Annotated in this window: 40 protein-coding genes (2 of these 40 cut by a window edge); 3 read left to right on the forward strand and 37 right to left on the reverse strand. The window is 44.5% G+C overall.

Annotated features, from left to right (window positions below; all coding sequences use genetic code 11):
• From obgE to AB5916_RS03395, 9 genes are all read right to left on the reverse strand, one after another.
• Positions 1-237, reverse strand: partial view of a GTPase ObgE gene (gene obgE, locus AB5916_RS03355; protein WP_158420959.1) — the 5' end (the start) only. 1,056 nt of this gene lie to the left of the window's left edge; only the first 237 of its 1,293 coding nucleotides appear in the window; the start codon lies at positions 235-237; its stop codon lies off the left edge, out of view.
• Positions 238-315: 78 nt separating this feature from the next.
• Positions 316-603 (reverse strand): 50S ribosomal protein L27, encoded by a 288-nt coding sequence (gene rpmA / locus AB5916_RS03360; RefSeq protein ID WP_005422790.1) that lies wholly within the window; start codon positions 601-603, stop codon positions 316-318.
• 5 nt (positions 604-608) lie between these two features.
• Positions 609-932: a ribosomal-processing cysteine protease Prp gene (locus tag AB5916_RS03365; RefSeq protein ID WP_368189245.1), complete on the reverse strand. Its 324-nt coding sequence runs from the start codon at positions 930-932 to the stop codon at positions 609-611.
• 12 nt (positions 933-944) lie between these two features.
• Positions 945-1,250 (reverse strand): 50S ribosomal protein L21, encoded by a 306-nt coding sequence (gene rplU, locus AB5916_RS03370; RefSeq protein ID WP_158420957.1) that lies wholly within the window; start codon positions 1,248-1,250, stop codon positions 945-947.
• Between the two features lie 158 nt (positions 1,251-1,408).
• The gene (locus AB5916_RS03375; protein ID WP_368189246.1) at positions 1,409-2,638 is read right to left on the reverse strand and encodes a ribonuclease E/G; all 1,230 of its coding nucleotides are present in this window, start codon (positions 2,636-2,638) and stop codon (positions 1,409-1,411) included.
• Positions 2,631-3,347, reverse strand: a complete 717-nt coding sequence (locus AB5916_RS03380; protein ID WP_368189247.1) for a TIGR03936 family radical SAM-associated protein — start codon at positions 3,345-3,347, stop codon at positions 2,631-2,633. Before AB5916_RS03380 ends, AB5916_RS03375 begins: the two co-directional genes overlap by 8 nt.
• Positions 3,322-5,211: a TIGR03960 family B12-binding radical SAM protein gene (locus tag AB5916_RS03385; protein WP_368189248.1), complete on the reverse strand. Its 1,890-nt coding sequence runs from the start codon at positions 5,209-5,211 to the stop codon at positions 3,322-3,324. Before AB5916_RS03385 ends, AB5916_RS03380 begins: the two co-directional genes overlap by 26 nt.
• Before the next feature lie 380 nt (positions 5,212-5,591).
• On the reverse strand, positions 5,592-5,996 hold the full coding sequence (locus AB5916_RS03390; RefSeq protein WP_173728066.1) for a type II toxin-antitoxin system VapC family toxin: 405 nt from the start codon (positions 5,994-5,996) through the stop codon (positions 5,592-5,594).
• Entirely contained in the window at positions 5,993-6,223 is a 231-nt protein-coding gene (locus AB5916_RS03395) for an antitoxin (RefSeq protein ID WP_173728068.1), read from the reverse strand. Before AB5916_RS03395 ends, AB5916_RS03390 begins: the two co-directional genes overlap by 4 nt.
• Before the next feature lie 614 nt (positions 6,224-6,837).
• On the opposite strand from AB5916_RS03395, the gene AB5916_RS03400 reads away from it, so the two are divergent.
• The gene (locus AB5916_RS03400; RefSeq protein WP_368189249.1) at positions 6,838-7,416 is read left to right on the forward strand and encodes a TetR/AcrR family transcriptional regulator; all 579 of its coding nucleotides are present in this window, start codon (positions 6,838-6,840) and stop codon (positions 7,414-7,416) included.
• Between the two features lie 44 nt (positions 7,417-7,460).
• Here the strand turns inward: AB5916_RS03400 and AB5916_RS03405 are convergent, their stop codons facing one another.
• From AB5916_RS03405 to AB5916_RS03460, 12 genes are all read right to left on the reverse strand, one after another.
• The gene (locus AB5916_RS03405) at positions 7,461-9,005 is read right to left on the reverse strand and encodes a long-chain fatty acid--CoA ligase (protein WP_368189250.1); all 1,545 of its coding nucleotides are present in this window, start codon (positions 9,003-9,005) and stop codon (positions 7,461-7,463) included.
• Between the two features lie 53 nt (positions 9,006-9,058).
• Positions 9,059-9,289 carry an acyl carrier protein gene (locus AB5916_RS03410; RefSeq protein ID WP_368189251.1) on the reverse strand — a complete coding sequence of 77 codons (231 nt, stop codon included), beginning with the start codon at positions 9,287-9,289 and terminating at the stop codon, positions 9,059-9,061.
• A 170-nt stretch (positions 9,290-9,459) separates the two neighbouring features.
• Positions 9,460-10,848 (reverse strand): condensation domain-containing protein, encoded by a 1,389-nt coding sequence (locus AB5916_RS03415; RefSeq protein WP_158420949.1) that lies wholly within the window; start codon positions 10,846-10,848, stop codon positions 9,460-9,462.
• A 184-nt stretch (positions 10,849-11,032) separates the two neighbouring features.
• Entirely contained in the window at positions 11,033-12,001 is a 969-nt protein-coding gene (locus AB5916_RS03420) for an alpha/beta hydrolase (RefSeq protein WP_368189252.1), read from the reverse strand.
• Between the two features lie 150 nt (positions 12,002-12,151).
• The gene (locus AB5916_RS03425; RefSeq protein WP_368189253.1) at positions 12,152-12,973 is read right to left on the reverse strand and encodes a hypothetical protein; all 822 of its coding nucleotides are present in this window, start codon (positions 12,971-12,973) and stop codon (positions 12,152-12,154) included.
• Positions 12,974-13,086: 113 nt separating this feature from the next.
• Positions 13,087-13,581: a DUF2284 domain-containing protein gene (locus AB5916_RS03430; protein WP_158420946.1), complete on the reverse strand. Its 495-nt coding sequence runs from the start codon at positions 13,579-13,581 to the stop codon at positions 13,087-13,089.
• 143 nt (positions 13,582-13,724) lie between these two features.
• Positions 13,725-26,561 (reverse strand): SpaA isopeptide-forming pilin-related protein, encoded by a 12,837-nt coding sequence (locus AB5916_RS03435; protein ID WP_368189254.1) that lies wholly within the window; start codon positions 26,559-26,561, stop codon positions 13,725-13,727.
• A 260-nt stretch (positions 26,562-26,821) separates the two neighbouring features.
• Positions 26,822-33,040 carry an Ig domain-containing protein gene (locus AB5916_RS03440; protein WP_368189255.1) on the reverse strand — a complete coding sequence of 2,073 codons (6,219 nt, stop codon included), beginning with the start codon at positions 33,038-33,040 and terminating at the stop codon, positions 26,822-26,824.
• Positions 33,041-33,164: 124 nt separating this feature from the next.
• Positions 33,165-35,516, reverse strand: a complete 2,352-nt coding sequence (locus AB5916_RS03445; protein ID WP_368189256.1) for a LuxR C-terminal-related transcriptional regulator — start codon at positions 35,514-35,516, stop codon at positions 33,165-33,167.
• 138 nt (positions 35,517-35,654) lie between these two features.
• The gene (locus tag AB5916_RS03450; protein WP_368189257.1) at positions 35,655-35,912 is read right to left on the reverse strand and encodes a hypothetical protein; all 258 of its coding nucleotides are present in this window, start codon (positions 35,910-35,912) and stop codon (positions 35,655-35,657) included.
• Positions 35,909-38,566, reverse strand: coding sequence for a heavy metal translocating P-type ATPase (locus AB5916_RS03455; protein ID WP_368189258.1), 2,658 nt, complete (start codon positions 38,564-38,566; stop codon positions 35,909-35,911). Before AB5916_RS03455 ends, AB5916_RS03450 begins: the two co-directional genes overlap by 4 nt.
• Positions 38,567-38,620: 54 nt before the next feature.
• Positions 38,621-38,929: a metal-sensing transcriptional repressor gene (locus AB5916_RS03460; RefSeq protein WP_158420941.1), complete on the reverse strand. Its 309-nt coding sequence runs from the start codon at positions 38,927-38,929 to the stop codon at positions 38,621-38,623.
• Between the two features lie 222 nt (positions 38,930-39,151).
• Between AB5916_RS03460 and AB5916_RS03465 the strand changes: the two genes are divergently transcribed.
• On the forward strand, positions 39,152-39,292 hold the full coding sequence (locus AB5916_RS03465; RefSeq protein ID WP_262582699.1) for a hypothetical protein: 141 nt from the start codon (positions 39,152-39,154) through the stop codon (positions 39,290-39,292).
• Between the two features lie 7 nt (positions 39,293-39,299).
• Positions 39,300-39,578, forward strand: coding sequence for a hypothetical protein (locus AB5916_RS03470; protein ID WP_173728396.1), 279 nt, complete (start codon positions 39,300-39,302; stop codon positions 39,576-39,578).
• On the opposite strand, the gene AB5916_RS03475 is transcribed toward AB5916_RS03470, so the two are convergent.
• The 16 genes from AB5916_RS03475 to AB5916_RS03550 all read right to left on the reverse strand — a co-directional run.
• Positions 39,573-40,937, reverse strand: coding sequence for an MATE family efflux transporter (locus AB5916_RS03475; RefSeq protein ID WP_368189259.1), 1,365 nt, complete (start codon positions 40,935-40,937; stop codon positions 39,573-39,575). The two genes, AB5916_RS03470 and AB5916_RS03475, sit on opposite strands and share 6 nt — an antisense overlap.
• Before the next feature lie 19 nt (positions 40,938-40,956).
• A complete protein-coding gene (locus AB5916_RS03480; RefSeq protein ID WP_158420938.1) occupies positions 40,957-42,801 on the reverse strand; it encodes an ABC transporter ATP-binding protein in 1,845 nt (614 codons plus the stop codon).
• Complete coding sequence (locus AB5916_RS03485) at positions 42,782-44,530, reverse strand: ABC transporter ATP-binding protein (RefSeq protein WP_368189260.1); 1,749 nt, start codon at positions 44,528-44,530, stop codon at positions 42,782-42,784. Before AB5916_RS03485 ends, AB5916_RS03480 begins: the two co-directional genes overlap by 20 nt.
• A gap of 7 nt (positions 44,531-44,537) precedes the next feature.
• Positions 44,538-45,992, reverse strand: coding sequence for a tRNA (N6-isopentenyl adenosine(37)-C2)-methylthiotransferase MiaB (miaB, locus tag AB5916_RS03490; RefSeq protein WP_368189261.1), 1,455 nt, complete (start codon positions 45,990-45,992; stop codon positions 44,538-44,540).
• Between the two features lie 238 nt (positions 45,993-46,230).
• Positions 46,231-46,518, reverse strand: coding sequence for a DUF2325 domain-containing protein (locus AB5916_RS03495; RefSeq protein WP_158420935.1), 288 nt, complete (start codon positions 46,516-46,518; stop codon positions 46,231-46,233).
• 248 nt (positions 46,519-46,766) lie between these two features.
• A complete protein-coding gene (locus AB5916_RS03500; RefSeq protein ID WP_368189262.1) occupies positions 46,767-47,726 on the reverse strand; it encodes a M14 family zinc carboxypeptidase in 960 nt (319 codons plus the stop codon).
• A 147-nt stretch (positions 47,727-47,873) separates the two neighbouring features.
• Positions 47,874-50,330 (reverse strand): hypothetical protein, encoded by a 2,457-nt coding sequence (locus AB5916_RS03505; RefSeq protein ID WP_368189264.1) that lies wholly within the window; start codon positions 50,328-50,330, stop codon positions 47,874-47,876.
• 76 nt (positions 50,331-50,406) lie between these two features.
• Positions 50,407-51,645, reverse strand: a complete 1,239-nt coding sequence (locus AB5916_RS03510; protein ID WP_368189376.1) for a glutamate-5-semialdehyde dehydrogenase — start codon at positions 51,643-51,645, stop codon at positions 50,407-50,409.
• 11 nt (positions 51,646-51,656) lie between these two features.
• Entirely contained in the window at positions 51,657-52,217 is a 561-nt protein-coding gene (locus AB5916_RS03515) for a 5-formyltetrahydrofolate cyclo-ligase (RefSeq protein WP_368189265.1), read from the reverse strand.
• Positions 52,195-52,416, reverse strand: a complete 222-nt coding sequence (locus AB5916_RS03520; RefSeq protein ID WP_368189266.1) for a DUF896 domain-containing protein — start codon at positions 52,414-52,416, stop codon at positions 52,195-52,197. The genes AB5916_RS03515 and AB5916_RS03520 overlap by 23 nt, the downstream gene beginning before the upstream one ends.
• Before the next feature lie 10 nt (positions 52,417-52,426).
• On the reverse strand, positions 52,427-53,284 hold the full coding sequence (proB, locus tag AB5916_RS03525) for a glutamate 5-kinase (RefSeq protein ID WP_368189267.1): 858 nt from the start codon (positions 53,282-53,284) through the stop codon (positions 52,427-52,429).
• Positions 53,285-53,405: 121 nt separating this feature from the next.
• Positions 53,406-53,759 carry a hypothetical protein gene (locus AB5916_RS03530; protein WP_368189269.1) on the reverse strand — a complete coding sequence of 118 codons (354 nt, stop codon included), beginning with the start codon at positions 53,757-53,759 and terminating at the stop codon, positions 53,406-53,408.
• Between the two features lie 72 nt (positions 53,760-53,831).
• Positions 53,832-54,848 carry a DUF3048 domain-containing protein gene (locus AB5916_RS03535; RefSeq protein WP_262582697.1) on the reverse strand — a complete coding sequence of 339 codons (1,017 nt, stop codon included), beginning with the start codon at positions 54,846-54,848 and terminating at the stop codon, positions 53,832-53,834.
• Positions 54,849-54,914: 66 nt separating this feature from the next.
• Positions 54,915-55,442, reverse strand: coding sequence for an rRNA maturation RNase YbeY (gene ybeY, locus AB5916_RS03540; RefSeq protein ID WP_368189270.1), 528 nt, complete (start codon positions 55,440-55,442; stop codon positions 54,915-54,917).
• Positions 55,414-56,433 carry a PhoH family protein gene (locus AB5916_RS03545; RefSeq protein ID WP_158420927.1) on the reverse strand — a complete coding sequence of 340 codons (1,020 nt, stop codon included), beginning with the start codon at positions 56,431-56,433 and terminating at the stop codon, positions 55,414-55,416. Before AB5916_RS03545 ends, ybeY begins: the two co-directional genes overlap by 29 nt.
• Positions 56,434-56,497: 64 nt before the next feature.
• Positions 56,498-57,671, reverse strand: the 3' portion of a protein-coding gene (locus tag AB5916_RS03550) for a sporulation protein YqfD (protein WP_368189271.1). Its footprint extends 23 nt past the window's final position; the window shows 1,174 of its 1,197 coding nt (coding positions 24-1,197); the start codon falls outside the window, past its right edge — the gene reads right to left on this strand; its stop codon occupies positions 56,498-56,500.

A 57,671-nucleotide genomic window follows, 5' to 3' on the forward strand; every position in this document is an offset into this window, starting at 1 on the left:
TCCGTGGCAGCGTTTCTTTCCGCCCTCTTCACCGTCACCGGCTTTATATTTCCTTTTGTGTCTGTAATCGCCCAGGGTATTCTGTCCCTCATCTATTTCAAATATTACATCTCCGCCGTTTCCGCCATCGCCCCCATCTGGGCCGCCGTCCGGAACATATTTCTCTCTGCGGAAGCTTACATGTCCATCCCCGCCCTTACCGGAACGGATGATGATCGTTGCTCTGTCTGCAAACATAGAATACTCCTATTTTTATTATTATGAAAGAAAAGGCTCCAAACCCATGACAGATTTGAAGCCTTCTGCTACCTATAATTACTCTGCCTCTACCGGAACGATAGAAACCTGCTTCTTGTCACGACCCTTTCTGGTGAATCTTACAACACCGTCGGTCAGTGCAAATAATGTATAGTCTTTACCGCAGCCAACATTTTCACCTGGGTGAATCTTTGTTCCACGCTGTCTGTAAAGAATGTTGCCAGCTTTAACAAACTGTCCGTCTGCTCTCTTCGCACCTAATCTCTTAGACTCGGAATCACGGCCGTTCTTTGTGGAACCAACTCCTTTTTTATGTGCGAATAACTGAAGGTTCATTTTCATCATCGTTGTTACACCTCCTTGACTTTTAATGTCAAATATCGATTGTTATAATTATGCTCAATTTCCGTTAAACCGAGAAGCAATGAATCCATAAGAAGTTTTCCCTCTGGAGTGTTTGGGCTCTGTTCAAATATAATGGATACATGTCCATCTTTGTCTTTCGCCTGAAACTTCTCCTTTGTAAAAGTCTCCAGGGAATTAACAGTATTGATGATCAGTGCTGAAACGGCAGCACATACAATATCCTGCCCGCTTTGGGCATAACCTGCGTGTCCGCTGGAACGAAACTCTATATATGAATTATTTCTCTTTTTAACTGTAATTGTGATCATAATGACACCAGATTAACCATTAATCTTTTCGATCTTAACTTTGGTGTACTGCTGTCTGTGACCGTTTTTCTTGTGATATCCAGTTTTTCTTTTGTACTTGTAAACGATGACTTTTCTAGCCTTTCCGTTCTCAACTACAGAAGCGGTAACACTGGCATCTTTCACAGCCTCGCCTACTTTCATTCCGTCATTGCTGACAGCAATAACATTGTCAAAAGTAACGGTCTCACCAGCTTCAACTCCGAGCTTCTCAACTCTGATTACGTCGCCTTCAGCAACTTTGTACTGTTTACCACCTGTTGCAATAATTGCGTACATCTGTGGCACCTCCTATAACATTACTCGCCAAATATGGTGGCCTCTGTATAAAGCAGAAGCACTTCAACCTCTTTGTGCGGCATACGTGATTATAATAACAGACCTTTTTGGGTTCGTCAATATATTTTTCTACGTTTTTTTGATTTTTATAAGGCTTTTTATAAGCTTTTTTCTGCCTTCTGCAGATCCATCAGATCCTCGATCACAGGTCTGCGCACCTTTTTTCTGGTCATTTCAAGAATATTCAGTGGCGTAATATCCACTGCCCTGCAGCGCACAGAATCCTTCTTAAGATGTTTCTTCAGAACATGGAAAAGCTCATCGATATGATCCGGATTTTCCATATTAATAAAATCGATCAGGATGATCCCGGAAAGATTCCGAAGCCGCAGTTGTCTGGCAATCTCCTGTGCAGCTTCCAGGTTGATCTTACGATAGGTTTCCTGAACCTTTTTCTTTCCTGTAAACTTTCCTGTATTCACATCAATGGAGACAAACGCTTCTGTCTGCTGGATCACAAGAAAACCGCCGCTGTTCAGCCACACTTTTTCATGCCAGATCTCGTCAATAGCAGACTCGATCCTGTACAGCTTATAAAGGGGCAGCAGTTTGTCTGTATACATACGAACTTTGGAAAGCTCCTGGGGGCTGCTTCCCTCCAGATAAGCGTAGATCTGCTGATAATATTCCGGGATATCGGTAACGATCTCTTCCAGCTTCTGGCTATAAGTATCCCGGATCCTTCGTATATACTCTGGTTCAGGCTGATACAAAAGACTGCAGCAGGTACGGCTGCGTCCATTTACAGCTACCTTTTGATACGTTTCCCGAAGATGCTTAAATTCTCTTTCCAGTTCTTCTTTTTCTGCTTCTGCAGCATTTGTACGCACAATCAGTCCATATTCCTTATCCGGTTTCTGGATTTCATCCTCAAACCAGCCAGAAAGTCTTTTCCGGTCTTCAACGCTTAGCTTTTTGGAAAGGCCGAATTTCTTATCGCCTGTAGTCAGTACCAGATACTTCCCGGTAAAATTCAGATTTCCGGACAATGCAGGAAGTTTTCCTTTCATGGCATCCCTGCTTACCTGCACAAGCAGCTCATCACCTGGCTTAAGGGGATGATTATCTGCAGTTCGCCCTGCGCTGAAAATAGCTGTTTTCCCTTCTTCCAACGAAAGATAGCCTCTTACATCCGGTGCGATCCGTACAAATGCAGCCTGAATGTTGGCAGCCACATTCTCCACCTGTCCAACATAAATATTGTCCAGGATAGATTTCCTGTTTTCAGGCTCCAGCTGAAGCTCCATGATCTTCTGATCTTCTGTAAGAATACAGACACTGCAGGAAATTCCGCTTATTTCCATCCGGGTGATAATAAGTTTACTCAATGTCCTCTCCTAACGCTTCCAAAGTAACAAAACGATGGTTATCTTCACTACCAAGATCTGCATATACTTCCAGTCGTTTGACCATCCATGGAAATTCAGCCATTTCTTCTTTCAGCCAGCTGCAAAAACTGTTCATCACGGCTTCCGGTTTTGTGTAATTAGAACTTGCAGATGCCAGTTTCATAAATATACCCTGTTCCTGCTGCTCCATCTGGTAAATACATGGACGGATATCCACCTCTTTTGTGCCTTTTTTTGTTTCCTTTGTTATAAGGATCTCAGGCTGTGCCAAAAATTCCTGAATTCTCTCACGCCATACACACTTCGGCTCTTTTCCTTCTCTAAATACTACATAATAATCAGCGGCAGCTACAAGAGACATTGCTTTCCCGGCTTTTCCGTCTTCCACTTTTCTTGCACTGAGCACATGCACGCCCTCTGTCATCTGGGCATCCAACAGATCCCTGATCTGGGAAGTAGGAATGGTCTTTGTAAGCTCCAGATCAAAATATTCTCCCAGGCTTTCAACGCCAACCCCAAGAGGTGCGGCAAAGGACATAATCATGTGAGGACTGTATCCACCTGAAAATGCCACCGGAAGTCCTGCCCTGCGGATTACCTTCTGGAAATAGCGCATGGTGTCCAGATGACCTACAAATTTTATAGGTCCTTCTTTTGTAAACTTAATTCTTACTTTCAAGACACACACCTCCTTTATAACCAGCGGCTCCGCAGCCGGAACATTTCTGCCTGCAGTTTGGTGTTACAATTTCTTTATGCGCCTGCTCCCATTCGCGGATCAGGAATTTCTTCTTAACACCTGCATCAATAAAATCCCAGGGAAGGATTTCATCAGTACTCCGCTCCCGTAATGTATAAAAATCAATATTGACTCCTGTTTCTGCAAAAGCTTCCTTCCATATATTATAATCAAAGGATTCAGACCAGGCATCATAAATCGCACCCTTTTCATATGCTTTCAGGATTACTTGTGATGCACGCCGGTCTCCTCTTGCAAGAAAGCCTTCCAGTACAGTCACATCCGGCTCATGCCAGTTATAACGGATACTTCTCTGATTCAGCTGTGCACGGATCTCGTCCTTTACTACTTTTGCCTTGTCAATAAAATCTTGCTCTGTATACATTCCAGCCCATTGGAATGGAGTAAATGGCTTGGGAACAAAGAAAGATGTACTCACGTTGATCTGAATCTTGCCATGACGTTTTTCCTTTGGAATCAGATCATAATATTCCTCTGCAATCTTCTCAGCAAGATGTGCGATCCCTTTCATATCTTCTTCTGTCTCGGTAGGCAGCCCAAGCATGAAATATAATTTAACTTTATTCCAGCCGCCAAGAAAGGCATCTGCTGCACCCTGCATGATATTCTCTTCTGTAAGTCCTTTATTGATCACGTTACGAAGTCGTTGTGATCCGGCTTCAGGGGCAAATGTCAGACTGCTTTTCTTAATGTCCTGTACCTTACTCATAACATCCAGTGCAAATGCGTCGATCCTAAGAGACGGCAGGGAAATATTCACACACTTTTCTTTAAATTCATCAATCAGGAAATTCACCAGCTCCGGAAGATGTGAATAGTCACTGGAACTTAAAGAACTTAAGGAAATCTCCTCATGTCCAGTGCTTTCCAGCATCTCTCTGGCTGAATCCTTCAAAGTCTGGATATCCCGCTCACGGGTTGGCCGATAGATCATTCCAGCCTGGCAGAATCTGCATCCACGGATACATCCTCTTTGTATTTCCAACGTCACTCTGTCCTGTGTTGCCTTAATAAATGGAACAACCGGTTTTTTAATGGAGCGGTAGCCTTTTTCCATATCTATGATCAGCTGCTTCTGAATAACTCTGGGTGCTTCTGTCCGGTTCGGCTCAAAGGAAGCAATGGTGCCATCTTCATGATAAGTCACATCATAAAATGCCGGAACATAAATCCCGGGGATCTGTGCCGCAAGAAGTAAAAAGTCTTCCCTGGATCCCCCTGCAGCTTTATTTGCCTTATATGCGTCAAACAACGCATCATAAACCGTTTCACCTTCACCAATATAAAAAAGGTCAAAAAAGGCAGCCAGCGGTTCCGGATTGTAGGCACATGCACCGCCGCCTACAACGATGGGACATGAATCATCTCTGTCTTTGGCCAGCAGTGGTATATGAGACAGATCCAGGGTCTGCAATACGTTTGTGTAGCACATCTCATATCCTAAGGTAATACACAGAAAATCGAACTGACGGATAGGATCCTGGGACTCCAGTGCAAACAGCGGAATATTTTTCTCACGCATCACCTTATCCAGGTCCATCCATGGAGAAAAAACACGCTCACACCATACATCTTCCCTCTCATTAAACATGTTGTACAAAAGCATCATACCTAAATTGGACATTCCAATCTCATACACATCCGGGAAATCAAATGCCACACGTATCTTCACGTTGGGATCAATATTCCCATCCTCATCCATTTTCATAACAGAGTTGACTTCTCCGCCGATATAGCGGGCTGCTTTGTCAACACTAAGCAATATTTCGTCACTAAGTGCTAATTTTCTCATACTATTCCTTTCGATAATTGTGCATATACAACAATAAGGCAATGAATTTCTAGGAAATTCAGATTTCTGTAATATGCGTTTTAGGACTCAAAAATCTGTCTGTCAGGTCGAAAAACCTGAAAAACAGAGGGGCACTTTTAAGCCTGTTTTTTGGCTAAAAATGCATTTGGTCACTTTTTCTATTTTCAAGCAAAAAAATAACCTCAGCATCTGGAAATGCGTGAGACCATTTTGATACCGGAAAACAGGACCATTAACAGTGTTTTTATTATAAACAGAAACGCTTAGAAGTTCAAGTATATAATTTTTATTCGGAAAAATCATGAGGATTTTCGGCGGAAAAAGCCCTGCACTAAGCAGAGCTTTCAGCTTTTCATGTTTTATTCTTTAGTCCAATCTTCTACCGCTAATCCCTCAATTCTATAAAACTCTCTTGTATTATTAGTCACCACCGTAAGCCCTTCTGATTTTGCATGACCTGCAATCTGCATATCCAATGGTCCAATCGGAGTTCCTTTTCTTTCCAGATCTGCCCGGATTTTCCCATATTCTTCTGCAGCATAGCTATCAAAATCCAAAATGGTAATTGGGGATAGAAAAAGTGACATTGCAATTCGATTCTTCTCTACTGCCTGGCTTTTTTCAACACCATGCATCAGCTCTCCATATGTGATAGAAGAAATACACATATCATCCGGATCATGACGTAGAAAATTACGAATTACTTCTGGCGGTTTATTTTTTATTGCATAAATACAAATATTTGTATCCAGCATATACTTCATAAAGATTCTCGCTCCTGTTCTTTTGGCTGTTCCCTTCCCTCTTCCATAAAATCATTTGAGAACATATCAAAGCTGCTTAAAAAACCAGACCATTTATTATTTTGTGGCATTAAGATAACAATATCTCCAATCTTATTTACAGCCACTTCGTCTCCTGCAAACTGGCATTCTTTAGGAAGCCTCACAGCCTGACTTCTGCCATTTTTAAATAATTTTGCTGTCATCATAGTAAAGCACCTCCTCTTCTATGAATAGTATATATCGTGATATATATCACGGTCAAGAGAATCTTTTGAGCATAGGTATATTTTAACTTGATTTTGCCAGAATATTTTTTAATTCGTTTGCCACGGCAGCCACAAGAGTGTCTTTTTCTTCAGTAGATATTCTATATTCCGTAATATGCTACCAAAACTTCCTTGGCTCCAGGTGCATGGACTTTGCTAATGGATTAATTTCAATGATAAGTTTTTGACAGAAATTATATGCTAAGAAGTTTATATGCATCTCGTGCGAAATTCAATTCATCATCAAAAGTTTCGCTATAGTAATATGGAACGCATATGCCAAGAGGTTCACCACAAAAATCTTCGTAATCTCCTTTTGCAGTAATCTCCAACACGGACAGTGTTTCAGCCAACTCACATCCTTCTTTATATGCAGCCAGATCAATACATTTATTATTCGGATCGATATTCCATACATAAAAACTCTTCTCTTAACTGGCATTTCTTTACTTGTAACAGCTGCTATTGACAAGTACTTGAAGGTGTTTTATAATTTTTCTAAATTAGTAATCATTCTTATTTAAATAATTGAAAGAGAGAGGGAGTGTTTACCCATGCAGAAGCCGGATTCTGACGAAAGATTTTATGTAGCTGATGAAGCTATCTTAGGTGCTTTTTTTAAACTATCCCGTGAAAAAGCCCCTGGCAAAATCACAGTATCTGACATCATCAAAGCTGCAGGTATTGCCAGAAGCACCTTTTATAATCATTACCAGGATATCCCCTCGCTGGTAGCTGCTGTTGAAGAGAAAACAATCCATGATGTTTTTTCCATGATGGAGAAATTCCATCCCCGGAATGACCTGGATATCTGTCGCTCCTATTTTCTTTCAATCTGTCGGTACACTATGGAAAATCCTTTTCTTGCAGGACTTCTGAGCACACCTCATGGCAATGATCTGTTTGAAAAAATGCTGACTATGCTTCATCACTATGTGACGGATACTACATCCAATTCCAGTCCAAATGAACACACAAGGGAAGAAATTTCTTATGTGATCACCTGCGCTATCGGAAGCACGGTTGGAGTCCTGCACAAATGGGCCAGGGATCAGTTCGATCTGGAGCCAGAAGCCATCGCAAATATTTTGTCCCAGGTTTTTTTATCCGGCATGCTGCCTCTTTTATCCTAGGACATTAAAAAAGCTTTCTGTAAGCTGCACAGAAAGCCTTTTTATTATGCAAGAGGTTCATCGATCAGAACATCCTGTCTCCTGATTTTTTTCGTTGTGTTACGGATAAATGGATTTTTCCTGACAACCAACCCTGTAATCTGGCGATAGGTTGGCTGATTTTGATTGTACTCATCCAAAAATGACTGAAGCAGTCTTTGAACAGAATCTGCATCCAATGCCTTCGCTTCTACAACTGCCTGCTCCGGATAGATCCGGGCTGTTAGTCCATTCTTCTCACCCGTCACGATCACTTCGCCTACAAGAGGATTCAGGGCAAGTTTATTCTCAATCTCTTCCGGAGAAACATTTTCACCATTTGACAGGATGATCAGGTTTTTCACTCTTCCGTTAATGAATAAATAACCATCCTCATCCATATATCCTTTGTCTCCTGTATGCAGCCAGCCATCCTTAAGAGCCTCCTTGGTTTCCTCCGGCATTTGATAGTAGCCCTTCATAACACTTGTTCCACGCACCAGAATCTCCCCATTGTCAAACCTGACCTCCACGTTTTCAAGAGGCTGTCCAATAGAACCCGGCTTATGGTTTTCCGGTGTATTATTGCTGATAACAGGAGAGCATTCGGACATTCCATACCCTTCCAGTATCTGAATACCGTATTGTGTAAAGCAGTCAATATAATATGGGTCCAGATGTGCGCCACCGGTAAATATTGTACGCAGGTTTTTCCCAAATATTTTCTCTGCAAGAACCTTTTTGGGTATTGATGGGTCAGAAGCAGCCAATTTCTTATAAATCGTTTCAATCATCATCGGTACCATAAGCATAATGTCTGGTTCAAAAATGCTCATATTCCTGACCATGTGAAGCAGAGAATCATTGATACAAATAGTTGCCCCCTGGGAAAAGCCCTTCAGCCAGTCCATCACAAGGCAGAATGCATGATGAATAGGGAGTACACTAAGCATCACAGTACCCGGTTCTGCTGAAATTTTTACAGCCTCAACATTGGAAGCCAGATTATTCTGGGTCAACATAACTCCTTTACTTTTCCCAGTTGTTCCTGAAGTAAAAATAATTGTCGCAATATCCTCTTTATCCGGACAGACAGCATCTGCAGACGCATTATTTCCTGCATTCCGAAGTTCACTGATACTGTATACTTTTTCCGGTGCATCCTCCACCTCTTCCTGAAGCATCCATATCTTCTGAAGACCTGGACAATTTTCCAGAAAAGCCTGAAGATAGGGTCTGTGCTTCGGACTTAAAAAAAGAGCTGCGGAATCGGAGCGATTGATCAGCTCCACCAGATCCTCCCAGGGTAGCGCTGCATCAAGCGGCACTGCTGTAGTACACCCTGTAATAATTCCAATATAGCTCTCGATCCACTCTACGGAACTGGTACCAATCAATGCAATATGTTTTCCCTCAAAGCCCTCTGCAAGAAGACCTTTTCTCACAGAAACTGCATTTTTCATCATTTCATAATAGCTTCTCTCTGAAATCTCTTTCCTGTTAAGCCATTTTACAGCATTGACTTTTCCAAATTTCTGTACACTTTCTTCTAATATATCTCTAACCAGCATATCCATTTTCTCCCTAGTGCCTGTTTTAAACAGGTGCTGATCTACACCTCTTCCTACTGAAAGTTATCAAGTAATTCAAGTGCTTCTCCAATGGTTACGATTTTCATTACTTCGCTCTCTTCAAACTCAATATCAAATGTGTCCTCAAGTTCACCTAAAAAAGACATAAAATCCAAAGAGCTGAATCCCAAATCCTCACGGAATCTCATATTATTTGTTATTTCTTCCGGTGCCACATTGCTATACTGTGCCACAATATTTTTAAATTTCATTTCCTGATTCATTATCATCTATCCTCCTGTTATGTAAAATCCTGTTATATTTTTTGATTTCCAATTTGTCCTGCCAAATGTCTTTTATATTTTTGATTTCCAATTTGTCCTGCCAAATACCTTTTATATTTTTGCCTTGTCAAATGCTTTTTATATTATTCAGGCAGTCGTCAAAATACCTTTCAGACTTGTTCCATGATCTCACCAAGGCTCATATCCGGTTCTGCAATCCCTTTAAACAAAATCCGCATCATATAATAATAGAGAAGTTCCATATCATGTTCTTCCAGGTGTGCTGTTTGATAATGATAGGAAAAATTCATTCCACCATCCTCTGTATGGGATACGGTCAAATATATTTTCTTGGTTGCTGCACCATTGGCAAACCATTTGGCATGTTGGCGGACAACTCCCAGCATTTCATTTTCTACCTTTACCGGCATTGGCTGATAAGTCAGATAGAAGCTTTCATAACTGGTATGCTCCGGTGTATGATATCTTTTTCGCAGTTCTTCCATAATAAGTTCAGGATCGTAATTGCTATGCATATAAATACGGTTCTGTATATTCTGGATTTCATAAGCAGCAGAAAGAAAATCTGTTTCAGATGAGATCACCGTTCTGCACGGAAACATAATCGTCCTGCTTCCGCCAGAGGTCCACTCTTCATGGGTAGAACGTCTGGATATAAAATTCTGGATGGTAATATCCTCCTGTCCATTATTAACCTTAGACAGATAAGTACGAATACCAAGCAGAAGAAGATTTGTCATGGAAAGCTGATGATTCATACAGAAATCAATCAGATTCTGAGTTGGCCCCGGCTCCAGATGATAATCCTTAACTGCTACAAATAAATTATCCATTTCAATATCTGCGGATCGAAGTTTCGGATTTCCATGCCGCTTTCTGGCAATCTCCAGTACAGATGGTCCCTGAATATCAGAATACAGCGGCTCTCCCAAAGCATCCAGCTGATCCTCCCAGAATTTTTTGTCTTTTGCAAAACGCTTTTCATTGCTGGCTTTTGCCAGATCTTTCTTCAGTACTGTTTCAAAATCAGCCAATTCCTGTGGATGCGCTGTTCCGTACCTGTAATAGGTATAAAGCTGAAACAGATCTCCGATCATTACTACAAGTCCACAGGAATCAATCAGTCGGTGATCCATATGTACAAAAAAGCCATTGTATCCTTCCGGCAGCTTCAACATGGTGAACTCACACATGGGAATATTATCGCCATCAAAGGTTTCATATGCCCATTGCTGCATCAATTCATCAGCTTTTGCAAGGTTTTCCATTTTGGACAGATCCTTCAGTTCAATGTCACGCGTATCCTGTTTTACAATATACTGTTTCACATTTCCGTCTTGGTCCGGTTTTGTAAAATGCACCCGGGTGCATCCTGAACGCTCTGTTTCCATCTGGATACACTTTTTTAATAATCCAAAATCCAATTCAGCCTGTACAGAAGCCACAACACTGACACCGGATACCTGCTGTGTACCATAGTCCCTGATCCAGTTATGATGCATCTTCTGAGCAGCCGTTAACGGATAGTAATCTCTCATTCTTAATCAATCCTTCCTGTTATAAATATTACATTTTTGCTCCAGATGAAAAATAGCATATATTTCAGGGAAATACCAGTATCCCCCAGACTTAATGAACACTTTACAAAAAATTGACCGGGATTTATCAAACAGTTTTTTGTAAAATGTTTGATAAATCCCGGTCAAAAGAATTGTTATGCTGTTAATCGTATTTCTCAAAGAAATGCATCATTGTATTCTGATATAGCCTGGGGTCTGCATAGGCACAGCACAAATGCCGTGCCCCAGGCACAACCACAAGCTCTTTCGGAGCCTTGCATAACCTATAGTTCTGAAATGAATTATGCGGATAAACATAGGTATCCTTATCTCCGTGATAAAATAGAACTGGTATGGTATTCGTCTGCATTGCTGCTGTAGTATCTGCATCCTTCATATGAAATCCGGCCAGTGTGCTGCAAAGCCAATCCATCTGCATTAATAGCAAAGGAACATGATGAAGATGAAACCAGTGCACCGCCATGTCCTTCATTTGTCCTTTCATGGAATGAAAGCCACAGTCAGCAATCAGTCCTTTCACTTCCGAAGGCAGTGTGTGTGCAGATGCCATCAGCACAGCTGACGCCCCCATAGACTGCCCATATAAATAAATGGGAAGCTTTTTCTTGTTTCGTTTAGATACATAGATTGCCCAACGCTGAACATCCCACTGCTCCATTGCACCAAAGGTAATATATTTTCCCTCACTGTCACCGCAACAGCGTTGTTCCATAAACAGAAGATCACATTGATGTTCATGAAGGTATTTTGCCATAAATGACATTGTGCCAAATCGACTGCCACGATATCCATGGCTTAATATAACAAACCGTTTTGGATTTTCAGCCGGCAGATAGAATCCATGCAGCTTTAACCCATCCACACTTCTGATATAGCAGTCCTCCATCTTCTGGGCAAAGCACCATTCTTTACTCTCATGGTATTCCTTCTCGTATCCATTCTGAGGATGGTTTTCCCTGATGTGCGACAGTTCAAACCATTTCTTCCTTTCTTTCTTGGGAGCGCCCCTTTTACAGCAAATCATCATATGGAAGAGGCGCCAGCTTATCTCCATAAATCCCGAAACAATAATAAGAAGAACTATAAACACTTTAGAAATTCTCTTTTTCATGAAAACACCTCGAGTAATTGTCTTATCACTGCATAATACAGAAGACCATCTTTCTCGAGCCACACTGTGACTTTGATATCTCTACTATACAGCAGGCAAACCATTTAAGCTTGTATTTACTACACTTTTCAAGCTCAGGACTGATAATTCTCATCCAGCAATTCCTCTACTCCATGAAGTAAGGGCTTTCTTTTTATTTCCGTTGAGATCACATCTACACTTTCTTGTTTTCCAGTTATAGGTTGCTTCTGTATAATAAATGTAATTTCCTTTTACAGATACTTTAATAGCTCTTCCACAAATTGTTTTGCATTTGCTTCCGTCTCTATTTATCAGATAAACCGGACCGCCATGCGGGAATCCTACTGCGGTTACCAGAACTTTATTCTTTACTTTCTTGACTGTTGAACAATCTTTTTTGAGGCGCTTTATCTGTCTTGTCTCCAGATTTACTACTGCAAAATTTCCCATACCATCACCATACTGGGTCTCATATCCCATATAAAGATAGGTACCATCGCAACCAATAATACCGTCCACAGGGCCTTCCCCTCCGAAGCTTATCAGTACTTTGTTTGTGCCGGTTTTTAGATTGTACTGCATCAATGTACGCTTTCTGTAGGTTCCTCCAAAATTTCCGCTTCTTACAAATGCCGCACTTTCGTAATAAAAAAATTTTCCATTTGTTACAATGGTGCCGCTTGAACAGTTTTTAAGAACTACTTTCTTTTTACCGTTTTTTGTCGCATATACAATATAGCGATTAGTTCTGCTGTTGTACTTCATAGAATAAGTTGTTCCATTGACTTTGTCGCTTTTATAAAAAGATATCTTTTTATATGCACTGAGTCCGCTGGATGCTGCCTGTACATTCTCTGTTGTTTCTGCTACTGTAAAGGTCATAACGAATGCCATCAATAATACCATACATATAGTCAGCAGTCTGTTGTCTTTGTTCCATCTGTTTTTCATTTTTCCGTCCTCCTGTTTATTTATAAATGAGCAAGTTCGTGATTTTATATAAAATAAAGATACTTCGATTCCGTGTGTTGTATTATAAAAGTGACATGCTCCAGCTTAAGAAATCAAAAAAAGTCTACTGTTTCTCTCGCTTTAACATGAAAAAGAATTTGTGAAAAATAACGTATTTTATCATCGTTTCCCCAGCAGATCATTCCTACCGCATCAGCCATTTCCTGTGCATCAATACAGTAGGCGGACATGCAAGAGTGATGCTTATAGGGACCGGCGGACATGATCAGAAGATCCCTGTTTCCGGATTCCTCTATTTTGGATGCCAGCTGCTCAGTAAGCTTATTGTGAGCAAATTTCGCCTTTTTGTAATCAGAATGTCTGCTTTGTATGGTCTGCAAAATAAGAGTTTTTTCATAGGTTAATGCTCTTTGTTTCATAGCTTCTACAGTTCCGCTTTCAGGCGGACAGGCAGGATTCACATTGTAACATCCACATTGATTTTCTTCACAAAATCTCCGATACTCTGGTTTAAAAATAAGCTTTTGCGTATCCATGATCGCTGCATTTGAGAAGCCAAGTTCTTTCGCTTCTTTTACGTAATCCATAGAAAAATTCCTCCAAATCATCATTTCCCCTTATTTCTCTTGTCAATTTACAACAAGTGAAATAAGGGGAATGCGATATCATCAATACTTTCCATACCTAGTGACATCACCATCAGGCAAGCATATCGTTCAGGTAAGCTTCTTTATTTATTGCGGCTACAGGCATTTCTCCTTTTTTTGCTATACAGATACACTGCGACAAGCATCAAGCCTGTTCCAAAAAGCATTTCCCACCAGATGCCCCGTCCGCCTGTCTTAGGCAGCGAATAAATGCAGGAATCTGTAAGTTCAAAGGAAATACTATATTTCAAAGGTACCTCAGGTACCAGTGAATCCGGGTCTTTTCCACCAGCATCCACCGTGCACGAAATGGACGTTTTATCCCGATCAGCAGCCGGTTCCAGTGGATCTCCTGTTGTTTCATCTGTGATCCTCTCCAGAGAAATGGTTGGATCATAATATTTTGTCTTGTCTTTATAAGCAATGGTCAGCTTCAGGATTCCTTTATTCAGGAAATATCCGCTGGGGGCTTTTGTTTCTTTTATATAATACACAGCCCCTGTGCCTGCCTCCAGACCTGTGATAGTGCCATTTCCCTGCTGGTCCGTCTTCATAGTGATCCCGGCAGGAACCTTGCAGTCCTGATCTTTATACAAGGTAAATACTGCATTGGAAAGAGACTCCCCTTCACTGCCTTTCTTGTCCAGACAGATCTCATAATTGATCTGGGTGTTCCATACAGCAAACTTTCTGGTCTGATCCTCTGCTATACTATCTGTGCTGCTGGTCATTACAAAGCCTGGAAGAGAATTGCCTTCTCCATCCTTTGCTGTCTCTTTAAAGTCATAACGGATCACTCCGTTTGCTCCTTCTGCCTGCATCGGCTGGTTCTGGATCAGCCAGCGTATGGTCTTGTTTCCTTTATCCTGGGATGCTGCCACCGCTGTGGAAATCTGCAGTGGTGCTCCTTCTGTCTTGCTGTAAGGCCTTGCCATTCCCTCTGCCTGTGCAGTTACCCTGCCGGAAGCAATTGTCGCAGTGTAAGTAGCAGCCGGGTAACTTACTGCATCTTCCCCGGTTCCGGTAGTGCCTGTTATTTCAAACAGGACGGATGCCTGATCCGGGATGCTGGTGGTCTGTGCCCAGTTCTTTTCCATGGAAAGATCCAGATAATACAAACCGCAGTCCCAATGATTGGTCACATACTCCCAGGACACCATATCGGTAAGCCCAGGAAGGGTAATGCCGCTGCCATTGTTGACGATCGCAGTACGTTTCATGGCTGCTGCCCCCTGATCCGTGGTATCTGTGCCCTGGTATTCCGGAAGGGCTTTATCTGTATCCCTTCCCGGCTGGGTCAATGTCTTTTGGGTATCCTCTCTTTCTGGTGTGACGCTCAGTCTTTCAAAGGGAAGAACCCTGGTTCCTCCTGTAACAGCATAATCATCACCATCATCCTGAAGCACTATGTAATAGCTGCCCTTAGCCAGATTCTCAAAGGCATATGCCCCATCATTTCCGGTGACCACCTTGTCCAGAAGGTTGCCCATCACATCCACAGCAGGATATAAGGTCTTGCCATCCACAGTGGTAGTACTCATGGTCCGTGTTTTGCCGCCAATCTGCTGACTGAAGCTTCCATCCGGATTCCTGGTGATCCTGGAAGAAGATGGCTCGCTTCCCTGATAAAGATATACATCCACCTTGGAAAGCAACCGGTCAGTGGTACTGTAGCCATTGATGGCCGGGCGGTAATTCCCGTTCTGGTCCTGATCCAGCCATACAAGGCCTGCGATCTTACGCTTTGCCGTGCGGACTCCTACCTGAGGACTGACAACAGTTAGTGACTGGCTGCTAGGACCGCCGCTTCTGTAGAAAAAGCTGTTGTTATATACATTACCGCCCTGCTGGGTTACATTTCTGTTCTGCAGCAGTGTTGCATTATCCTTTGTAAACGGCGTAAAGACCAGTCCCATCCGGAAATTGCCTTTTCCGCCTACTGCAGGAACAAATCCGTAAATAGCATCGATTGTGCCGGAACCATCTGCATAATGGATCAGCTCTTCTCCACTTGCCCACTGTCCGTCTGCACCTGCTTTGCAGGTCAGCCTGTAGATTTTCACACCATTTTCCATGTGTTCAGATGGTTCATAAGAATAAGACAGATCAAACCATTTACCACTGTCAATAGTATTCAATATCAGAGTCCTTTCCTCCTGGGTAAGATCCTTTGCGCTGATCCCGCCTTTCCTGTATTTCAGCTGTCCTGCACTGCCACTTTGGAATGCATTCCTGTCTTCTTCGCTGGTAAAGTCCAAATAAATCTCCTTTACCCGGTAGCCTCCTTGGAAACTGCTGTCTCTTCCGTCTCCATTGGCTGGAAGGATATCACACAGCTGAATCTTCTCAGAGTTGTCTGTATGATTGCTGTAATTCAGGTAATAAACCAAATCCTCCCCGATATCTATCAGATCCCGTTCTGTTTCCTTGTAGATCACATCATCTTTTGTCCTTGTTGCAACAATGGTCTGCTCTGCACTATTGGCCTGTCCGGTAATACGGTGGATCTCTTCATAGGTGGTATGGATCTGTACCTTGGTAGTAAGCTGTTGATTGTTCTTTACATCCTCATCCTCAGCTGCTCCCTTCTTTCCGATGGTACAGTTATACCGGATGTAAGGAAGTCCTTTGTTGATATCACTTACAGTTGTACAGATAGTCAGTGTGGTAGTCCCATCTGGGTTATCCGTCTGTTTTACATCCCATGCCAGATCGCCGGCTTTGTATTTACACTGGTTTCCGGGAGCCGTGTAGTCAAACTGCAGGCTGCCCTTATGGTAGTAAAGATCTTTTGGAATGGTCATGGTGATCACAACATCCGTTGCCTGACTGCCGTTTGCTACCAGTTCATGATCCTTTGTAGCACTGGAGATCTGCAGCCTTGGCATTATCATAAAGTTTGCTGTACGTTCACCGTTGGTTACATTATAATAGGTTTTTTCCCGGTTAGAGCCTTTGATCAGGTCTGTATTCTTAATGCCGATTCCACTGACCAGGGTATATAGAAGCAGTGAATTTCCTGCCAACCATCCCATCATATGGGTTCCGTTTTTCTTAACACCATTTTGATATTCTGTTTTCTTATACCCATCAAAATAAAAGTCGCATCTTTGTTTGGTATATTTCATTACCAGGTCCTGGCTTTCCGTCAGGCTATTTACATACCCATCCGGAAGCGGACCGCCTGTGTCTCCATTTCCGTAGGCAACAATGCCGCCTTCAGTATCGTATGATCTGCTTCGCCAGGTTGCGGAAAACAGGATGTCATCCCGTTTCCCATCATTATAGTATCGCTTATAGGTTGGACGATATGTGGTCCATCCTCTTACATCGTTGGTGGTACAGTAGGTGCCGCCTGTCTTAGCAAAGTCTTTTGTCATCTGCATCCTGCTTCTGATATACAGGCTTCTGCCTGTACGGATACAGCAGTCCCGTACCTCGTACAAAAGTGCCACACATCTTCCGTCCGGGTTCCCTTTGGCGGCAAAGTAAGCCTTTAATTCATCCAGGGAAGTAAAGTAGATCAGATCCTCTTCTTTGTGGGCATCCATATCTGCTTCCCCACCGGTAAGCCCATCTGCTGTTTCTGTCTTCGTCCAGTTAGTTCCATCAGGCTTCGCACCGTATAGTACGGTCAGCTTAAAGCTTTTTGTTTTCAGATTTCCTGAGGATGACCAGGTGGTTGCCGACTCCGAAGTGCTTACCAGAAAAGCATTGGTGCTGTTGGTCCCCGCACTTTTCCCTACCCAGTTCCAATTGTTTCCTGTACCCTGGTTCACCTGTCTGTCAATGATCTTTTCTCCACAGACAGGCGTATAGGCATCCGAGTCAAACTTCTGGAGAAGATTCACTCCGGTAAGGTAATTGTATTCCAGCAGATTGTCCACCTGCGGATCAAACTTATCAGGCGGTATGTAATGTGGATCCTTCTCATCATCTGTATAATACTCTTTACTGGTAAAAGATATATCCGCATCAATGTATACCTGGCTTCCCAGCGGTGTGGAGCCTGTGCCTTCCTGGGTGCTGATCAGATCCGTGCCGGTCTCCTTGCTGAAGTAATTATTCTTCGACAGATGGTCTCCGTTTCCATCCCCACCGTATATATATAAGCCTGTGCTGTGGTTCAGGTAATTATCCAGATAAGTCATCTCATGGACTGCATGGCTCTTATAGTCTTCCCCAAAGAAGCTTTCCATTACGTCCAGACCTTTTTCTGTTGACTCGGGAGTAAGCCCTGTAACGCTGCTGATATTCAGGTCAGAAGCAGCACACTCCATATTGATCTCCAGATAACCGCTTTGTCCATCAACGGTGGTTTTATCTAATGGATACAGCACCTGTACATATCCGGCAGAGAAGGAGTTAATATATCCGTTCCCCCTTACCTGGTTATCCCAGGAACCATTGGCTGTAGCAGAAGGACAGGAGGACGCTACCGAATAATTGCTGACTGAAAAATGAAGAGTAAGGCGTTTGTCGCCTGTTTCATTTCGCTGCTTTAACGCTCCCTTCCAGAAGCCGCCACTGTAGCAGCCGGTAGCGCTGTTCCCTGTATTATAGGGAGCTGCATCCCAGCCATACGTGGTAGTCTTGGTATAATCATCCTCATCATTCCAGTCAACATTGACCGTATTTTCCTCGTCTTTAAAGCTGATCCCCGTCTCTCCGTTTTCATTGGCCTTATAAGCCCATGCATACGGGGCAGAGTTCTCTCCAAGTGTGGAGCCATTCATCACCAGTTCCCCGCCAAAGCTTACATCAAACTGGATATCCCCGGTAGGCACCTGAAGTCCCCGCATTCCCTTGTTGGTCTTATTATTGTACATCTGCAGGGTAATGCCGTATCCAAGCATGGTACCATAGACGATGTGGGAGGTATCCCCGCCTGCATCCTGAAGTTTCTTAACTTCTTCCTCTGTGGTTTCCTCACCGCTTTCCGTATCAAAGTAGCTGGTATAGGCAAGCTGGGAGTTTCTCTTAAGAAGCACATTATATCTTGGTGCCGCTGATACGGTCAGTGTTTTTGAGCTGCAGGATTTTGGATTCTGTTCATTCTCCTCATTTCCACCTACCCATGCGGTAAAAGAAGGCTTAATCAGGTCTCCGTTGTTCATGCCCTTCACACTGATGGCCAGGCTGCGGTAAACCGTTCCCCCTTTATTTTCTTCCAGCTCCCAGTAACCTCTTAAATACTGGGCATAGCTTCCATCTGCCAGCTTCTTCTCATAAATATAATAATACTTCATGTTCATGTCGTAGAAAGAAGCAAGGCTGCTGTCCACCGGCAGCTTCATTTCCACCCACAGCTGTAAGGTTTCATCTGTTACAGGAGAATTTCCTTCCTGCCCTTCTTCATCCTCTCCGTCTTTCCCGGTATCTTGCAGGGTAAAACAAAGATCATATTTGACAGTATCAAAGCTTCTCACGATCCCATTGGTATAGGAGCTGTCATTTCCCGGACTCCACAGAACAGCCTGGTCTCTCTCATACCACTTGCCATTATGGCAGATCATCTTCAGGATCTGGCCATTATACAGATAGTGATGACGCTGAGCCATTTCTTCTTCTGTTTCGTCCTCTGTAACATCGTCCGGCGCTTCTGTTGTCTGGCTGTCCCCTTCCTCTAAAAGCTGCAAGGCTGTCTTTTCATCTCCTGTACATTCAGTATCAAAAGCACCGCCGCCGTCAGAAGTACCGTCTTCACTGTTGGTAGTCATTACTGTAATGGAATCTACCTTTACTGTGCTTGCCGGTCCTTTTACTTCCGCTTCCTTATACGTAACAGCCGTCAGCTTCAGGTTATTGCTCTGATCGATACCGCCGGTAATATAATAACCATTGGTCACATCTGTGCCTTCCAGCTGGTTCCCCCTGTAAGCATCATTTCTCCACGCATTATACTTTGCGGCATTGCCATTGTCCTCTTTCATGGCTGCTGCCTGGATCAGTGTGACAGCCGGCTTCTGGCTTACACTTACATTTTCGTAGTTTCCAGTTCCCTCATAAAGGGAATAAATATCATTTCCTGTTCCATCAATCGTGGATTTATTTTCACACAGCAGTCCTCCTGACAGGACAAAGCTGCCAGCATTTGCCGCCTGGGGATTCTGTACAAGGCCGCCGCCCTTCTCCGCCTGATTACCGGTGACAGTGCCGCCTGCCATCTTGATCTTTCCGGTGATCTGGTAAATAGCACCACCCATTACTGCCTGGTTCCCGGTGATCTTGGTACCTTCAAAAATATTCAGCTGGCCTTCATTATAAATAGCACCGCCATTTATCGTCGCCTGATTGTTGGAAATCTGAGTATTACTCATCCATACATTGGCTGCACTTCTTATATAAACACCGCCGCCGTATCTTGCTTTATTTCCGGTGATCTCGCCGCCTTCCAAAACGCATTTACCGCTGGACAGATAAATGGTTCCGTTGCCAGATATCACATTGTCTGTGATCTGTCCTCCGCTGATCCGGACAGTACCGCCGGCATTGTAAATAACGCCACATTCCCAATAATTCTGCACAGCATTGTTGTAGACGGTTCCTCCCCGCATTTCAAAAAGACTGCTTCCTGCTCCTACATAAACAGCCGCTCCATAAGCAGCATTGCACTCATTGATGGAAGCTGTGTTATCCAGGATAAAGGTACCGCCGCTGACCGCCACGCCTGCACCGCCGCAATTGCTTTGATTGGTAGGTGCTGAGCACATGCTGATCTGTCCGCTCTCCATAGTCACATAGCCGCCGGACAGTACCAGAATACCGCCCCCCAGCTTTCTTGTGCTTCCTGAGATGGTTCCTGTCTCTTCTCCCGGATCCAGCCCTTCTGTTTTCTCATCCACGATCCTAAGGTCACCGGAACAGGTGATGGCAGTGTCTGTGCCTTGCAGCTTGTGTCCGTTCAGATTCAGCACTGTACTTACGCTTCCCGGGATCTGAATGTTTTCATTAATATCCTTGATAAGGTAAATCTCCGGCGCCCCATCCTGGTACTTTCCTTCTTTTACAGCATTAACAGCCTGCTGAAGGGAGGTATATGCATCATAATTACCAGTTTCGTTTTTAATCTTTGCCACAAACTCCAGTGAATCATATTGAAGAGTAAAACAGCAGGCCCTGGTTACCGGATCATACTCAATCGGATCTGTTATGGCCAACTTTTTCGTTTCATTATACCAGCAGTTACCCTTTTTATCCTCATCAGCCCCAAACATATCGGTTGCTGCAAACAGCTGGATTTTAGAATTCTTATAGGATTTATCATAATTTCCGTAAACATCTCTGCCGTAACCGGCCTGGTTTCCATACAGCTTGCCTGTGCTTCCGGTTTCTGCTGACTTCTTTATTACAAATTGTCCCATCACTGCAGAAACCCATACGCCGCCACCATAGGTTGCCTTATTATTCCTGGTCAGACCTCCGTCCATGGTAAGGGCTGTATTTTCACCAACTCCCACACCGCCACCTTGGGGTGCCTTGTTATGGATGATCTGCACATTTCCTGTGATCTGTACCTTTCGTGTAGACCAGTCTCTTCTGCCGTCTATGTAGATACCGCCGCCGGTATTTGATGCTATATTATCTTCCATCACACCGCCTGACAAGATCAGCTGTGACAGCCGGGTCCAAATACCACCGCCATGACTTGCTTGATTGCCTGCGATCCGTCCGCCGGTCAGATACATTTCATATCCTGTAAATAAAGCGATACCGCCGCCATAACCTCCAGTATTCGTAATGATCCGGGCCTGATCCTCTATATATATCTTAGAGGCTGTACCTGAGTCAATAAAAACACCTCCGCCATAACCAGAAGCTTTATTATTCTGTACCAGCACATCTGCAAAATGAAGCTCAGAAGATGTGGTTTTCACTTTGATACCACCGCCGTGAGTGGCGCTATTGTTTTCAATCCGACCATTTAATGTAAGCTTTCCTACTGTATCGATCCTAAGACCCCCACCATCGTTTGCCTTATTATCATGGATATATACCTCTTTCCCGATGATTGTCTGGCCGGCTGTGCCTGCGCCAATCCCCAGGCCGCCACCGTAATATGCTCCATTTAACCAGAATTCACCCTTTTGGACTTCCAGCTTTCTGGTACCGTAAAGACTGGCGCCTCCGCTGTAACTGCTGTTTCCATATTGTCTTGTACTGTTATCATGGATCTTGCAGTCCTTTACCAGCACCTCTCCTGCGCTTAAGGACAGGCCGCCACCGCTTTTGGCCCGGTTATGATGGGCATTAATATTCTCTACAGTTACTTCCCCTACAGATGTGGTACGGATGCCGCCGCCATATCCTTTTCCCACATTATAGGAGACTTCCAGATCCGGTCCGATCTCAACCGTTTTGCAATTCTGGATATAAACACCGGCTCCGTCCGTTTCCGCCGTGTTATGATGGATCTTACCGCCGGTAATGCTGAACTTTGAGGCTGTATCTGTTCCTTGGGTAAAGTCAGCGCTTACGCCGCCGCCATGGCTGCCTGCGGTGTTTTCACAGATCTCACCGCCTGATATCAGGATCTGGTTGGCAAGGTTAAAGGCTCTTCCCATATACACTCCGCCACCATTCTTTTCAGCCTGATTGTTACAGATCTTTCCACCTGTCATGGTAAAGGAAGAAGGGGCATTGGCACTGATGCTGTAAAATCCTATACCGCCGCCATAAACAGCCTGGTTTCCTGTGATCTCTCCCCCGCTGATGGTAACGGAAGCATTCTGGTCTGTATAAATGCCGCCGCCATATTTTACGCCGGAGAAGCCTGTGATCACACCTTCCTTTAAGGTAAAGGCTCCTCCTTCTCTTACAAAGACACCTCTGTTGCCGGTAACACCCTCTGTCGGCTGGATCCTGCCGCCCTGGTTCTGTTCCGGATTAGTGTCAGGATGACCTGTGGTACTGTCTACTTCCAGCTTCCCTCTTATATCAAGCACATTTTCCCGTGAAGAACATAAGGTGTATCCATTTAAGTCCAGGATCACATCCTTGTCCTTTCCAATCTGGACACTTTCTTCACAATCTCTTAGAAGATAAATCCTCTGTCCCTGTGTGGCTGCATTTACTGCATCCTGAACAGATGGATAATTCTGTCCGGCTCCGTTTTCATCCAGGATCTGAGCCACTGCCTCTAAATATGGATTCTCCATGTACAGGGCATAAAAGTGACAATTCTGTTCCAGACTGGAGGATGTAACAGCTTCCGTGTATGCCTGATAATTTTCACAATCATACCAGCAATTATAATCTCCCGGCTCCATAGACGAGGCTGGCACCAGGGTAAGACCTGCGCCTTCTGCTGCATATATATCACTTTTACCAAGCGAGCACTGATTGCCATACACAGCTCCGCCTGTCACAGAAGCAGTACTGCCTGCACCTACACGGATACCGCCGCCTACACTGCCGGTGGTATTCCCTGTGATAGCTCCATCTGTAACATTCAGGGTAGAACTTGACAGATAAATGCCGCCTCCGCCCCAGTTTGCATTAGCATTGGTGGTTGTATTGCCAGAGATCTCACCACCGGACATATTGCAGGTGCCATTCCACAGATAGATGCCGCCTCCGTAATTACTTGCTTTGTTATCACAGATCCTGCCTCCGGTAATGTCCAGCCTGCCTTGTACATAAAGGCCTGTACCCTGATTACCACTATTTCCGATGATCTCTCCGCCGTCTATACGAATCTTTGCACCACCCCAGCCATAAACGCCTGTGCCCTGATTGGCACTGTTCCCGGTGATCTTTCCTCCTGTCATTGTAAAGGATCCAGCATTAACAGCTACCGCAGACTGTGTGTCTTTCGTAATCAGGCCTCCATTCATCACAAAGGAGCTGTCGCTGTACTTTACCAAAACACTTCCGCTGCCATTTGCCTTCAAAGTCCCGCTGTTCATGACCAGGCTTCCATGCTGGACAAAGATGCCCCCGCCAAAGCCATCCTGAACCCATGTGCCTCCGGTAATACATCCGGTCTGGTCTTCACTTGTATCTTCCAGGGTCATTTCTCCCTGCACCGTAAATACAGACTTATAAGCCTGCCCGATCCCACGGATGGTATTCCCATTCAGGTCAAAGCAGATCCTGGTTCCCTTAGGGATCGTCACTGCCTCTTTATCCTCTTTTAGAAGAGTGATCCTGTGAAGCTGTCCATCCCCGGCTGCATCTACTGCTGCCTGAACGGTAGTAAATTCTTCTGCAGAATCATCCAGTCTTGCCACCATCTCTGTTTCAGGCTCAGAGTAAAGAAAGGTATAACGGTAAACCTTTGTCCGCTCTGTAGTATCCAGCTCCAGCCCCTGGGTATTCCTTTCATCCGTAGTTTCATCATACCAGGCAATTCCCGGTGTTCCATCCTGTGCTTTCATCTGGTCTGCTGCAGTCAGACTGACAACAGGAGTAAAATAAGTAAACTTGCCGTTATTATTCACCTTCAGGGTAGCCGCCACATACAGATCCTGTCCGCCTGGAACAGTACCTGACCCCGGTGCCTGATTATCAGAAATCACGGCTCCTTTCTCTATGATGATCTCTGGATTTAAGGTATTTAAAGTCCATACATAAACACCACCGCCATAAATATATGCCTGATTATGGCTGATCTCACCGCCGCTGATCTGGATAGTACCACCAGCTAAACTTACAGCACCACCATAATTGGCACGATTGTTATAGATCTTTACATTTCCTGTAATAGTCAGATGCCTGTTATTTTCACTAAGATATACAACACCACCATTACTGCCTGCCTGGTTGTTGGTGATCTCACCGCCGGAAATGGTACCTGCACCATATAAAACGCCGCCGCTGCTGCTGGTAGTATTATCTTTGATCACTCCGCCCTTCATGTAAAGGGTGCCTCGTACTGCGCCGCCTACTCCGGAAGTATTGTTGCCGGAGATTTCCCCTTCATTCAAGGTTACAGTCCCATAAGCTCCGCCGCCTCCATTGCCGCCGGCCCTGTTGCCATGTAAGATACCGCCATTCATAACCAGAGAGCCGCTAACACCGCCGCCTATACTGTCAGCTTTATTTCCTTCGATCCTGGCCTGCTCAGACATGGTAACATTTCCATAGATACCGCCACCATTTCCCTTTACCTGATTATCAGAAATGATCACATCTCCAGAAAGGATCGCTGTTGAAATATATCCGCCTCCTCCATGATCTGCTGCATTCCTGCAGATCTTACCGCTGCTGGCTGTCAATTTGCCACTTGAGAAATAAAGTCCGCCGCCCCAGCCGTAAGTGCTTCCCTGAGCCTGGTTATCAGAAATCTCACCGCCGGTCATCACAACATTGGCTCCATCTCCAAATATGCCGCCGCCATAAAAGTTGGCTTTATTGCCATTTATCAGGGTTCCCTCCTGGATCTGTACCTTACAGTAAGCTCCCATGGCAATGCCGCCGCCGGTACCAATGGTCTTATTATTCAGGATCTGTACTCCGAAAAGGACCACATCTGCATAATTGCTGATCCACACACCGCCGCCATAATGGGAGTCGACCCACTGATAATTAATATCCTCATCGGTCAGTGAGTTTTCCTGAATAGTGCCGCCCATAAAGCTGACAGATGACCGGATCTTGTCAGTACTGTAAAAATACATACCTCCGCCATAGGACACTGCCTGATTGTGGGATACCATTCCGGAAACCATTGTAAAATGAATCGGAGCCTGAACATGAACACCACCGCCTCTTATACCGGCAGTATTATTTGAAACAGTCGGGCCATTAAAGATCCATTCATTTTCCACATCAGACACACTATGGATATAAAGGCCTCCTCCATTCTGATCCGCATGATTCTCTGTAATGGAAATCCCGCTGCCAAAGGTACTTGTTTCACAGTCATAAGACTGTATGTACACACCACCCCCATTAAGTGCAGCACTGTTCCCGGTGATGGTGCCGCTCTGATAGGAAAGATCACTTGCATGATAGATCCATATACCGCCGCCGCTGATGCCGGAGCTATTCCCACAGATCCTGCCGCCCTCTATAGACAGACTGGCCTCTTCATTTACATACACACCGCCGCCCCGGCCTGCTGCAGCATAGCCGGTGATCTCTGCCCCCTCTCCAAGGACCAGACGGCCGCCATAGCATACAAATACACCTCTTGTATTCTCGTTGCCAAGAGAAGAAACACTGCCGGATAAGCTGCCATTCTGCAGGGTAAGCTGTCCGTATACAGTAATATTATTGGTATCCTTACCATCCTCTGCTGATGTTTTATCCACAGTCAGCGTATGCCCATTCAGATCCAGTACAACATCCATCCCGTGAGGGATCAGAAGATTCTCTTCTACTGTATCCGGAAAGTTTTCTCCAAGACTTAAGGTAAGTGTTGTAGAGCCTGCCTTCCTTGCTTCTTCGATCAGATACTGAATGGTGCCTTCCTGTGCATCTGCAGGAGCATCCAGAAGAGTGGTATCTGCCGTTTCTTCATTACTGTCAGTAAGCACACTTTCCCCGTCTGTGAAAACATCTTCTATCTGAGATGGATCAGTCTCACTGTCCTGTGCCACTGCATCCTCCATCTGGGATGGATCAGTATCACGATCTGGTACCGCTGCATCCTCTACCTGAGATGGATCAGCCTCACGATCTGGCGCCGCTGTATCCTCCATCTGGGATGGATCAGCCTCACGATCTGGTGCTGCTATATCCTGTATCTGAGATGTGTCAGCCTCACTGCCTTGTGCCGGTACGTCCTCTATCTGTACATCCTCACTGCTGTAAGATTGATCTGCAGATAAGACTTCTTCCTGCTGATATCCATAGTCTTGTCCATAATCAAACGTGGCAGCAGACAAACCGGTGCCCTGGCTTCCCATTGCGATTGCAAATACCAAAAACCAGGACATCCCTTTTTTAAAAGATCTCCAATGGCTGTTTTTCATATTCATACGCTCCTTTTATATATCTTCCTCCACCTGTCTTCTCCTGGTCAAAACAGGTAAAAACCTTCTTTTCTCTTCGCTTCCGCTCCTTTTTTTATTAAGCTAATTTTACTATTCGGTGTGAGGATTGTCAATTAAGAATCAGCCTCATGAAATGCAAAGACTTTCAAAAATATGATTATAGTCAATTTTTATAGCATCAAAATCAGACATATATGAAAAGGGAAGAAGCCAGAAGCCTCTTCCCTTTCTTTTGCAGGTTATTTTACATTGATCTTGATTCGATATGTTTTTGCACCGGATTTGACTGTGATCGTTGCCTTTCCTATCTTTCTGGCTTTGATCTGGCCTTTCTTTGTAACCGATGCGATCTTCTTATCAGAAGATGTATAAGTTATCTTCTGCTGACTTGTAACAGGTGCTGCTGCAGCTGCCAGCTTTAAGGTTTCTCCTTTTTTCAGGGTAACAGTCTTTCTAACCTTTTTCTTTGTCACTGCATTTGTAACTGTCAGCTTTTTGGTCTGAACCGTGGTTTTTTGTACTTTTACTTTAAAGCTTGCTTTTTTACCGCTCTTAAGAAGTACAGTGATGGTAGCCTTTTTCCCTGCTTTTCGGCCTTTGATCACTCCATTTTTCACGGAGACTGCTTTTCCATTGCTGGACTTCCAGGAAACAACTTTGTCTCCCTTGCCCATGGTAACCTTCACTTTGTAGGACTGTTTTACTTTCAGCGGGATAGTGCCTTTCACGCTCAGTGAAATCGTACCTGTCAGTTTCTCTATGGAAGCTGACTCTTTCTTTTTGCACTGGGAGCAGATACGCTCCTTTACACCTGTCTCCAGAACAGTCGGATCTTTTGTAATGATCCATTCTCCGAAGCTGTGCTGTCCTTTGGCCGGAAGTGCTCTGGTCTCAACGACATGGCATCTTGTGCAGCTGCGCTGCTGCTGTCCTTCTGTTTCACAGCCTGCTTCCTTTACAGTGATCCATTCTCCGAAACTGTGCTGTCCCTTGGCCGGAAGTGCTCTGGTCTCAACGATATGGCATCTTGTACAGCTGCGCTGCTGCTGTCCTTCTGTTTCGCAGCCTGCTTCCTTTACAGTGATCCATTCTCCAAAGGTATGGCCATATGCTTCCTGTGTCTGATAGGTTTTTGTGTGATTGTGAACGTTACATCTGTAAGTAATGCTGCCATCTGTTGTACAGGTAGCACTGATCTCAGACTCTTCTGTCCACTGGCACACACCACGCAGTACAGTAATGGTGTCATCACCATACCTTGTGCGCGTATAAACCTGATAGGAATTTCCAGCTTCTAAATAGTAGCCATTAATCTCCCTCACTTCTTTGCCTGTTTCTTCTTCTACAACCTTGATCCAGTCATCCTGATCCATATCAAAGGAATAAAAACCGCTTTCCTCCGGTGTATATCGAAATGCTGCGAGCTGGTTGCCGGCTGCAGGCACCTGGATGGTTTCTCCGGTTTTAAGTACCGGGAGCTGCTCTGTATAAGCTGCTTTCAGGTCAACAAAGCTTCTGCAGCTGCCAAATGCAAAGAAAACACGAAGGGTATCATTCCCAATCCATTTCCAGTACAGGACACGCACATACCGGCCTGCCGGATCCGTCTTACCCTGTAAAATATCTTTGCTGCTTCCATCTGCATAATGGGCAGTGATCACCATTCCATCAAGAGAAATACTATCATCCGCATTTGGATATACAAAAGGATTATCTGGAGCTTTTTTCAACTCTACAGATGTTAGTTCGTCTGCCTTTGCTATATAGAATGAGAATGCATTGGCAGGCTCTTCACCCTGATTTCCAAGATAAACAAGGTAAGAAACTCCCTTTTTCAGCGGTACAAGTCCACTATTGTCTTTCCTGATGGGATTTAGACGAACATCCCACTGTCCCAGTTGAAAATATGTGTAATAGGAACCAAACTCCGTATTCAGGAAAAGCTCATCATTCCCGGAATCAAAATGAATAAAATAATTGCCATCCTCAGGAACTGTAAATCTGTATAAACATTCCTGGCCTGCCTTTAACGAAGCTGTTTTCGGGGTGCCGATCTGAAGAGCCTCTATATCTGATATGCTCCCACAAGGTATTTTCCCGTTTGTGCTGCTCTTCCAGGTCCTGCCATCCTCTTTCTTATACATCAGATCATATACAAAAAACACTTCATTCGTCTCAGGATCGCCGTCCATTTCGGATGAATCCACCACTTTGATCTCATTTCCAAAGTCATCTTTCAGGGTATGATCATAATAATCATCTTCTAGTATTTTTTCGCTTCCATCCTGATAAGTAACCTTAAGACTGTAAGCCCTCAGAGGGTTGGTAAATATTGTAATATTTGCGTCAGAAAATCCCTCTTTCAATACCAGCTCTAATTTGCGGATATCCTTATTCTGAACAAAACCGAAGCATACAGTAGTGGTTCCGCTTTCATCCTTGTGATATAAGTCAACTATATAGCGATAGGTCTTGCCGGCTTCAAGAGAAGCTTTCAATGAAAAATTAGATTCAGACCCGGAGTCATCGTCCTCACCAAGCTGATTCTCATCTGAATATAACACTACCTTAGTGTCCGATCCACCTTCTGATTTTATCCGGTAATCCCCACTGACCGTTGGAGTGAAAACAAAAATCTGTTCACCTCCAGCTTTTATGGTAACTTCCTGGCTAAAACCATCTGTTAAAGTGATTTCTCCGTCAGCACCTGGCTGTCCAGGATTCTCCCCAGACTTTTCCACTATGCGGATCCTGGAATCCTTGTAGGCACTGACTGCAACAATACAGCTTTCCCCTTCATCCATCTGATAGGTCTGTCCTTTTTTCTTGAACCGGCTGCTCATTTCCCGGTAAAAGCTTGCGTCAGCACCCTCTTCTGTCTGAATCTGATAAGTAGCATCTTTAGCAGCAGTGAATCGGTACAGGTGACGATAGGTTTCTTTTACATCTGTCCACTGTTCGAGAATCAATGTTTCTGTAACCTGCGGCTTTTCTGCTTTTACCTGCACACCTGCAGCAGCTATCTGCAGATTTTGGTTATCTTTCGTAAGAACCGGTGTGATTGTATAAGTACCCTTTTTCATGGTCTCATCAAAATCCATCTCTTTCCCTGATTCTGACAAAACACTGTAATACACATTGCAACCGGCGATCTGATCATACGCCTTTACCTTTTCTCTTCGGCCATCTTCATATATAGCCACTGTCTGCAGTCTTACATCTGAATAGCTGTCCATACCTGGAATATAAGTCACATCCTCCAGCAATGTTGTTTCAAGCTTTACAGGCAGCTCATTTTTTTTGATGCACAGCTGTACATCCGGGCCATATTCATTATTTGCGTACAGACTAAAGAAATAAGTTTTACCAGCTTCAAGGTTAAAGGCCATATCAGAAGCTTCATTATTTGAATTGATTAAATACTTACCATTTTCATCATACACAGTCAACGAAGCATCTGTATTCACTTCCAGTTCATACACACCTGAAGCACCTGGGGTGAACTGATACAACAGACGGTTTGAAGCTGCAGAGCCTGTCTGTACCTGATCTGTTTCAAGAACAGGCGCACCAGAATCCTTCAGTGAAAGAATTTTTACAGGAATGCCCTGCTCTGACATTTTCTCGCCATAGCCTAATTTAAGAATGTAATCTCCTGTAGAAACAGACCACCTATTATCATAAGGAATCGGACTGTTTTCCAATGTTCCATCTTCCTTCCGGAGATAAAGCCATCCATCAAGACGCTTATCGTACTGATCTGTCTCTCCAAGAGAAAGGATCTCTTCTGTTCCATCGTCCATTTTCACTTTAGCCCGAAGGTTATCGAAATATACTGTCTCCAGATTCTGAATGAAAACATTGTTATCATTCTCCCAGCCAGGCAGAATTTCCACAGACGCAGCCACCGGCTGTTTGTAAATATACAGATTAAAATCCTGCGCCTGATTGGTATAGATTGAGATGAAATATTTGACTCCTCCTGTCAGTTCTTTGTCACCAGCCAAAAGCCCAATATATGGAAGCTGATTATTTGCTTCATCCCAAAGCCCTATAGATGCATTTACATTCCGGTCTGAATAATTAAAAGAATAATGTCCATCTGTTTCCGGGATGAAGATATAATAATTAGTGCCATCCTCATTCAATGGAAGCTTTTGACGGCCCATTTTTAACTGAGGCAGACGTGATGCATCTTTTTGTACGGAAAGAACGGAAAGCCTGATCTCTTCGCGGACAGTTCCAGCAGTAAAGATGGCTTTATATTCTCCGGCAACGGAACCTTCCTGTGCAGACCATGGGATATAATTTCCGTTTTCATCTTCACGCAGCCATTCTACAGCAATGGTGTTACCTATATTATCTTCAACTGAAGATTTACCAAAAAGAACAGCTATTTCAGCGTGGCTGCCATCTGCATAGTCTATACTTAAATCACCTGGTATCCAGATTTCCGGATTCATACCTTCGATCTGGATGTACTCTTTTTTAGGGAAAGACATCGCTGTAATATCCTGTCTTCTAAGCAGGCTCAGGGCCGCATTTTCTCCCTGGTGTCCTCCACCGTAAAATTTAAAAAAGATTGTATCGCCTGCATTCAAAGCCTGGATGTTTTCATATTTTACTGACTGATAGCCGCTGCCGGTTTTCTTATAAATGTCATAGTATTTGGACGTAATATCAGAAATACTATATCTGTCTGTTTCCGGTGCTGTAAAGCTGTAAAAGGCATGCTGGACATATGGAGAAACAACAGAAATCCCTTTTCCACAGTCAATAGCGCCCTTGTAAAGAACAGAATTGGTGATTTCTTTTACTGCAAAGGGAACAGGATCACTGGAAACATTACCGCTCCTGAATATCAGCTGATAATCTCCGGCAGGGAGAACGTCTGATACTTCATGCACAGTTCCGTCTTTATCATTGATCAGATAAGGTTCAAAGACCATCTCATCAATCCGGATAACGGTAGAGCCAAATGTTAATGTGCCTTCTTTTGAGGGTCCATTATCAAAGAAAACCAAAATCTTTGCTTCTGTGTAGCTTTTAAGACCGGCAATCGCTTCTCCTAGTGTGCTGGTGATCTGGATCTTTTCAATATTGGGGATTCTGGTAATGGTTACATCAGCAGTTTCGCCCTGATCCTCATCCATGTAGTAAAAACGCACATAATAAACCTGGTCTTGATCAAGTATATATTGTCTCCGATACTGAAAAACGCCGGAGTACTCACCCCATTTTTCGGATATGGGAGATATTTTAATAAAATCATGATCCCTGTCGGTCACCTGCAATTGTCCTGGGGAATCAAAGGCATAGGTTCCACTTTTGGTTGGAACAAATTTGTACCACAGGGCATCATCCTGAGAATGAACCCGTTTCACTGCTGTGGTGCCTTCATGGATATCCGTCCATGGATCCCCTGCAGTAAACTCATAAGATAAGGAATCCGGATCAGCAGGAGTGTAGCCTTCCACTTCAAATCTGACTTTGTAGGTACCTGCTTTCATCATAGCAGAACCGGCGCTGCCAGATGGTTCCCCCGCACTGTTATAATACAAATATCCGGCCTTATGTCCATAAGTGTCCATAGGGAATGCATTTCTCGCTGTAACGGTAACTGTCTGTGAAGGTGCATTATGATAATTAAATGTAAGCTGAGCCCCGGCTGCATATACATATTCTGAACACTGCACGTATTGCTTCCGGGCGTTCTCTGCATTTAAAGTAACAGAGGTAATATCATAATCTTCAGAATACTTAACAACTCTTACTTTGTAGCTTCCTGTGCCATAATCAAGCCAGGTACGGAACAAATACTGTTTACCTTTTACCAGATCATAGGTGATCCTGGAAAGATGTGTCCAATTTCCGGATATTTCATCCTCTTTCAAAAGAGGCTTTTCCTGTTCTTCTACGTCCTCGCATAAATTTGCATGGGTTCTGGCAAAAACAGTATTCTCATCGGTCATGAAAACGTATTTGCCATCTTCCTCAGGTGTGAAATGAAACCAGGCTTCCTCTCCTTCTGTTCTGATCTCTGCTGAAAAATCCATACTGGTATTGATCTGCGTGCAGAAACCTGGATAGGTTATGGTAGTACCTGAGCCACTGTCCTCATTAGAAGCATCCGCATCATATACATCCTGAAATACTTCTTCAGACTCTGTCATGCTCTCTCCTGATGAAAAAAGCTGCTCTCCCTCATCTTCTACGTATGTGCTGTCGCTTTCCACATCGTAAAAGGAAAGATCCGGGTCTGCGTTGTCTGCTTCCGTAACCTGCTCTGCTGCCTGAGAATCTTCATCCGGCACATCAAACACCTGGTCAGTATCCTGGGTCAGGCTTTCCTGCTCTTCGGTGGCAAACTCTGTGGCACCAGCCATCAAAGCGGTGCTGTCAATGCTTGTAGCCGTCATAGCCATTGCCAGGATCCATGCAATTTTCCTTTTTTTCATATTGGTTGTCCTCCCTCTGGTAATAATATAGCTTTTATTGCTGCTTTTATTACTGCTTTTATTGTTGCCTGGTACAGTGAATATTAAGTAACCACCATATTGGCTTGCCTTAATTTTTACTGTACTAGATCAGCTTTCTTTTTTTTGCTTCTGCAATTGCTGCGGTTTTGTTTTTCACACCCAGCTTCCGGTATGTCTCCTTATTATGATATTTCACTGTGGCTTCGGAAAGCTTCAGCATAGCTGCAATCTCCGAAGCTGAAAGACCTTCTTCCTGTAATTTCAGAATACGGGTAGCATTGCTGCTTAATACAATATGTGTTTCTTCATCGCCTTGCAGGTAAGAAGGATAATTTTCAGCCATCTGTTTACACTCTGACAGCACCTGCTTCTTGTAAGCTCCATCTTTCCAGATGAACTTTTCCTTTCCGAAAAGCGGATAAACAAGAGAGCCCTCTCTGCTGAAGATCCGTACAAAATGATATTCCTCAGCCTGTGTAATGCACCATTGGAATGTATCCTTCCATCCGGTCTGTCCTGTCTGATATTGTACGATAGCTAACAGAAGCTGCACCTCCATATGGATGTATGTACGCTTCATCATAACTGCATAGTACAAAAGCTGCTGCAGAAGACAATAAGCTGCTTCAAATCTGCCCATCCGGATATAAACCCGCACCTTCGTCAGGTACCGGAACCGATCCATTGTATAAAATTCTTTTTTTTCATCAGGTGCTGTCTTTAGCCATGCAGATACATCTTCCCCTTGATACAAGCCAATCCTGCAAAGAAACGTATCCAGATTTTCAAGAAGATTCGGTGCTTCCAGTTCAGCCCGCTCCCGCAGGCTTAATAACGTGGTCCTGGCGCCTGCAGCATCGTTTTTTAAAACGGACAGCCAGGCCAATATACCGCTTCCTACAAATACAAGTTCCATCTTCCCGCTGCTGTCAGCTTCCATTCTGCCCTTTTCAGCGCAGGAAAAGATCTCAAAGGTATCGCCTCCTTTTTCCAGATAGCTTTCTGCCAAAGCCAGGGGCACCAGGCCCTTTCCATATTTGCCAAGAACAAAAGACACAGGCTTTCCTATGCTTGCTGCCAGTTCTCTGTCCCGTTTGCTCCATTCGCAAAAATCCTTGCCCCCATTCATAATGGAAGGAAGATTACTGGTAACGGCAAGCTCCGGCAATACAACTTTACGATTACGCAGCAGAATATCTGCATTCTTGAGAAGATCTATCATCTTCACAGTTCCTGTGTGGGGCAGTCCGATCTTCAGGTAAAGAAGCCGGTCCCTTGCCTCTTTGCCGGAACTGCCGGAATGCTTCTGGGCATATACCTCCAGTTCATGATACCAGCGTTCGCTCTCATCTATATTCAGCAGCATGGAATGCAAAAGACTAAGTCCTGCCATCAAAACAGGGCTGTCTGCCACGATCCGATGAGGAAGAGCCAGATAATATTTGCGAAGTTCAAAATAGTGGCCACTGGAAGGATTCTTTCTTGCGTTGGAAATAAGCAGTCTGGAAATACTATCCATATCCTGATATTTTTCGTACATCGCAAGGGCTTCAGGAATCCTGCCTGCAAGTTCGTAATACAGACCTGCCGTATAATACAGCCGTTCGATCTGGTCCGGAGTCCGTTTCCTGTGAAGCCTCTGCTGCATGGAAACACGCATTTCCCATCTGCATTTCCAAATACCATCTGTCCCGCTGATATCAAAAAAATTGCCGGTAAGCTCTGCTTCTGCGATCAACTGCTCTACATCATTTCTCCCTGTAAGCATGGCAGCCAGCTGCAAAGTAAAAGACTCTGTAATAGAAACATCCATGAAGAAATCCTGTAATTCCGTGTCCCACTGGTCATATACCTGGGTTTCCAGAAAATCCCAGACACGTTTCTTGGTACGCTCCAGATCTCCTTTTTCCATAACAAAAAACACTAAAGACATGGGAATGCCCCGTCCTACTTGCCAGATCTTCCGGTGCTCTTCCTCTGAGAAAACCAGTCCGGCACGCTCTGTATATATTTTCTGCTGTTCTAATGTGAGAAGAAAATCCTTCTCCGGGATCTCTACAAACATGTATTTCGTCCGTAATCCCAGCAGCCATCTGGGAAAGGGACATCTTCCGATCAAAATCAGCCAAACATTATCCTGATCCAGTAACTGACGGATCTTAGCAGAGAAAAGTTCTCTTTGCGCACTGTCTGTTACACAGTGAAGATCATCCAGGATCACCGTGCGCTCTCCTTCATATTCCTTTATCTCTACCATCTCTGCAGCAGTATCAGCAGCGCTGTAATAGGTGCAGCGTTTCATGTTAAGATTATTCATAACCAGAGAAGTCTTCCCAATGCCGGTCACTCCGTAAAGATACAACGGTGTTCGGAATTTACGGGCAGATCTGAACTTACGGACTGCAGTCTCCGGACTTATGTAATTGTCATTGATCAATCGGACGCTTGTATTCATATCCCCCTCCTTTGTCCTTTTCCAATTATGATAGTATAATTTTACCAGAAAAAAGCCAATTAAGGAACTATCCTTTTGGATAGTTCTATGTGAATCATGCAAAAACTGCCGTACTGAAAATCAGTACGGCAGCTCACATCAGGCATCAAAATCTGTTTCAAATACACCTTCCGGTGTTCTCATTGTCAAAATCCCAAGGTTAAAGTCCTGGTCTCTTATAGTGATGTGATACTCAAAGATCACATCATCCTCAAATTTGGAAAGAAGGATGTAACTTCCGTTCTCTTTTCCCTCGATCTGGTCGCAGATGTCTTCGTACACATCTTCTCCTCTGATAGCACGTGGATAACCAGAGGCTTTGATCTTCTTTTCAATCAGTTCAAATAACTCATTCATGCTTCCTGGATCCCTGTCACTTCATAACCGGCATCTTTGATCACCTGACGGATCTTGTCTTCATCCAAATGCTCCTTTGCAGTGATCACTGTGGTGTTTTTCTCATGGGAAGATACCACATCTTCTACCTGGAATGCATTTTTGATTGCCTGATTTACATGTGCCTCGCAGTGTCCGCACATCATTCCCTCTACGTTTACAGTGATTGTTACCATGTTTTTCTTCTCCTTTTCGTTATGATTGTTTATTTTATGATTACATGCTTCATGATTACATTCGTCATGATTGCATGTTTCATTATTGTTGATTTCATGATTATTGATTTCATGATTATTGATTACATGATCCCCTGTGACCATGTAATCAAGATCCACCGGATGGATCTTTTTATCCTTCCCTGCATCATGAATCCTAAACAGGTTCAGCCGCAGCGCATTGGTGACAACGCAGAAGCTGGACAGACTCATGGCCGCTGCACCGAACATAGGGTTTAAAGTCCAGCCAAACAGCGGGATCCATACACCGGCAGCTAGTGGAATACCGATCACATTGTAGAAAAATGCCCAGAACAGGTTCTCGTGGATATTCCGAAGGGTGGCACGGCTCAGCCTTACTGCAGCCGGCACATCACTTAGGCGGCTCTTCATCAGGACCACATCAGCAGCATCAATAGCTATGTCGGTACCTGCTCCAATAGCAATCCCCAAATCTGCTCTTGTAAGTGCAGGCGCATCATTGATGCCATCACCTACCATGGCAACCTTGCCCTTTTCTTTCAGCTTACGGATCACACTTTCTTTACCATCAGGAAGTACTCCTGCGATCACCTGGTCCACACCGGCCTGTGCACCGATTGCTTTGGCTGTACGTTCATTATCACCGGTAAGCATAACTACCCGGATCCCCATAGCCTGCAGCTCCCGAACAGCCTGAGGACTGTCCTTCTTGATCACATCTGCCACAGCAATGATACCAATCAGCTTTCCATCCCTCATAAAGAGCAGCGGTGTTTTGCCTGCGTCTGCCAGTGTCTTTGCCTGTACGGTAAAAGAATCTGGCACCCGGGTCTTTGAAGAAACAAATGCAAGACTTCCGCCTGCCATAATCCTGTGATTCACAGTACCTGTAAGTCCGTTGCCTGGAAGTGCCGTGAAATCAGAAATCTTAAGAAGCTCCAGATCCATTTCTTTTCCTTTTGTTAAAATGGCTCTTGCCAGCGGATGCTCACTCCTGCTCTCTAATGTATAAGCATACTGAAGCAGCTCCTCTTTGTCAACTCCAGGAGCTGGCAATACATCCGTTACCTCAGGCTGACCGCTGGTGATGGTGCCTGTTTTGTCAAGGGCAACAATCTGCACCTTTCCGGCCTCTTCCAGGGAAACAGCTGTTTTAAACAAAATACCGTTCTTGGCACCCATGCCATTCCCAACCATAATAGCTACCGGAGTTGCCAGGCCAAGAGCGCAGGGGCAGCTGATCACAAGAACGGAAATCCCTCTTGCAAGGGCATAGCCAAAATCATGTCCGGTAAGCAGCCAGACCAAAGTGGTGATCACTGCAATCGTGATCACTGTCGGCACAAAAATACCAGACACCTTATCTGCAATCTTTGCAATGGGAGCTTTTGTTGCAGCTGCATCACTGACCATTTTGATGATCTGGGAAAGTGTGGTATCCTCTCCTACACGGGACGCTGTACATTTGATAAATCCGGACTGGTTCACTGTACCAGCTGACACCTGGTCGCCAGCAGCCTTGTCTACAGGAATGCTTTCTCCTGTAAGAGCAGATTCATTTACAGCACTGTTTCCTTCCAGTATCACGCCGTCAACCGGAATATTCTCCCCTGGACGTACAAGGAATACATCCCCTTTCTGCACCTGTTCCACAGGAACAGAAATCTCTTTACCATCTCTTTCCACGGAAGCAGTTTTGGGAGCCAGCTTCATCAGGCTTTTCAGCGCATCTGTAGTCTTCCCCTTGGAACGTGCTTCCAGCATTTTTCCTACCGTGATCAAGGTAAGGATCATGGCTGCAGATTCAAAATAGAATTCCATCATATAATTCATCACTGCTGCCATATCTCCATCCACCTGTGCACGGGTCATGGCAAACAATGCATATACGCTCCATACAAAGGATGCCATGGAGCCTAATGCAACCAAAGTATCCATGTTGGGGGAACGGTGCCATAAGCTTTTAAAACCATTAATGAAAAACTTCTGGTTGATCACCATAACAATGGCAGCCAGGATCATCTGTACCAGCCCCATAGCCACATGATTATCCTTAAACCATGCAGGCAGAGGCCATCCCCACATCATATGTCCCATGGAAAAATACATTAGCACAAGTAAAAATCCTGCCGATGCGATCAGGCGGCGTTTTAATGCAGGTGTTTCATGGTCCTCCAGTGCTTCTTCCGCTTCTGACTGAGAAACCCTATTGCTTTTGTTTCCTTTTAAGGATGCTCCATAACCTGCAGCAGTTACTGCCGAAATGATCTCAGCCGGAGATGCAGTCCCTTCCACACCCATAGAATTGGTCAGCAGGCTGACAGAGCAGGCGGTAACACCCGGAACTTTGGATACCGCCTTTTCTACCCTGGCGCTGCAGGCTGCACAGCTCATCCCTGTTACATTATATTGGTCCATCTTCATTCCTCCTGGTAAACGGACATGTGGCCTGACCTCCACATAATCATACATCTATTTCATAAGCTTCTGAAGAGTTGCCACAAGCTCATCAATGGTCTCATCCTTCCCCTGACGGATATCCCTGGCCACACAGGTGCGGATGTGATTGGCAAGCAGTTCTTTGTTAAAAGAATTCACAGCTGCATTCACAGCTGCAGACTGGATCAGGATATCATTACAGTAGGCATCATTCTCCAGCATACCGATGATACCCCGGATCTGTCCTTCAATACGCTTCAGCCGGTTGATCAGCTTCTTACGCTCCTCTTGGGATCGGTCTGTATGCTTTTCGCTGCAGCAGCAGTTTTTCTTTTCAGTCATGGCATTCTCTCCTTTCTTCATATACCCCGTATGGGTATTTCTTATTTCAAAACCACTATATACCCCGTTAGGGTATTTTGTCAAGGAAATTTACACATCTTTTTCATTATTATCCTTTACATTTTTTCTCAATAATAGTATCGTATGATTACAATGCTTACAGGAGTGCAAATGCAAAGCAAAGCCTGTAAGCAAGTTTTTTTGTGATGAGGGGATTTGAAAATGGAAGCAACCAATGAAAAAATAAAAACCGGTGCCATTCATATGACGTCCGGTTCGTTATGGAAAAATATCTTTTTATTCAGCGTTCCTTTAATGCTGGCCCAGATCCTGGAGATTTGCCACAAAGCAGGCGGTTATTGACGCAGGAATGGAAAGGATACGAATCATGGCACTCTCCTACTGCATCAGTGCCTTTATGGACTGCTCCATTGCAGCTTCCAGAGGGATCGGGAAAAGTGTGGTACCAACGGTTGTTGTGATCCTTGGCTCCTGTGTGTTCCGTATTGTGTGGATCTACACAGTGTTCGCACATTTTCACACGATCCCATCCCTGTATCTTCTTTATTTCTTCTCCTGGTCTATTACTTCTGTTGCGGAAGTCCTTTATTTTGTCTTCAGCTTCCGAGGGCTGAAAGTACGTTTATAATGCAGGCTGTTTCATCCTGTGTACTTTCCTGCGGACGAAATAGAAGCACACCACCTGGAGTAAAATGGTAACGGTCCAGGATGCAGGATAAGAAATAAACAGGAACCGAAGAGATCTGTGGGAAGGGAAAAGCCCGAAAACCCAAAGAATCCTCATTCCAACCGTACCGATCACAGACAGGATCATGGGTACTGCAGAGTGGCCCATACCACGCAGGGCACCTGGAAACAGATCCATCATACCGCAAAGGAAATAAGGGATTGTGGTATAAGCCATGATCTCCATACCGCACTGGATCACCTGGGGATCATCTGTATAGATCTTCAGGATCTGAGGGCCAAAGAAATAAGCACCGCAGCCTAAGATAAGAGAAAAGCCGGCAGAAAGGATCATACAGTCTACAAGCACCTTATCCATTCGCTTAAATTTCCCTACTCCATAATTCTGACTGGTAAAGCTCATACAGGACTGGGTCACTGAATTAACCGATACATACAGGAAGCCAAAAATATTATTGGCTGCCGTATACCCTGCCATGGCAATGGAACCAAAGGAATTTACAGAGGACTGAAGCAGTGCATTGGACAGATTGATCACTGTGCTTTGGATTCCGGCAGGAATCCCTACCTGGAAAATCTGTTTCAGATAAAAGCCCTTCATGGTCAACTTGGATAACTTAAGCTGATAACTGCCATCTGTATGACATAGGCACCGTAGCACCAGTATACAGGAAATCATCTGAGAAACTACCGTAGCAATGGCTACACCTGCTACATCCAGATGGAAGCAGATTACAAGGATCATGTTCAGCACTGCATTGGTAAGGCCGGAAATGATCAGAAACATTAAGGGACGCTTGGTATCCCCTACTGCACGAAGGATAGCCGCCCCATAATTGTACAGCATAAAAAAAGGCATTCCAAGGAAATAGATCCTCATATACAACACGGACTGCTCGATTACATCATCCGGTGTACCCATTAATTCAAGTGCAGGTCTTGTCATGATGAAACCGATCACAGCCATTACAATACCGCTTACCAGAGCAAGTGTTATGGCTGTGTGCACAGTTTCTGACATTTCCTTATGCTTTCCTGCTGCATAGAATCTTGCAGCCAGTACGTTTGCCCCAAGGGAAACCCCTATAAAAAGATTTGTAAATACACTGATCAATGCTGTAGTAGAACCTACCGCAGCCAAAGCCTGGCTGCCGCTGAATCTTCCTACCACAATAATGTCTACCGCATTAAACATCAGCTGCAGGATACCTGACAGCATAAGCGGAACGGCAAAAGTGATCAATTTATCCATGATCGTGCCATTACACATATCGATCTCGTACTTCTTACTGTTGCTCATCTTACTATTATCCCCCATTTCAGCTAAGCTCAAACATTCCATGATATAGCTGGTAATATTTTCCCTTTTGTTTCAGAAGATCCTCATGGTCTCCCCTTTCAGCAATCTCACCATGCTCCAGCACTATAATGGCATTGGCATTGCGTACTGTGCTTAAGCGATGAGCGATCACAAATACTGTCCGCCCTTCCATCAGCTGATCCATCCCCTTCTCAATCAGTGCTTCTGTACGGGTATCTACTGAGGAGGTTGCCTCATCCAGGATCAGCACCGGCGGGTCTGCCACAGCTGCCCTGGCAATTGCTAGAAGCTGCCGCTGTCCCTGGGAAAGCTTGGCTCCATCTGCAGTGATCATCGTATCATATCCATCCGGCAGACGGCGGATAAAAGAATCTGCATTTGCGATCCTGGCTGCTTTTTTAACTTCTTCCATGGTTGCATCCAGTTTTCCAAAACGGATATTGTCTGCTACTGTGCCTGTAAACAGATGGGTGTCCTGAAGAACGATGCCAAGAGAATGGCGCAGATCTGCTTTTTTGATCTGTCTTACATCTAATCCGTCATATACCACCCTGCCTTTTTGCACCTCATAAAAGCGGTTGATCAGATTGGTGATGGTAGTTTTTCCTGCTCCTGTAGAGCCTACAAAAGCAATTTTCTGCCCTGGCTTTGCATATAAACTGATATCCTTCAGGATCGATCGACCGTTTATATATCCAAAATCCACATGTTCAAACCGCACATCCCCGCAAAGAGGGATCAGGCTGCCATCTGCTGTGCGCCAGGCCCATTTTCCGGTAGCTTCCTTACACTGGATGATCTGATCCTTTTCCTGACGTACCCTTACCAGCCGGGCAGTTCCTTCATCAATCTCAGGCTTTAATTCCATCACCTGGAACACCCGCTCCAGACCAGCAAGTGCTGACAAGATAAAATTACTTTGCTGTGTAAACTGGTTAATAGGAAGGGCCGCCTGCCTCACAAATACAAGATAGCTGGCAAGACTGCCCATGTCCGTCTTTCCCTGAAGAGCCAGAAGTCCTCCAAGCACTGCCACAATAGCACAATTAATATAGGAAATAGTCACTACCACAGGAACCATGGTTGCCGCATACCCTTGTGCACCTGTACCAGCCTGGCGAAGCTCCTCGTTTTTCTTACAAAAATCCTTAAAGCTTGCTTCTTCATGATTGAATACTTTGATCACTTTCTGTCCGGTGATCATTTCTTCAATAAAACCGTCCAACTGCCCCAGACTTTGCTGCTGTGCGGCATAGTATGCTTTACTTTTCTTCCCACTGAACCTTATATACCAGAACATGATTCCATAGCAGGCAGTTACGATTAAAGACAGCCTCCAGTTCAGGATATAAAGTACAGTCAAAGTGCCCACCATCTGGATAAAGCTTTGGATGGCCATGGCAAAGCTGTTATTTAAAGCCTCGGAAATAGTATCGATGTCATTTGTAAAAAGACTCATAATATCTCCGTGGCCATGAGTATCAAAGAATCTTAGCGGAAGTGTCTGGATATGTTCAAAAAGATCTTTACGGATATCATACAGCACCTTTTGAGAAGCCTTTACCATAGTCTGTGTGTATCCCCAGGCAGAAAAGGCTCCTGTGGCAAAAATCCCGGCAGCCAATAATACTCCCATCAACAGGGAATGTATATCTCCATCTGCCAGATGATTGACAATGGGCCGGATCATGTAAGTACCTGCCAGATTTGCAATGGCACTGATAGCAACCATAACTGCCACAGCAAGGAAGATCAGTCTGTGCCTGCCTATATAAGAAAGAAAAAATGCCAGCGTTTTCTTAAGGTTCTGGGGTTTCTTCCCACTATACTGTCTGGAAGCCATCTTCGTCCCCTCCCTTCATCTGCGAAGCATAAATCTCCTGGTAAATCGAATCATTAGCAAGAAGCTGCGTGTGGGTTCCGGTGGCATGGATCCTGCCATCATCCATGATAATGATCTGATCTGTATTCATAACCGATGTAATCCGCTGGGCAATAATGATCTTTGTAATGTGCGGATATCCGGCAAGCGCTTCACGGATCTTCCTTTCTGTGGCAGTATCCACTGCACTGGTGGAGTCATCAAAAATCAATATCCGTGGCTTTCCAAGTAAGGCTCTGGCAATACAAAGTCTTTGCTTCTGCCCTCCTGACAGGTTTCCTCCGCCCTGCTCCAGCATGGTATCCAGACCATCCGGAAGATTTTCCAGGAATTCATCTGCACAGGCTGCTTTGCAGGCATTCCAGACCTCCTCATCAGAAGCATCCGGATTCCCCCAAAGAAGATTTTCTCTCACAGTGCCGGAAAACAATATATTTTTTTGAAGAATAATGCCTACCGCCCTGCGAAGTGCAGCCAGATCATATTCCCGCACATTATGACCGCCTACTTTTATACTTCCGCAGGTTGTATCATACAGTCTGGGGATCAGCTGTACCAAGGTTGTTTTGGATGCTCCGGTACCTCCAAGGATCCCTACCGTCTGTCCCGGCAGGATATGAAGAACCACCTTCGATAATGCATATTCCTTTGCATTTTCATGGTATTTAAAGGATACATCCTCAAAATCAATTCTGCCGTCAGGCACTTCCTTCCGGCCGTTTTGGGGTGATGCCAGGATGATTCTTTCATCCAGAACTTCTACAATACGATGAGCGCTGGCCAGAGATCTGGTAAGCAAAAGAAACACATTGGCGATCATCATAAGAGAATTCATCACCTGCATCACATAGCTTAAAAATCCGGTAAGATCTCCTACTTTCAGCCCTGATGTAAGAATCATATTGCCTCCAAACCACATGATCAGTACAATCGCAAGGTACATTACAGCCTGAAAAGCGGGCAGGTTCAAAACTGCATAATGAAAAGTCTTTTCGCAAGAAGCTGTAAGGTCTGTATTAACCTTTGCAAACTTATCCTCTTCGTATTCATCCCGCACAAAAGCCTTTACTGCACGAATGCCTGTAAGCCCCTCCTGGACTACATGGTTCAGTCGGTCCATGATCTGCTGAAGCCTGGTATACATAGGCGCTACCTTAGAGACGATCCAGTACAGGATCAAAGCCAGTACAGGAATACATACAAGAAAAACAATGGCAAGCCTGGCATTCATCCAAAAAGACAGAAGAACCCCCATCACCAGAAGAGAGGGACCCCTTGTCACCGGCCTGAAGCCTGCGCATACCATATTTTGGATCACAGTAATGTCTGTTGTCATCCTTGTTACAAGAGATGAGGCTGCAAAGTGATCCAGATTGGAAAAAGCATATTGCTGTACCTTTGCATATTCGGCTTCACGCAGCTTTGCTCCCCATCCATAAGCAGCCCTGGCTGCATAACGGGCATACAAAAGCCCGGTAAAAAGGGCTGCTCCGGCACACAGGATCATCTGTATGCCTTTTATATAAATATAATGGATATCATGATTAGCCACACCTGTATCGATCAGGTCTGCGATCATAATAGGGATAAACAACTCAAAACAGGTTTCGATCAATACAAGCACCCCGCCAAGCACCATATCCTTCTTATATGATCCCATATACTTCAGCAGCCGTCTCATATCATTCATGTGCAAATCACTCCTGTTCTGTCACTGCAGTTCCCAGATAGTAAAATCCTTTACAGGTATCCAGACGTACCTGGATATATTTTCCAAGCATATCAGAAGTCCCCGGGAAATGTACAAGAAGATTGTACTGGGTCCTGCCTGTAAAGATCCCTTTTTCCTTGCTTTCTGTCTCTACCAACACTTCCTGCACAGTGCCCTGGAATCTGGAGGATACCATCCTGCCCTTTTCCTGGACAAGGGAAAGAAGACGGTCAAAACGGTCTTTCACCACGTCCTCAGGTACCTGATCCTCCATTTTGGCAGCCGGTGTACCGCTTCGCTTGGAGTAAATAAATGTAAAAGCTGTATCAAAATCAGATTTATCAACCACATCCAGTGTTTCCAGAAAATCTTCTTCTGTCTCACCTGGGAATCCTACAATAATATCGGTAGTCAGGGAAATATCCGGCACCGCCCCCCGGATCTTCTGCACAAGCTCCAGATATTTATCTTTATCGTAACGGCGATTCATCAGCTTCAGGATCCGGCTGCTGCCAGACTGCATGGGAAGATGAAGATGATGGCATACCTTCTTGCTTTTGCCCATATATTCGATCAATTCGTCAGACAGATCCTTTGGATGGGAAGTCATGAACCGGATCCTTTTAAGGCCAGGAACAGCTTCTACCATCTGAAGAAGCTGCGCAAAGGTTATCGGATGCTCCAGGGTTTTGCCATAGGAATTTACATTCTGTCCAAGAAGCATCACCTCTGTCACCCCATCTGCTACCAGAGACTTCACTTCATTTACGATCGCCTCAGGCTCTCTGCTGCGCTCCCGTCCACGTACATAAGGAACAATACAGTAGCTGCAGAAATTATTGCAGCCGAACATAATATTTACCCCGGATTTGAAAGAGTAATTACGCTCTGTAGGCAATTCTTCCACGATCTGTTCTGTACCTTCCCAGATCTCCACCAGCTGGCTGTCCCTGTTTTTCATCTCATAGAACAGCTCTGCAAACCGGAAAATATTGTGGGTTCCAAATACAAGATCTACAAATGGATAATCCTTCCTGATCTTATCTACTACATGCTGTTCCTGCATCATGCAGCCAAATAAAATGATCTTCATATCAGGATTGTGTTTCTTCAGATTATGAAGCTTGCCAAGACGGCCATATACCTTCAGATTGGCATTCTCACGGACGGTACAGGTATTGTAGATCACGATATCTGCATTTTCGGATTCTTTCCGGCTAAAGCCCATCTCATCCATAATACCAGCTACAACCTCAGACTGCTTTTCATTCATCTGACAGCCAAAGGTCTGAAGACAATATGTTACCGGTCTGCCAAGAACAGCACTCTCCCTTGCAAGGAGTTCCCTGATCTTTCCCATAAAGTAATACTGTCTTTTGGTCTCGTCAGCCGGCGGCTGTCCTGTAAGATCTATTTTAGTAAAATCAATTTCGTTAAACATAATTCCTCCCGTTTCACATATGCATGATTATAACAGAAAAACAACCCCAAAAAACGACTCTTCTGGGGCTGCATGTATCTTTTTATTATTTTATTTTATCCTATTCACAGCAGTTTGTCTACCATTTATTCGGGCGAATCAACAGTTGTATGAACCATTTATTCAGGCGAATCAACCGCCAGCCATTGCTGTCCGGGCTGTTTGACAGCATGAAATCCAATCTGTACAATACCGCGATTTAAGCAAATACGCAATGCTGGTCAAGGGCTGTTTTCAGTGCACTTGCACTGCTAGTATGGATCCGGGCAACAGGAATATTGTTCTTTTTGGCTTCCTGTGAAGCGCTTAATACCATTTTGTGGGATACGGTATTGGTAAAAAGGACCATCAGATCCGGACTTCCGATCTTCTTACGGATGGATCCGTTCTCCTTTGGAAAAATCTTAGCTTTGTATCCGTATCCTTTGCAGATATCTGTATACTGACATACCATTCTTTCATTTCCACCGATAATTACAATACTCATGTGCGTCCTCCTTTAGCTGGCAAATATTTATTAGTTGTTTCTAACCCATGATTAAAAAATAAAGGGCTGATCTGTCAAACCTACTGATGTAAGTGAGCTCCCATCCAATATTCTTTTATCAGGCCGTCCATATCATTCTCATAATCGTTAGTCTATGCTAACTTGCTATTAAGATACCTGATTTTGGACAGCCCGTCAAGACTGTATTTATAAAAAAACAGTTATTGAGAAATCTTATCGACAAGCAGTTAAGACACCAATCCACTTGTATAAGAAAAAATATATTCCAAAGGAAGAATACGGATATCCCTGGTACATTCTGAAAGTTCTTCCCTGGTCAGTTCTTGTCCCCATGTTTTTCCAATTTCTATACGCAGGGCTGGCCGTGCTGTGATCTGCTGATAAAATGGTTCCGGGGCCCCAGCGGTAAAATATCTGCTTTCCTTATTTTCAGGGACTATGACGCTTTGTTTTTCCAGATGGTAACCCATCTTCAAACCGGATGCCTGTTCTTTTTTTACTCTTCTTCTGTCTGTACACTGTTGAAGATTTCTGGCAATTTTATGGCTTTTATATATCTGTCTGCCATTAATATCTCCTGTATAGTACAAAATCCTTTGCCAGGCCTGTCCAAAGGAGAGCAGGCCTTCTCCCTGATATTCCTGAAAAATCCGGATCAAAGCCTTTACTTCATTTTCGCTGGCTGGCCCCTGCCCTGCTCTTGTCCTTTTGTACCCGGATGTGGGAAAATTCCTGGAAAGATCCATCCCTCTTGCATTGCATCCAAATTCTTCACAGGGAATCTGCTGCATCTTCAGCATCTGCCTGTAGATAGGATTTCGGATCACAGAAAAGCCGTTTCGGCAGATTTCATAACCATCTGGATTGGCTAACGGGATCACACATAGCCTGATCTGATCCAGAAGTTTCCTGATATCATAAAAATCCTCAAAAAGCCATCCACACTCATAGGCTTTTGCATATTCCTCTGCCATGTATACCAGGATATCAGGGGTGATCTGATCTCTGCCATCCAAAGATCCAAGGCAAAACAGTACATTTCTTCCCTTTCCTATTTCCAGCATAGGGATCATCCTTTCGTCATGACTGCTTCCAATCACCCGGAATTGTACAAAGCTGCTGTATCTTCCTGCCAGCTCCCACAGAGAGTAATATAATTTTTCATATGTATCAGATGCCTTTTCCATAAAACCCATCCTCCTTGTCCAATGCCGTAAATCATTCATAAAAGTATATGAAAAGAGACAGGCCAATAGACCTGTCTCTTAAAAGAATCTGTAGATATCTTAGCCGGAGCATAAAGCTTCAGGCTGATATACACAAGTTATAATAGATCACGCTCTTTTACGTCTTCTTACGATCACATAGCCGCCTGCCAGAAGTGAAAGGGCTGCCAGAGATACCATAGCACCGATTGGTGAGTTATCTGCTGTGGAAGCATTGGATGCGGAAGATGTGCTGCCTGTGTCGGAATCATCTCCATCACGGCTTGCTGCATCGCTTCCTCCATCGCCATCTGTATCCTCACCGGTCTCGCCGCCTCCATAATAACCGCCGCTGCCTGCTGCCGGTGTGCCGGATGGAGTGCCTGAAGGCTCAAAGGTGATCTCTGCGGATCTGAAGGTGTAGGCAGCTGACTGAACAGTATCACTTGCCTGCCATTCTTTGCCATTATATACATATTTCTGGAAGAATACATACAGCTTAAAGGTCTTGGCCTCTTTGATACCATTCTTGGCACCGATCTGCCATTCTTTGTTCTGGTTCTTGGCTGATGGATTCTTGGATGTACTCCAGTAGATCGGACGCCACTGAACGTCTCCCTCTACAGGGCTCTTCACCTGCTCTGCAGTACTTGCTGTACCTGCACCGATCACAGTAAACTTGTAGAACTGGTTAGGATAGAACTCCAGCGCCTTATCCAGACCCTGGACTATGCTCTCTGTTACATTGGGAACAATTGGCTCACGGGTAACTACAGCTGCTGCCGGGCGGGCACTTGCCTTCAATGTATAGCGAAGAGGAGTAGCCTTTACATTATTATCGTCAACAGCAAACAGATATACATATACATCCTTACCATCCTCAGCAGTAATATTAGGTACATTTACAGTCACAGTCTGATCTGCTGCAAATGAAGAGACGGCATCGCTTACCTTAAAGGAAGGAATCTTGCTCTTGTCCTGGTTCCAGGCGATATAATACCGTCCATTCTTGTCTGCAGTAAACTTAAACATAGCCTTCTCACGGCCTGTCCATTTGATGTTCTGCTTATTGGAAAGCTTCATCTTCTTCACTGCCTGTGTAGGAGTAGGTGTAGCTGTGGGCACATCCGAAGGCTCCGGATCTACAGTAGGAATCGGTGTGGCTGTAGGAATCGGTGTGGCTGTAGGAACTGGTGTGGCTGGTGTCAGATATGCCGCACCTGTATTAGGATCTGCCTGTAATATATAATTGGTATCGTCATAAACCATCTGTGCTGCAGAGGCAATCATATCCGCCGGTGCGACAACCTGTGCGCCGCTAACATCTGCCGCAGAAACTACCAATGGCTGATTCTGGGCAAGCCCTGCAGTGGATGTGATATGGATCTCAGAATTTTGTACAGTGCTCTGCATCTGTACATATGCACCTGCGCCATTTAATACAATATTGCCTGTAGAACCATCTGTCCTTGTATTGTCCTTGATCAGGATAGTGGCAGGAGAAGCTGTGCCTGCAGCATCCTTAGATGCAGCTACCGTGATCAGGCCTGTACTGTAAATAGCACCACCGGCTGCTTTGTCTGCCTCTGTATATGTGGAAACATTACCAATAATCGTACCGCCTGTCAGTACAATGGTACCGCCATTTTCATTTAAGATGGCACTGCCGGCTGCGTTTGTCTTATTATTCTGAAGGGTTACACCTGACTGAAGGCCGAATGTACCAGTTGGCTTCATAATATGTACCAGCGCACCAGTCACATTCTCTGCCTGACCGCCGTCTACCGTCAGCTTACATACAGTGGAATCGTCCTTCACACCGGCTCCCAACTGAAGTGAGCCCTCATCAACGGTAAAAAGATCACCAGTATAATCCGCTGCACGCTTCACAGTCAGATCAGCTTCACCTGCTGCAATGATCACATGCTTATTCCCAACTGCTACCGCAGCGTTGATCTCAATATTCTGCTTTAATATGATCTTCACTGGCTGATCCTTTGTACTGGAGCCGTCTGCGATCCCATTAATAGCTTCCTGCAAAGTGTTATAGGTAGCTGAGATCGTCTTACCATCTGCCGGATCGATCACATGAACCGGAAGGCTCTCATCTACTGTAGTTCCCTCATTCGTGCCATCATTGGCAGTATCTACCGCTGTATTATCTTCTGTAATATCCTGCACTGCATCCTGGATATTGTCTGTATCCTGGATATTGTCTGGATTCTGTGTAGTGTCAGGTACTGCCGGAGCTTCTGTGGGCTGGGCATCCGTGCCTGCCTGGGCGTTAGGATCTGTCTGGGCAGGTGTCTCCGTAACTGTATTATCTGTCTGGGTAGTATCTGTAGCGGCAGCCTGGTCTGCAGCCGGAGCTTCCGTTGCAGCCGGAGCTGCTGATAAAGCATCCCCTGTGGCCTGTCCCTCTGTATTAGCTGCAGCAGCCGGATCCGTCGCCGGGGCTTCCGCTGCTACTGCTGTTTCATCTATGGATACTGCTGCAGCGCCCTCTTCTGCAAAAGCAGAATACGGAACGGCGCTTACAGATAAGGCTCCCGCCATCATAAAAGCTAAAAGTTGTTTTTTCTTCATTGCTAGTCCTCCTCGTAAAGAGCAACATCTTAAAATATTAACATTGGGTCAAGTATAGCATACCTGTCCCCAAAAATCAACGAACTTGACCATTTCCATATATTATATACTTGGTAGTGGTCAGTGCATTAAGTCCCATGGGGCCTCTTGCATGAAGCTTCTGGGTACTGATGCCGATCTCTGCTCCAAAGCCAAATTCAAAGCCATCTGTAAAACGGGTAGATGCATTCACGTAGACAGCTGCTGCATCTACCTCATCCAGAAATCTCTGGGCATTCTCGTAATTATTGGTGATAATCGCTTCTGAATGCTTGGTATTATATTTATTAATATGGGCGATCGCTTCGTCTACGCTGCCCACCACCTTAATGGACAGGATGTAGTCCAGATATTCCCTGCCCCAATCCTCTTCCGTAGCTGCTACAGCATCCGGGATCAGTGCCCGTGCCGCCTCATCTGCACGCATCTGCACATGCTTCTGACGAAGTCTCTCTGCCAGTACAGGAAGGAACACGTCCTTTACCTGTTCGTGGACAAGCAGGGATTCGCAGGCATTGCATACCCCTACTCTTTGGGTCTTTGCATTCATAACGATATCAGCAGCCATATAAAGATCTGCACTGTCATCCACATAAATATGACAGTTGCCTGTACCTGTCTCGATCACAGGAATGGTACTATTATTCACCACTGCCTGGATCAGACCCTTTCCTCCTCTTGGGATCAGCACATCCACATACTGATTCAGTTTCATAAATTCAGAAGCTGTCTCCCTGGAAGTATCCTGGATCAGGGCAATGGCATCTTCTGTCACTTCGTTCCTTGCAAGCACCTTACGGATCGATTCTACAATCGCCTGGTTGGAGTGGATCGCATCGCTGCCTCCCTTCAGGATCACCACATTTCCTGTTTTAAAGCACAGGGCAAAGGCATCTGCAGTCACATTTGGACGAGCTTCGTAAATGATCCCCACAACCCCTAAGGGCACTCTTTTCTGTCCGATCAGAAGGCCATTAGGCCGCTTCTTCATGCCAAGCACTTCCCCTATAGGATCATCCAGGTCAGCCACCTGGCGCAGTCCCTCTCCGATTCCTTTGATCCGTTCTGCATCCAGCATAAGCCTGTCTACCAGGCCTTCCGACATCTGATTCTCCCTGCCCTTCTGAACATCAATGGCATTGGCGGCTAGGATCTTATCTGTATCCTTCACCAGCTGCTCTGCTGCCTGGCGAAGGATCTGATTCTTCTTATTGGTTGAAAGATTGCGAAGGATATTCTCTGCATCTACTGCATTTTTCCCAAGTATTTCCAGCATTTCATTCATGTCTAGTCCTCCCTTCTGAACAGAGTCTCTGTCTCAGTAACAATAACCTGCGGGCAGATGTCTGTGATCTCACAGGGCACCTGATCCTTTATCTGAAAATCAAAAGCCAGTGCAACGGTATCAAGCCCCGGATGCTTTTCAAGGTACCGGTCATAAAAGCCGCCGCCATAGCCGATTCTGTGGTTCTTTCTATCAAAGGCAACTCCCGGCATGATCATAAGTGCTTCATCCCAGCAGACGGCTTCTCCGGATACAGGCTCCGGAATCCCGAAATACCCTGGCTTTAGCTGATTAAAATCTGTGAGAAGATGGAAAACCATCTCCTTTCCCACCACTTTGGGAACTGCCACCTGCTTTCCTGCTTCCCAGGCAGCCCTGATGATATAATCTGTCTTCACCTCATGATGATAGTCTGCGTAGATCATCACCTTCTTTGCATGCCCGAAAACCGGAAGATCGATCAAATGCTTGGAAAGTTCTATACTGATATCCTGTACCCACTGGTCAGATATATCCTGACGGATGGCAAATATCTTTTTTCTAATGACCTTTTTTTCTTCCATATTTTTCTCCAAGATTCGTTATACTTCCGTCAGCCTCTTTAATATCAATACTGTCCAGCCTTGAACGAAGGCTTGCCCTTATTGACTCCAGATATTCCTCACGAAGAAGTGTCTGTTCTCTCTTCTCTTCATCTGTCAGACCAACGCTTTTAGCCTTATGAGCCAGAGTATTGATCCTGTCTATCTTACGTGCGTCCATAATCCTCTCCTTACAAAAGCTTTTCGATATAGTCGATCAGGAAGAATTCTTCCTGCTTCTTCCCAACAAACAAAGTTCCACAGTCATCTCCATCTGTGACACGATGGATATTATGAAAATCACTTCCATTGGCAATCACCATATCCACTCCTGCGGCTGTAGCGATCCTTGCAGCTGTAAGCTTGGTAGCCATCCCGCCTGTACCCACATTACTGGTAGATGATCCCTTCCCCATATTCAAAATGCGTTCGTCAAAATTATCTACAGTATCTATAAACCTTGCATCCGGATTGGAATTAGGATCGTCGGTATATAAACCGTCGATATCAGACATAAGAATGAGAAGATCTGCCTCGATCAATGCAGCAACCACAGCCGAAAGAGTGTCATTGTCACCGAATTTCTCAAGAGACTGCATTTCATATGTAGAAATGGAGTCATTCTCATTAACAATGGGAATCACTCCTAACGAAAGTAATTCGTTAAATGTATTCTGTGCATTCCTTCGATTAGCATTATTAACCATAGTATTCTTTGTCATCAGGATCTGGCCTGCCATCTGGTTATATTCCGAAAACAGCTTCTGGTAGATCAGCATCAGTCTGGCTTGGCCTACGGAGGCGCATGCCTGCTTCACACGGAGATCAGAAGGCTTGCCCTTCATACCCAGAGCCGCTGCCCCTACTGCAATGGCTCCGGAAGAAACAAGGACTACGTCCTTACCCTGATTGCGCAGATCTCCAAGCTCCCTCACCAGCACCTCCATCTTAAGCAGGTCCAGCCTTCCTGTGGCTGCATGTGTAAGGGAAGAACTGCCGATCTTAATAACAATTCTTTTTTTATCTTTCAGTCGTTCTCTGTAATTCATCTTCCTGTTTGCTCCAATACGCTTTTACCCTTTATTTCATCAAATTATATTACACCTTTTTGCGTCATTCGTCTATGATTTTTCAGCAGCTGGAAGGAATTTCAGAAAAAATTCATATTTATTAACTGGAATAATTTTCAAGAAATGCGTATAATTCTCTCTTATTCTTAATATATTTTCCTTTTTTCAGCTGCTGCAGCAGCTCCTTTGGAAGGCTATCCCGGTGAATAGGGATCCTATCATATACGGTCTGTTTGTTATTTTCATAGATCACTACCGTATCTCCCTCAAGCTGCAGATAATAAATCCCATATTCGCCCTTTGTTTCTCCTGCATTGACAGACCTGCCTGTAGTGATCTGCTCCAGGGCCAGGCCCTGGGATCCATATTTCCCGCCTGTATAAGTAAGATAATATCCCAGGCACAGGATCCCTAAAATAAAAAATACGCTGATACAACAGAAAAATTTACGCATGAGAATCGCTCCTTTTTCTGATAGTATCAGCGCTAAGGTTAAAGATTATGCAGTCTCACCTCTGGCAAGATCTTACTGGTAAGAAATGGAATCCACCTTGTCATTCTGGATGATAGCAACCCAGGTGCGGCCAGGATTCAGACGGATCTCCTGATCATTGGCATCATAATAATGAGTAATACCCCATGGAGAATCCTTCTCCCAGCGGATATCAATCGCCTTGCCTCTGGTAATGAACTTGCCCTGTCCGGGTGTCATCACATCCACATTCAGATAACCATTAGAATCGTAAGGCTTATATGCAGAATATTGAAGGATAATATTGTCACAGGTAAGCTGCTGTCCGTTCAATTCATCAATATGCGCTTCTCCAAACTGAAAACGGCTGTACTCCTTGGTATCAGCGTTATACTCAAACCAGGGGTGATTGTCTCCGTAATTGTCCAGCTTCACCACATTGGCAGCAGTACCATTGTCCAGAGTAGTCTCTGTGCCGTCTTCTGCAAAAAGATAATGGCCTGTGTAATCAGACTTGTATTCCTGGCTGTATCCCATGGCATCAATGCCATTCTGAAGAAGCTGAGGTGTAGTATATGCATTATGAGGTGCCTGACGGTCTGTAGTACGGAAGAATGCAGTTGATCCCATGGTAAGTCCATTCAGATTGTCAATAGCATGCTGCTCAAGATAAGGAAGTGCATAAGCAGCCTGTCCATAATGCGTATAAATGGCATTAAATTCATTGGCATAGAAAATATAATAATCACGGCAGCTGCGGACAGAGCCGATCTTCTCCAGATTGTCATAGTCCTCAAAAATACCCATCAATCTTGTGATCTGTCCTTCTACAGGTGCTTCATAGATCACTCCTGCGTTGGTAAGCCCACTTTGTGGCGCGCCGTTGCGATCATTGCCAAGCATCACTGCCACAGGTCTTCTCCGTCCAATGGAAGCCGGTACATCCTCTCCTGTAAGGTAACTCTTCACAGTATCTGAACTGTCTGCTTCCTGAGCCATAACTGTGCTGCTCCCTGCAAGGGAACAGGATAAAATCAACCCGGTAAGCATTCTGAATAATTTTTTCTTCATTTTTTTCTCCTTTACTGTTGCTGAACAAGTGGCATAAGTCCTGTTAATTATACCTGATACGCAGACTTAACGTGTAATCCCAAGTTTCTCAAGTGCTTCTTCCTGCTTCTGCTCCATAATGGCAGCTTCCTCCGGAACCATGTGATCATATCCCAGAAGATGGAGCATGCTGTGAGCTACCAGAAAACAGAATTCTCTTTTGATACTATGTCCATAATCCTCAGCCTGACTGATCACTCTTTCTGCAGAGATCATAATATCTCCAAGAAGAAGCTCCTCTGTATCAAGATCAAAAAAGGATTCATCCTGATCCAGGATCTGATAATCTGCAGGCGTTTCAAATGGAATCATAGGAAAAGAAAGCACATCTGTAGGTGCATCGATCCCACGGAACTGCCGGTTCACTTCATGGATCCCCGAATTATCTGTAAGAACAAGATTCACCTGACTATCATAAGGGCAGTTCTCCAGTTCCAGTACAGACTGTGCCACTTTCTTTGCAAGAGCTTCACAGTCCAGTTCCAGAGAAATGTCTGTTTCACATTCATATTGTACAGATACCATTTTATTGTCCTCCATGTCTCCGTCTTCCATCGTATTTAGATCCTTTATCCTGCTTTGGCTGTCTTTTTTCATAATTCTCATAAGCCTGAACGATCTGCTGAACCAGTGGATGGCGAACCACATCCTTGCTGGTAAGTTCACAGAAACCGATATCGTCGATCTTCTTCAGCACCTTCATAGCCACATCCAGACCGGAAACCGCATCTCTTGGAAGATCCTTCTGGGATGCATCTCCTGTAACGATCACCTTGGAACCAAATCCAATACGTGTAAGGAACATTTTCATCTGGGCAGGCGTGGTATTCTGTGCTTCATCCAGGATAATAAAAGCATTATCCAGGGTACGTCCCCTCATATACGCAAGGGGTGCCACCTCGATCAGACCTCTCTCCATATTCTTTGCAAAGCTGTCAGCCCCCATGATCTGATACAATGCATCGTAAAGTGGTCTTAAGTAAGGATCTACCTTACTTTGCAGGTCGCCAGGCAGAAATCCCAGCTTTTCTCCTGCTTCGATGGCAGGACGGGTAAGAATGATCCTGCTTACCTCTTCATTGCGGAAGGCAGTAACTGCCATGGCCATAGCAAGATAGGTCTTACCTGTACCTGCCGGACCCACACCGAATACGATCATTTTCTTGCGGATCTGATCCACATATTCCTTCTGTCCCAGGGTTTTAGGCTTGATGGGACGCCCTTGTATGGTATTACAGATAAAGTCCTTATCAATCTCCGTAATCACTTCATTTCTTTTCTCAAGAGCCAGGGAAAGCGCATAATTTACATTCTGGTCTGTGATCACATTGCCTCTTTTGGCAAGGGTCACAAGCTCTTCAATCAGCTGCTTGGCCTGTGCGGCACAGCCTTCTGCTCCAATGATCTTCAGAAAACCGTCCCTTGAGATCAGAGTTACATTCAGTGTCCTCTCTATCTGCTTCAGATGCCCGTCAAACTGTCCAAATACATTGCCCTCCAGGTCTGCCGGTATCTGGGTGTGTAATTCAATAATATTGCTTGCCATCTGTGCTGTCCTTTCTCGTATATTCCATTGCGCCCAGCAAGCAGGCACTGCTTACATTTTAACACTATTTCAGGATATTGGAACCCCTTTTTTCTACAGGAACCCGGATTCCTGTTTTTTCTATCACCACAAGGTTACCGCTGGCTGTACAGTTTTCCTGGTCTGTTTTAATTTTCACCTTGTTTTCCATCACTTCAATATCCTTTTTAAGAAGTTTTTTTTCAAACTGCTGTATATGAAGAACTGCCTTTTTCCTGGCTTCCTTGTCTGTAAGGATCCTTGTCTGGATCCGATATTTCTCATCTATTGCAAAGCCGTAAGAGATGGGCAACACAAAATTCTCGGTAAGACAGATCTTTTGTTCTTCTGTAAATCTGCTGCTGTCCTGCTTCTGACTGGTGCCCCACATCCAGAAAAAAGGACCTGCTTTTATGAAAAATCCTTTTTTCCTTTCTCCTGTGTAAACTGCCTGCTTATTTTTCATGGAAAACTGATCATAATAGGAGATCTCATGTCGGACAAAAATATCCGCATCCGCACAGACGTAGTCATATCCTGTAATTTCCTGGCTGTCATTTACAAGCTCCACCTGTCCTTGCACCAGGAGCTGCCCTTTTTCACATATATCCCCAGTCTTCACCAAGGGAGTCCCTGCTCTTGTGATCATTCTTACGATTTCACCGTCCAGGCCTGAGGCAAGGCTGTATGGTATCTGTTCCTTCTCCGGTTCTTCCTTGGAAATGCCCTCTTTTACAGAAATCAGCAGCTGCGTACCTTCCCTGCGGACAGCAACCCATATCATATTTGTAAATTCTTTTCGGATCTGCCCCGCAAGAAAACTGCAGTCTACCTGACGGATACTCATTCCATGATAAACATTCTGTTTTGCAAGAAAATCCAGGATCTGCCCGGAACTGTTCTTAACATTCCCTTCTATATGGATATTCCATATATGGCCAGAGAAGAAAATCAGTATACTGATACATAAAAGGATTCCAAGAAAAAACGCCTTTCTTTTTTTCAGTCTGAGAAAAAAGAAGGGCATTCCCTGTTTTTTTAATATATGAATATGTACTTTTGCTTTTCTCCGTACATGGGAAAGTCTGAAAAAATCCTTGGTAGAAACAGTTGCCCAAAGCTCACCCTGGGTAAAGAAAAGCTTTTCCAGGATGATACCTTTTGCCCTGCAAAGATTGAGGAAGCGTTCCTGCTCACCGCCACAGATACGGATCCATACA

The organism is Blautia sp. 1033sp1_1033st1_G9_1033SCRN_220408, from assembly GCF_040929965.1.
In the GTDB taxonomy this organism is placed as follows: Bacteria; Bacillota; Clostridia; order Lachnospirales; family Lachnospiraceae; genus Blautia_A; species Blautia_A ammoniilytica.

Bases quoted from the DNA above. Each gene is read 5' to 3' on its own strand.
- AB5916_RS03455 (WP_368189258.1), bottom strand. From the start codon at position 38,566: ATGGACCAATATAATGTAACAGGGATGAGCTGTGCAGCCTGCAGCGCC.
- AB5916_RS03465 (WP_262582699.1), top strand. From the start codon at position 39,152: ATGGAAGCAACCAATGAAAAAATAAAAACCGGTGCCATTCATATGACG.
- AB5916_RS03400 (WP_368189249.1), top strand. From the start codon at position 6,838: ATGCAGAAGCCGGATTCTGACGAAAGATTTTATGTAGCTGATGAAGCT.
- AB5916_RS03445 (WP_368189256.1), bottom strand. From the start codon at position 35,516: ATGAATACAAGCGTCCGATTGATCAATGACAATTACATAAGTCCGGAG.
- AB5916_RS03430 (WP_158420946.1), bottom strand. From the start codon at position 13,581: ATGGATTACGTAAAAGAAGCGAAAGAACTTGGCTTCTCAAATGCAGCG.
- AB5916_RS03410 (WP_368189251.1), bottom strand. From the start codon at position 9,289: ATGAATCAGGAAATGAAATTTAAAAATATTGTGGCACAGTATAGCAAT.
- AB5916_RS03495 (WP_158420935.1), bottom strand. From the start codon at position 46,518: ATGAGTATTGTAATTATCGGTGGAAATGAAAGAATGGTATGTCAGTAT.
- rplU (WP_158420957.1), bottom strand. From the start codon at position 1,250: ATGTACGCAATTATTGCAACAGGTGGTAAACAGTACAAAGTTGCTGAA.
- AB5916_RS03510 (WP_368189376.1), bottom strand. From the start codon at position 51,645: ATGCTGGAAATACTTGGGAAAAATGCAGTAGATGCAGAGAATATCCTT.
- AB5916_RS03425 (WP_368189253.1), bottom strand. From the start codon at position 12,973: ATGAAAAACAGATGGAACAAAGACAACAGACTGCTGACTATATGTATG.
- AB5916_RS03500 (WP_368189262.1), bottom strand. From the start codon at position 47,726: ATGGAAAAGGCATCTGATACATATGAAAAATTATATTACTCTCTGTGG.
- AB5916_RS03395 (WP_173728068.1), bottom strand. From the start codon at position 6,223: ATGATGACAGCAAAATTATTTAAAAATGGCAGAAGTCAGGCTGTGAGG.
- AB5916_RS03535 (WP_262582697.1), bottom strand. From the start codon at position 54,848: ATGAAGAAAAAATTATTCAGAATGCTTACCGGGTTGATTTTATCCTGT.
- rpmA (WP_005422790.1), bottom strand. From the start codon at position 603: ATGATGAAAATGAACCTTCAGTTATTCGCACATAAAAAAGGAGTTGGT.
- AB5916_RS03435 (WP_368189254.1), bottom strand. From the start codon at position 26,561: ATGAAAAACAGCCATTGGAGATCTTTTAAAAAAGGGATGTCCTGGTTT.
- AB5916_RS03480 (WP_158420938.1), bottom strand. From the start codon at position 42,801: ATGGCTTCCAGACAGTATAGTGGGAAGAAACCCCAGAACCTTAAGAAA.
- AB5916_RS03470 (WP_173728396.1), top strand. From the start codon at position 39,300: ATGGAAAGGATACGAATCATGGCACTCTCCTACTGCATCAGTGCCTTT.
- AB5916_RS03365 (WP_368189245.1), bottom strand. From the start codon at position 932: ATGATCACAATTACAGTTAAAAAGAGAAATAATTCATATATAGAGTTT.
- AB5916_RS03515 (WP_368189265.1), bottom strand. From the start codon at position 52,217: ATGGAAGAAAAAAAGGTCATTAGAAAAAAGATATTTGCCATCCGTCAG.
- AB5916_RS03460 (WP_158420941.1), bottom strand. From the start codon at position 38,929: ATGACTGAAAAGAAAAACTGCTGCTGCAGCGAAAAGCATACAGACCGA.
- ybeY (WP_368189270.1), bottom strand. From the start codon at position 55,442: ATGGAAGACGGAGACATGGAGGACAATAAAATGGTATCTGTACAATAT.
- AB5916_RS03390 (WP_173728066.1), bottom strand. From the start codon at position 5,996: ATGAAGTATATGCTGGATACAAATATTTGTATTTATGCAATAAAAAAT.
- AB5916_RS03385 (WP_368189248.1), bottom strand. From the start codon at position 5,211: ATGAGAAAATTAGCACTTAGTGACGAAATATTGCTTAGTGTTGACAAA.
- AB5916_RS03450 (WP_368189257.1), bottom strand. From the start codon at position 35,912: ATGAATGAGTTATTTGAACTGATTGAAAAGAAGATCAAAGCCTCTGGT.
- AB5916_RS03405 (WP_368189250.1), bottom strand. From the start codon at position 9,005: ATGCTGGTTAGAGATATATTAGAAGAAAGTGTACAGAAATTTGGAAAA.
- miaB (WP_368189261.1), bottom strand. From the start codon at position 45,992: ATGTTTAACGAAATTGATTTTACTAAAATAGATCTTACAGGACAGCCG.
- AB5916_RS03520 (WP_368189266.1), bottom strand. From the start codon at position 52,416: ATGGACGCACGTAAGATAGACAGGATCAATACTCTGGCTCATAAGGCT.
- AB5916_RS03545 (WP_158420927.1), bottom strand. From the start codon at position 56,433: ATGGCAAGCAATATTATTGAATTACACACCCAGATACCGGCAGACCTG.
- AB5916_RS03420 (WP_368189252.1), bottom strand. From the start codon at position 12,001: ATGAAAAAGAGAATTTCTAAAGTGTTTATAGTTCTTCTTATTATTGTT.
- AB5916_RS03440 (WP_368189255.1), bottom strand. From the start codon at position 33,040: ATGAAAAAAAGGAAAATTGCATGGATCCTGGCAATGGCTATGACGGCT.
- AB5916_RS03505 (WP_368189264.1), bottom strand. From the start codon at position 50,330: ATGAAGAAAAAACAACTTTTAGCTTTTATGATGGCGGGAGCCTTATCT.
- AB5916_RS03475 (WP_368189259.1), bottom strand. From the start codon at position 40,937: ATGAGCAACAGTAAGAAGTACGAGATCGATATGTGTAATGGCACGATC.
- AB5916_RS03485 (WP_368189260.1), bottom strand. From the start codon at position 44,530: ATGAATGATATGAGACGGCTGCTGAAGTATATGGGATCATATAAGAAG.
- AB5916_RS03415 (WP_158420949.1), bottom strand. From the start codon at position 10,848: ATGAGAGATTACTATCCGTTAACGGCTGCTCAGAAGATGCATCATAAC.
- proB (WP_368189267.1), bottom strand. From the start codon at position 53,284: ATGAATTACAGAGAACGACTGAAAGATAAAAAAAGAATTGTTATTAAG.
- AB5916_RS03530 (WP_368189269.1), bottom strand. From the start codon at position 53,759: ATGCGTAAATTTTTCTGTTGTATCAGCGTATTTTTTATTTTAGGGATC.